The organism is Sulfurospirillum sp. SCADC (genome assembly GCF_000743525.1).
GTDB lineage: Bacteria > Campylobacterota > Campylobacteria > Campylobacterales > Sulfurospirillaceae > Sulfurospirillum.
Genome location: NZ_JQGK01000012.1, coordinates 57,672 through 98,291, shown reverse-complemented (window position 1 = coordinate 98,291; position 40,620 = coordinate 57,672). Strand labels below are relative to the sequence as shown.

Annotated in this window: 38 protein-coding genes and 1 tRNA gene (1 of these 39 cut by a window edge); 17 read left to right on the top strand and 22 right to left on the bottom strand. The window is 42.9% G+C overall.

The features are described 5' to 3' along the window. Positions 1-152: 152 nt before the first annotated feature. The 6 genes from citG to JU57_RS08970 are packed head-to-tail and all read right to left on the bottom strand — an operon-like array spanning position 153 to position 6,247. Positions 153-1,502, bottom strand: a complete 1,350-nt coding sequence (gene citG / locus JU57_RS08995) for a triphosphoribosyl-dephospho-CoA synthase CitG (RefSeq protein ID WP_037959868.1) — start codon at positions 1,500-1,502, stop codon at positions 153-155. Continuing rightward, the gene (citF, locus tag JU57_RS08990) at positions 1,503-3,002 is read right to left on the bottom strand and encodes a citrate lyase subunit alpha (protein WP_037959866.1); all 1,500 of its coding nucleotides are present in this window, start codon (positions 3,000-3,002) and stop codon (positions 1,503-1,505) included. Beyond that, a complete protein-coding gene (locus JU57_RS08985) occupies positions 2,999-3,886 on the bottom strand; it encodes an aldolase/citrate lyase family protein (protein ID WP_037959865.1) in 888 nt (295 codons plus the stop codon). Before JU57_RS08985 ends, citF begins: the two co-directional genes overlap by 4 nt. Continuing rightward, positions 3,883-4,179, bottom strand: coding sequence for a citrate lyase acyl carrier protein (gene citD, locus JU57_RS08980; RefSeq protein WP_037959863.1), 297 nt, complete (start codon positions 4,177-4,179; stop codon positions 3,883-3,885). Before citD ends, JU57_RS08985 begins: the two co-directional genes overlap by 4 nt. Beyond that, the gene (gene citC, locus JU57_RS08975; protein ID WP_037959862.1) at positions 4,176-5,195 is read right to left on the bottom strand and encodes a [citrate (pro-3S)-lyase] ligase; all 1,020 of its coding nucleotides are present in this window, start codon (positions 5,193-5,195) and stop codon (positions 4,176-4,178) included. Before citC ends, citD begins: the two co-directional genes overlap by 4 nt. After that, positions 5,192-6,247: an AbrB family transcriptional regulator gene (locus JU57_RS08970; protein WP_037959860.1), complete on the bottom strand. Its 1,056-nt coding sequence runs from the start codon at positions 6,245-6,247 to the stop codon at positions 5,192-5,194. The genes citC and JU57_RS08970 overlap by 4 nt, the downstream gene beginning before the upstream one ends. Positions 6,248-6,626: 379 nt before the next feature. Here JU57_RS08970 and JU57_RS08965 point away from each other — a divergent pair, with 379 nt between their 5' ends. After that, positions 6,627-8,213, top strand: a complete 1,587-nt coding sequence (locus JU57_RS08965; RefSeq protein ID WP_294876930.1) for a sensor histidine kinase — start codon at positions 6,627-6,629, stop codon at positions 8,211-8,213. After that, on the top strand, positions 8,206-8,892 hold the full coding sequence (locus JU57_RS08960) for a response regulator (protein ID WP_037959855.1): 687 nt from the start codon (positions 8,206-8,208) through the stop codon (positions 8,890-8,892). Before JU57_RS08965 ends, JU57_RS08960 begins: the two co-directional genes overlap by 8 nt. 5 nt (positions 8,893-8,897) lie before the next feature. Here JU57_RS08960 and JU57_RS08955 read toward each other — a convergent pair whose 3' ends face one another. From JU57_RS08955 to JU57_RS08945, 3 genes are read right to left on the bottom strand one after another with little or no spacing between them, the layout of a single operon-like run. Further along, entirely contained in the window at positions 8,898-10,406 is a 1,509-nt protein-coding gene (locus JU57_RS08955) for a tripartite tricarboxylate transporter permease (RefSeq protein WP_037959852.1), read from the bottom strand. Between the two features lie 2 nt (positions 10,407-10,408). Continuing rightward, a complete protein-coding gene (locus JU57_RS08950; RefSeq protein WP_037959850.1) occupies positions 10,409-10,852 on the bottom strand; it encodes a tripartite tricarboxylate transporter TctB family protein in 444 nt (147 codons plus the stop codon). Further along, on the bottom strand, positions 10,849-11,829 hold the full coding sequence (locus tag JU57_RS08945; protein ID WP_037959848.1) for a tripartite tricarboxylate transporter substrate-binding protein: 981 nt from the start codon (positions 11,827-11,829) through the stop codon (positions 10,849-10,851). The genes JU57_RS08950 and JU57_RS08945 overlap by 4 nt, the downstream gene beginning before the upstream one ends. Positions 11,830-12,111: 282 nt before the next feature. Here JU57_RS08945 and JU57_RS08940 point away from each other — a divergent pair, with 282 nt between their 5' ends. Continuing rightward, positions 12,112-15,183: a response regulator gene (locus JU57_RS08940; RefSeq protein WP_051906756.1), complete on the top strand. Its 3,072-nt coding sequence runs from the start codon at positions 12,112-12,114 to the stop codon at positions 15,181-15,183. A gap of 4 nt (positions 15,184-15,187) precedes the next feature. Next, positions 15,188-16,240: an HD domain-containing phosphohydrolase gene (locus JU57_RS08935; RefSeq protein ID WP_051906754.1), complete on the top strand. Its 1,053-nt coding sequence runs from the start codon at positions 15,188-15,190 to the stop codon at positions 16,238-16,240. Here JU57_RS08935 and JU57_RS08930 read toward each other — a convergent pair. The 4 genes from JU57_RS08930 to mqnE are packed head-to-tail and all read right to left on the bottom strand — an operon-like array spanning position 16,237 to position 20,246. Continuing rightward, positions 16,237-17,430 (bottom strand): MFS transporter, encoded by a 1,194-nt coding sequence (locus tag JU57_RS08930; protein ID WP_294876922.1) that lies wholly within the window; start codon positions 17,428-17,430, stop codon positions 16,237-16,239. The two genes, JU57_RS08935 and JU57_RS08930, sit on opposite strands and share 4 nt — an antisense overlap. After that, positions 17,414-17,863 (bottom strand): phosphoribosyltransferase family protein, encoded by a 450-nt coding sequence (locus JU57_RS08925; RefSeq protein ID WP_037959844.1) that lies wholly within the window; start codon positions 17,861-17,863, stop codon positions 17,414-17,416. Before JU57_RS08925 ends, JU57_RS08930 begins: the two co-directional genes overlap by 17 nt. 1 nt (position 17,864) lies before the next feature. Beyond that, a complete protein-coding gene (locus JU57_RS08920; protein ID WP_037959888.1) occupies positions 17,865-19,154 on the bottom strand; it encodes an NCS2 family permease in 1,290 nt (429 codons plus the stop codon). A 27-nt stretch (positions 19,155-19,181) separates the two neighbouring features. After that, on the bottom strand, positions 19,182-20,246 hold the full coding sequence (mqnE, locus tag JU57_RS08915; RefSeq protein ID WP_037959841.1) for an aminofutalosine synthase MqnE: 1,065 nt from the start codon (positions 20,244-20,246) through the stop codon (positions 19,182-19,184). 108 nt (positions 20,247-20,354) lie between these two features. On the opposite strand from mqnE, the gene JU57_RS08910 reads away from it, so the two are divergent. The 3 genes from JU57_RS08910 (at position 20,355) to JU57_RS08900 (ending at position 21,695) form a co-directional block, all read left to right on the top strand. Beyond that, on the top strand, positions 20,355-20,759 hold the full coding sequence (locus tag JU57_RS08910) for a DUF350 domain-containing protein (RefSeq protein ID WP_037959839.1): 405 nt from the start codon (positions 20,355-20,357) through the stop codon (positions 20,757-20,759). An 11-nt stretch (positions 20,760-20,770) separates the two neighbouring features. Continuing rightward, positions 20,771-21,376: a pentapeptide repeat-containing protein gene (locus tag JU57_RS08905; RefSeq protein ID WP_037959886.1), complete on the top strand. Its 606-nt coding sequence runs from the start codon at positions 20,771-20,773 to the stop codon at positions 21,374-21,376. Between the two features lie 82 nt (positions 21,377-21,458). Continuing rightward, positions 21,459-21,695, top strand: a complete 237-nt coding sequence (locus tag JU57_RS08900; RefSeq protein ID WP_037959837.1) for a hypothetical protein — start codon at positions 21,459-21,461, stop codon at positions 21,693-21,695. Between the two features lie 26 nt (positions 21,696-21,721). Here the strand turns inward: JU57_RS08900 and JU57_RS13775 are convergent, their stop codons facing one another. The 6 genes from JU57_RS13775 to JU57_RS08875 all read right to left on the bottom strand — a co-directional run bounded on the left by JU57_RS13775 (position 21,722) and on the right by JU57_RS08875 (position 25,030). Then, a complete protein-coding gene (locus tag JU57_RS13775) occupies positions 21,722-22,303 on the bottom strand; it encodes a hypothetical protein (RefSeq protein ID WP_051906752.1) in 582 nt (193 codons plus the stop codon). Between the two features lie 89 nt (positions 22,304-22,392). Beyond that, positions 22,393-22,980 carry a PD-(D/E)XK nuclease family protein gene (locus tag JU57_RS08895; protein WP_051906750.1) on the bottom strand — a complete coding sequence of 196 codons (588 nt, stop codon included), beginning with the start codon at positions 22,978-22,980 and terminating at the stop codon, positions 22,393-22,395. Between the two features lie 65 nt (positions 22,981-23,045). Further along, positions 23,046-23,390, bottom strand: a complete 345-nt coding sequence (locus tag JU57_RS08890) for a type II toxin-antitoxin system RelE/ParE family toxin (protein ID WP_051906748.1) — start codon at positions 23,388-23,390, stop codon at positions 23,046-23,048. Next, positions 23,387-23,584, bottom strand: a complete 198-nt coding sequence (locus tag JU57_RS08885; RefSeq protein ID WP_037959835.1) for a hypothetical protein — start codon at positions 23,582-23,584, stop codon at positions 23,387-23,389. Before JU57_RS08885 ends, JU57_RS08890 begins: the two co-directional genes overlap by 4 nt. An 85-nt stretch (positions 23,585-23,669) precedes the next feature. Beyond that, complete coding sequence (gene trpB / locus JU57_RS08880) at positions 23,670-24,878, bottom strand: tryptophan synthase subunit beta (protein ID WP_037959833.1); 1,209 nt, start codon at positions 24,876-24,878, stop codon at positions 23,670-23,672. Between the two features lie 76 nt (positions 24,879-24,954). After that, positions 24,955-25,030: transfer RNA gene (locus tag JU57_RS08875), tRNA-Lys, on the bottom strand. A 273-nt stretch (positions 25,031-25,303) separates the two neighbouring features. On the opposite strand from JU57_RS08875, the gene JU57_RS08870 reads away from it, so the two are divergent. The 10 genes from JU57_RS08870 (at position 25,304) to JU57_RS08825 (ending at position 38,217) form a co-directional block, all read left to right on the top strand. Beyond that, positions 25,304-27,829: an HD domain-containing protein gene (locus JU57_RS08870; RefSeq protein ID WP_037959831.1), complete on the top strand. Its 2,526-nt coding sequence runs from the start codon at positions 25,304-25,306 to the stop codon at positions 27,827-27,829. 113 nt (positions 27,830-27,942) lie between these two features. Continuing rightward, positions 27,943-29,754, top strand: a complete 1,812-nt coding sequence (glmS, locus tag JU57_RS08865) for a glutamine--fructose-6-phosphate transaminase (isomerizing) (protein WP_037959829.1) — start codon at positions 27,943-27,945, stop codon at positions 29,752-29,754. 19 nt (positions 29,755-29,773) lie between these two features. Next, positions 29,774-31,603, top strand: coding sequence for a GGDEF domain-containing protein (locus tag JU57_RS08860; RefSeq protein ID WP_037959827.1), 1,830 nt, complete (start codon positions 29,774-29,776; stop codon positions 31,601-31,603). 9 nt (positions 31,604-31,612) lie between these two features. Continuing rightward, positions 31,613-32,485: a radical SAM/SPASM domain-containing protein gene (locus JU57_RS08855; protein ID WP_037959825.1), complete on the top strand. Its 873-nt coding sequence runs from the start codon at positions 31,613-31,615 to the stop codon at positions 32,483-32,485. Beyond that, positions 32,485-32,856 carry an HIT family protein gene (locus JU57_RS08850; RefSeq protein WP_037959823.1) on the top strand — a complete coding sequence of 124 codons (372 nt, stop codon included), beginning with the start codon at positions 32,485-32,487 and terminating at the stop codon, positions 32,854-32,856. Before JU57_RS08855 ends, JU57_RS08850 begins: the two co-directional genes overlap by 1 nt. 78 nt (positions 32,857-32,934) lie before the next feature. Further along, positions 32,935-34,251, top strand: coding sequence for a M99 family carboxypeptidase catalytic domain-containing protein (locus JU57_RS08845; protein WP_037959819.1), 1,317 nt, complete (start codon positions 32,935-32,937; stop codon positions 34,249-34,251). 30 nt (positions 34,252-34,281) lie between these two features. Then, positions 34,282-35,523 carry an EAL domain-containing protein gene (locus JU57_RS08840; protein ID WP_037959816.1) on the top strand — a complete coding sequence of 414 codons (1,242 nt, stop codon included), beginning with the start codon at positions 34,282-34,284 and terminating at the stop codon, positions 35,521-35,523. A 48-nt stretch (positions 35,524-35,571) separates the two neighbouring features. Beyond that, complete coding sequence (locus JU57_RS08835) at positions 35,572-35,778, top strand: Rdx family protein (RefSeq protein ID WP_037959813.1); 207 nt, start codon at positions 35,572-35,574, stop codon at positions 35,776-35,778. 187 nt (positions 35,779-35,965) lie between these two features. After that, positions 35,966-37,525 carry a potassium channel protein gene (locus JU57_RS08830; protein WP_294876898.1) on the top strand — a complete coding sequence of 520 codons (1,560 nt, stop codon included), beginning with the start codon at positions 35,966-35,968 and terminating at the stop codon, positions 37,523-37,525. Further along, complete coding sequence (locus JU57_RS08825; RefSeq protein ID WP_037959810.1) at positions 37,522-38,217, top strand: NAD-binding protein; 696 nt, start codon at positions 37,522-37,524, stop codon at positions 38,215-38,217. The genes JU57_RS08830 and JU57_RS08825 overlap by 4 nt, the downstream gene beginning before the upstream one ends. On the opposite strand, the gene JU57_RS08820 is transcribed toward JU57_RS08825, so the two are convergent. The 3 genes in view from JU57_RS08820 to JU57_RS08810 are tightly spaced (at most 2 nt apart) and all read right to left on the bottom strand, a layout consistent with a single transcriptional unit that may run on beyond the window. Further along, on the bottom strand, positions 38,212-39,123 hold the full coding sequence (locus JU57_RS08820; protein ID WP_037959806.1) for an AEC family transporter: 912 nt from the start codon (positions 39,121-39,123) through the stop codon (positions 38,212-38,214). The genes JU57_RS08825 and JU57_RS08820 overlap by 6 nt on opposite strands. A gap of 2 nt (positions 39,124-39,125) precedes the next feature. After that, positions 39,126-39,461 (bottom strand): translation initiation factor, encoded by a 336-nt coding sequence (locus JU57_RS08815; RefSeq protein WP_037959803.1) that lies wholly within the window; start codon positions 39,459-39,461, stop codon positions 39,126-39,128. Then, positions 39,451-40,620, bottom strand: the 3' portion of a protein-coding gene (locus JU57_RS08810) for an ATP-binding cassette domain-containing protein (protein WP_037959800.1). Its footprint extends 426 nt past the window's final position; only the last 1,170 of its 1,596 coding nucleotides appear in the window; its start codon lies off the right edge, out of view; it ends in the stop codon at positions 39,451-39,453. Before JU57_RS08810 ends, JU57_RS08815 begins: the two co-directional genes overlap by 11 nt.

Here is a 40,620-nt window from a genome sequence, read left to right as displayed (position 1 = left end):
GTCAGGCAGTATTGGATTTTACTGCTTGGGTTGGGGTTTATTCTTAGAGGAAGAAGGCTTTAACGTTGGTGGTTTTGGGTTTTTCGGGGTCGACTATAGTATATTGGAATATTAATACAGAGAAGCTAAAAAATTCTGAAAGAAAAGCTCTTTTAGAGCTCTTTTACGATGTGTGACACCAACCACGTCATCGCCAAAAGATCGGCACTGCCTCCGGGTGAGAGGTTTTTTGAGGTCATATCGGTGTCAAATTCATTTAAATGTGCATCCAAAGTTTCGGCATGGCACGTTACATGTAAAAGTTCCTGCGCTTTGGTTTTGGCGTATTCAAGCCCTTCAACGCCACCTCGTGACCAGAGCGTGCTGTCATCTAAACGTGACATGAGCAATAGCAGTGTTTTTTTAAGCGCAACCGTTTCGCCCTCTTCTGCTTTGTGTTGTAAGAAAAAAGGCAAAGCGCTCTCAAAAACAATCGCAAAACCACTCTGCGCGATGCCACGAATACCACTGCTGCCTGTCTCGTAAAAGAAACGTGCGCCTGCGCTGTTGGGCTTTACATGTAAAAGATCGTCCTCGACCAAATTGGCGCACAAGGCTTGCATTTGAGCTTGTAAAGCTTTACATGTAAAGCTCTGATCGCTTGCTTTGAGACATCCGATGGCACCGCAAAAGACGGCGAGACAGAAGATCATTCCTTTGTGGGTATTGACCCCTTTTGTGGCTCCAAACATCGCTTTTTCGCACGCGATGCCAATCTCACGTAGCCGTACAAAACTCTGTTTGGCATCTTCATGAGCGTGGGTTTGTGCGCTTTCAATCCACTGCGTCACAAACGGTTTGATTGCTTGAATGCTTGCATAAAAGGTGTGAATGTCCATATCGTGGTGAGCGCCGCTGTTGGCTTGGTCGACCAGACCTGGTTTTGGGGTGAGCTCGACTTCGGTTTTCATCGCACGTTCGCACCACACGGCGATGGAGTCGGCAAAGGCGTGTTGTTCGACTAAATGTTTGATATGCGAATTTAACTCAGCGTATGTGTGCTTTTGCGACCGTGCGCACAATTGTGCTTCCTCTTCGCAAACAAAACAGCGACGCTTTGAAAGTCCAAGCGCACTTCGAGAAAGAATTGTACCCGAAGAATCGAGCACATCTATATCCATCAAACGTCCTAACGGATGGCTGTTTTCGAGTTTACATGTAAAGACTTTGAGCACCTTGGCTTCGGCGTTACATGTCAAAAAAGATTCAGCTCCTGTTGCGGCTAATTGGTTCTCGCATGCGAGCAGTTCGATGCCCTCATTTTCAAGCATTTCTAAAAGCGCTTGATGCGCGATCTCATGCACCACAACCGCTTCATGGGAGAGTTTGATGAGGCTTGGAATATTGATGGAAAGAGAAATCAGCGATGCCAAAGGGTGGCGGCTTAAAAGCATTTTTTGCTTCCGAGCACGCTCCTCTTTGGCGTGTAAAATCGCGTCTAAGGTCGTAGGTTGGTCTATCATCTATGCCAATTGGCGCACAACATCGATGATGGAACCATCGCGATAGCGAATGACCGCAACGACTTTATCCGCGTATTTGATCTCAGCAGGCTCACCGCAGAGTGCAATGGCACGGTCATACAGCTCTTGCATCTCCACGATCTGTAGCCCTGCTTTTTTAAGGCGTGCTTTGAGCTCTACATTTTTAGGATTAACCGCAATGCCTTGATCGGTAATGACCACATCGACGGTGGAACCTGGTGTGACGATGGTATTGACCCGTTTGGTTACCGTTGGAAGGCGCCCACGGGTGAGCGGTGCGACGATGATGGAGAGTTTCGCTTCGGCTGCTGTGTCACTGTGACCTCCCGAAGCGCCTCGTAAAAAGCCTTTGGAGCCTGTGATCACGTTGACGTTAAAGTCAAGATCGACCTCAAGCGCGCTTAAGACCACGATGTCAAGCTGTTTGATCGCCGCACCTTTGGAGCTTGGGTTGGCGTATTCGTTGGCACTAATTTCGATGTGGTTTTTATTTTCACCCAACGATTTTGCGGCAAATTCATCGAAACTTTGCACGTCTAAAAGCGTTTTAATCAGACCACGTTTGAGCATATAGACCATCGTTCCCGTGATGCCGCCCAGCCCAAAGCTCGCGTGAATACCCTTCTCTTCCATCTTTTCACTCAAAAAGACGGTCGTTGCCAAAGATGCACCACCTGTTCCGGTTTGGATGCTAAAACCTTCTTTAAATAGCCCTGAATGCTCGATGAGTTTTGCCGTATGACTGGCAAGTAAAAGCTCTTTAGGATTGGTCGTCATCCGCGTCTCGCCTGCACCGATTTTGGAAGGATCGCCCACCTCATCGACCAAAACCACCGCATCGACTTGATCTTGATGAAGACTAGCCGGTACATTGGGGTACTCTTCCAACGATTCGGTAAGGACGATCACATACTCAGCATGCTGCGCATCGATCATCGCGTAACCAAGGGAACCACATTTGGAACGCCCCGAATAGCCATTGGCATTGCCAAATGCGTCACACACAGGCACCCCTAAAAAGGCAACATCGATTTTAAGCTCGCCCGATTGGATTAAATGCACACGCCCACCGTGCGAGTGAATTTGCACTGGTTTTTCCATAAGTCCCTTAGAGATCGCTTCGCCCAGTTTACTACGAAGCCCTGAGGTATAAATCTGCGTAACCACACCATTTTTGATATGCTCGATCACAGGATCGTTCACAGAAGCGAGTGAACTCGATGCCAAAGTCAGGTTTTTAAAGCCCATTTTTGCGATGACATTCATCACGTTGTTGATCAAAAGATCGCCACCCCTAAACGCATGGTGAAACGAGATGGTCATGCCATCTTGCAGACCAGAACGTTTGATGGACTCTTCGATGCTCTCACAAAGCTTTGCTCTTCGGTCTTCACCTTTCTTTTTCTCTTTACATGTAAAGAAAGGCGCATTGATGGGTGTTAGCTCTTGTGTGTTGAATTGTTGGTGTAGATCTTTCATTGCTCTTCTCCTAAAACGCCTGATGCACGGGCTAAATCCATAATCCACTCTGCTCGTAAGATGACCGGTGCATCAACCATTTTGCCATCCAGTGAGATAACACCCAGCCCTCGCTCTTTCGCATCTTTCGCCGCTTCTAACACCTCTATCGCCCAGTTGATGTTTTTCTGACTTGGGGCAAAGGCACTGTGAAGCCATGGGATTTGATTGGGGTTGATCAGAGATTTTCCATCAAAACCAAGCCCTTTGATGAGATCGACTTCGTGCATAAAGCCCTCTTTATCTTTGACATCTGAAAAGATGGAGTCAAACGCACCGATTTTTGCCGCACGCGCTGCGAGTAATATCTGGTTGCGTGCTGCCATCAGCTCGTGTCCCTCTTTGGTACGTTGCGTATGAAGGTCACGTACAAAGTCTTCAGCACCAAGCGCAATACCCATCATGCGCGTTGAACTTCGTGCGATGTCCACAGCATTGACCACACCAAGGGCGCTTTCAATGGCAGCAAGCAGCATCGTTTTTTTCGGGGAACCTATCTTGATCTCGATACGCTCAATCTCACGCTCCATATCCAAAACATCTTCGACCGTATCGGTCTTTGGAAGCCTTACGATGTCCACCCCTGCCCTAATGACCGCTTCAAGATCAAGCAGTCCAAACGGAGTATCCAGAGGATTGACGCGCACCGCTGTTTCAATGTCTTTGTAGGTAAAATGCTGCAGAGCATGAAACACCATCATGCGCGCCGAGTCTTTTTCACTGAGTGCCACGGAGTCTTCAAGGTCAAACATCACAGTGTCTGGCTTGTAGATAAACGCGTTACAGACCATGCCCGTGTTTGAACCTGGTACAAAAAGCATACTTCTTCTTAATTTTGGTTTCATAAGACACTCCAATCAGGCTCAGCCTCGCCCAAGGCTCTTAAAATGGCGGTTTGAACGCGCGCTTTGATCACATAATCGAGTGCGCCTTTATCTTGAACGATGATCTTGACACCTTCCACACTCATCGCCGTTGCTGTCTCCAGCACACGGGCTCGGATCGCATCGCCGTAAATCTCTTCCACACTGCTTTCTAACTCAATTTCAATGCCTTTTGCATCCACAGGAATCACGCGTACAAACGCATCACTCGATTCCAGTGTTCCTGCGTGGGCAGTCTCTAGTTTTTTGCTCATTTTGCTTCCTCTTTAGACATCATAGTTGCAATCAACGCGTACGTTGTCGGAGGTACCAACGGGAGGATCTCTTCCAAACGATTGTGTTGCATTAATTTTCTGACTCTCGAAGCCGAAATTGGCTCACCACCATACTCAATGCGCCCCAGTTCAACCACCTCAATAGGAGGAGCTTCACTTGGACGTGCCAGTAATTTTTTCATTTGTTGGTTATACTCATTCGTCACGGCACATAACGGCTCTTCTCCCACAAATCGGTGCGTAATGCCCAGTTGTGGCGCTAAATGATTTCTAAAGATATTGAGATCCAGCTCCGTATAGAGCGAATCAATCTGACGCTTGTCCTTAATAAAATAGGTTGGAAACGTCGCTTTAGAGATAATATAGTCAGAACCCTCATGTATCGTGAGGTTTTCAAGGTCCACTAACCCTTCGCAAATCAGTCTGTAGCGATCTTTAAAGGTAAAAAAGGAAGCGTCTTCCTTCACCACGAACAGATGCACCCAATGCGACCTTTCACAGGCCTGCTCAACCAAAAAACGATGCCCTAGCGTAAACGGGTTGCAGTTCATCACGATGCTTCCAACCACGTCGCCCGTATGTTTATACTTTCGCAATCGTTTTTTATACAGATCAATATTGTAGCTGTTCTCCATCAAAATGACCTGATGATGCGCCTGCTCAATATACTTAAACCCACACGACTCAAACACCTCCTGATAATCTGGTTTTGTAAACAAAAAAAGTTCATGCCGCCCTTCGCGAAACGCCACTTTCAAAAGCTCGCTCATCAGACTCAGTGCCAAACCTTCACCGCGCAAAGACTCATCGAGCGCGATGTTTTTAAGCACTTTCCCACTCAGTCCCCCACACGCTACGATGCGGTCATCCTCTTTGGCAACCACAAAAATTTCGACATCCTCAGACATCTCAAGATCAACGCTTTGTAAAAAATCCTTCACTTTTTGCCATCGCACGATACTCGTGTGTGGCACCTCAGAGAAGACAAAACTCATCGGTCCTCTTTGGGGCGAAGGTATTTGACAAAAACGGGTGCGACACTCATCACCAAAAACATCCTCACAATGTGATGAAGTGCAACATAGGGTAAATTTGCGGCGATAATGATCGCGATCAAATTCATCTCCGACTGACCGCCCGGTGAAAAGGCCAACAAAATAGAGATCAATGGAAAATCAGTCATCTTAGAGACGACAAAGACAAACACAGCTGAGATCATCGCTAAAATCAGAAAATACCCCAGCGTTTGAATTAAAATTTTTGTAATTTCTTTACATGTAACGCCGACAAAGACAAACCCAACGGTTGTGCCAAGAATCAGCTGAATCAGCTTAATGATCTCATTGGGTGGACGCGCATGCACAATGCCCGAACCGTACACAATCGCCCCTAAAATCATAGGACCTAACATGGTTCCACCGGGTATTTTGAGCTTCAAAGCACCCCACCATCCCACCAGTGCACAGACGATTAAGATGACCATATCGTGGGGATCACTCTGTAAAAAAGGCTGAGTAATGCTGACTCTGCCATCGAGCGAGACATGTGAGAGGGCTTGAATGATAAACGGAAGCGTGAAAACAATGCACAACAGCCGAACCGATTGGGTCATCGTCACTTTATACACGTTCGCACCCGTCGCTTCTGCTAGCGTGACCATCTCCAAAAGACCACCGGGCATGGAGCTAAAATAGGCGGTCATCTTATCGAACTTCAACCACTTCCAGTAGTAAATCATCCCGCAAAACGTGATAATAAGCACAAACGGTAAAATCAGAACAATGCTGGAAACAAAGTCGCCTAAGTAGTGCAAAATCGTAGGGTTAAAGGCACTCCCAATGGTAATACCAAGCACAGCGCGTGCAGGGGCTGAAAACATTTTAGGAGTGCGAAGGGGAATTTTGGGAAAGCGACTCGCAATGGCAATAGCCACAATGGAGCCCAAAAGCCATGGCAACGGTACCTTAATATACGTGAAAAGTATGGCTCCTAGAATCCCTATCAAAAGTGATGCTACGACAGGTAAAAAGCCTTTAAGCCATTGCATTGAATATCCATTAGAATTTTACGTTTATAGTAGCCTTTTTTTCATTAAGAATAACTAAGATAGCAGAAGCCATGGAATGGCTATTTATGGGCATTTTGTGCATAAAGTTTGGTCAAAATTAAACCAAGCTTTTTTGCTCTAAACCCAATCCTCTTTTTAAGGAAAGCACTATCACCCTACAGCATCGTTTTATCTCTGGTGAGTGCTCTCTTAGCCAAGGAAGAACCGATCATTCAGATTAAGAGAATGTAAGATAAAATGTGTTTCGAAAAATCCCTGAATTGTGGGGATTTTTCGCATAAAATGCTCGCAAATGTGTTACCTTTAGTCACGCTAAAATCTTTACATGTAACGTCAAAACCAAGGAAATGCCCCACTCATGCAAACATTCAAAAGATTATCCTTCCCAAACGAAGGATTATTGCTTAAATTACTCATTTTTTCGACGATGCTGGTTTTGGTGACCTTGTTGACCTTTAGCCTCTTTTTGGGGCATATTTTAAAAGAGCTTATGGAAGAGCAGATCGGTCAACGCGCCCTTGCTATTTCCAAAACCATTTCATTGATGCCAGAAGTCATTGCGTTGGTTGAGACAAAAGATCCAAAAGGCGAGTTGGATGCGATGATTTCGCTGCTTCAACGCTCCATTGATGCAAGATTCATTGTTATTGGCGACCAAAACTCCATACGTCTGACCCACCCAACCAAAGAGCTGATTGGAGAAAGAATGATGGGTGAGGACAATGAAAAAGCGCTCATAGATGGACTCTACTACACCTCCAAAGCCACAGGGACACTCGGTTCCTCGATCCGAGGGAAGTCTCCTGTATTTGGGGAAAATGGTGACATTGTAGGCGTTGTTTCGGTTGGGTATTTGGAAGAGAACGTGCAAAAGATTATCGCGCAGCGTCATCAGCAGTTTCTCATTTACCTCTATGGCGCGATGTTTTTGACCATTGTGATGGCGTTTATCCTCTCGCGAAAGATCAAAAACTCCCTTTTAGGCTACGAACCCAGTGAGATCAGTCGTCTCTTCCTTGAAAAAGAGGCGATTTTAAATGCCGTCAAAGAGGCGATCATCGCGACTAATACAGAGGGTGAGATAACACTGTGCAATGAAGTGGCACAACGCTATTTTCAGTTGGATGAAACCACAAAACATCCACCCCTTTCGTTGCAAAAATACCTCTTTACATGTAAAGAGATGAAAGACGTAACACTGGAGGTTGAGGGTGTGGATTATATCTGCAACTTTTCCCCTGTCACGCATGAAAGTAAAACCGTTGGCATGGTTGCTAGTTGTCGTAAAAAAGAGGAGATGGACGCGTTGGTGTGGGAACTCACGCGTGTGAAGCAGTATTCAGAGAGGCTCCGAGAGAAAAAGCATGAATTTTCCAACCTTCTGCACCTCATCTCTGGGCATATTCAAATCGGCGAGTATGATAAAGCCATCGCATTGATCAGTGAAAACCACCTTCCCGATGAAAAGATTATCGAGCAGTTTCAAAATGTGATTCACGATCCCCTTGTCGCTTCAATTTTTATCGGCAAATACTACTTTGCCTTTGACAAAGGGGTCAAAGTCATTCTCGATGAGAATAGCTTTCTTCAAGAGAGTATTGATCCTTCCATCTCTAAACATCTTTTGACCATCTTGGGCAATATCATCAATAATGCGATTGATGCAGCCGAGATGTCAGAGAAAAAAGAGGTCACGCTTTTTGTCACCGATATTGGCAATGATCTTATTTTTGAGGTGGAAGACTCAGGTTTGGGGATTGATGAAGCACTACAAGAAAAGATCTTTGAAAAAGGCTTCACCACCAAAGGCGAACTGCACAGCGGATACGGTCTCTTTTTTGTAAAAAGCACGCTAGAGTGGCTAGGTGGATTTGTCTCCTTTGGCAAAGGAAATTATGGTACTATTGCGAGCATTCATATCCCTAAAGGAAGCCATCATGATTAAAGTTTTGATAGCTGAGGATGATCCACGCATTACGCTTTTACACCAAAATATGGTGGAAAAAATAGCCAATTTTGAAGTGGTCGCTATCGCAAATTCCATCAGCGAACTCAAAGAGTACATCGAACTCATGCACCCTGATCTGCTTCTTTTGGATGTCTATTTTCCCGATGGCAATGGCATTGAATTTTTAGGATGGATGCGAAGCAACGCTGTCCACACCGATGTGATCCTTATCACTGCGGCTAAAGAGATGACATCGTTAGAAAAATCCTTGAGGTATGGCGTTTTTGACTATCTGATCAAACCCATTATGTTTTACCGCTTCCAATCCTCTTTGCAAAAATTTCACGACTACAAAGAGAAAGTCATCTCCCAAGAAGAGCTCTCCCAAAGCAAAGTCGATGCCTTTTTTAACAAAACGATGCAGCCCACCAAACCGTTACATGTAGGATTGCCTAAAGGGGTTGATAGCATTACGTTGGAGAAGATTTTAAGTGCGTTGCACCAAAGCCAAGCTTTTTTCTCAGCGAGTGAAATTGCAGAAATATTGGGAATTAACCGTACAACATCACGAAGGTATTTGGAGTATTTGGTCTCAACTTCGAAAGTTGAAGTTGACTCATTATATGGCTCGGTGGGTCGTCCTGAGCGCAAATACAAGCTCAAGACAACCGAGTAGTAAGATTATTTTTTAGCTAAAGCGTAGCGTTTGGCTATCATCTTAGAAATCATAGGAACAAACAGAATAAACAGTGTCAATCCCCAAAGAATGTAGTTAATCGTTCCTTGGAAAAATATTCCAATCTCGCCACCACTCATCGCAAAGGCACGTCGTAAGTTATCTTCCATGATTTTACCCAAAACAAATCCCAAAATAACAGGTGCCATTGGGTAGTGAAGCTTACGCAAGAAGTAGCCTAAAACACCCAATATAAGAGAAAGTAGCAGTGCGAAGGTACTCATATTGACCGAGTAAACCCCCACAAATGCTAACACAATCACAGAAGGTACCAATAACCAGTATGGAACTTGTAAAATCTTGGTAAAAACACGTACCATTGGGAAGTTAATAATCAGCAACATCACATTACCAATGTACATCGAAGCGATCAATCCCCACACCAATGTAGGCTGTTCCACAAAAAGCATCGGACCTGGGTTAATGTTGTACAGCATCAACGCGCCCAAAAGTACCGCGGTGGTTCCACTGCCAGGAACGCCAAGGGTCAGCATAGGCACCAAAGCACCGCCGGCACATGCGTTATTCGCTGACTCAGGAGCTGCTAGTCCTCGCATATCGCCTTTGCCAAACGTGCCTTCTTTATCGGAAATCTTTTGCGCAATGGTGTATGAAACTGCACTCGCAATCGAAGCACCTGTTCCAGGTAAAACACCCACGATAAAACCAATGATAGAAGAGCGAACCATTGTCCATTTACAATACAGTAGCTCTTTCATCGTAACATAGACACGGGTAATTTTTGGCATCTCAAAATCTTCACTGCTGTGGTGTTCTAGCATCAGCATAATCTCACTCACCGCAAAAAAGCCTACGATCACGATCAAAAACTCAAAACCATCGTAAAGCTCAGCTTCACCTAGCGTAAAGCGAAGCACACCTGTCGTAGAATCCACACCGACAACTCCGATGATCAAACCAATGGTAACACCAATAAGGCTTTTAACAGGATTTGAACCCATCAAAGCACCGATGGTAGCAAAAGCAAAGACCATCAACACAAAATACTCCGCAGGGCCAAAGTAGATGGCAACACTGGCTAAAAGAGGTGCAAAAAAAGTCAATCCCACAATCGCAATGGTTCCTCCAATAAAAGAAGCCACACCTGAGAGTGCAAGTGCAGGTCCTGCTAAACCTTTTTGTGCCATCGGATAACCATCCAAGCAGGTAAAGACCGCTCCTGCGTCGCCTGGGACATTGAGCAAGATACTTGAAATCCTTCCACCAAACTCAGCGCCATAGTAGATGCCCGCAAGCATAATCAAGGAAGATTCGACAGGAAGCCCTAGGGTGTAACAGATGGGAAGCAAAATGGCAACACCGTTAATGGGTCCAAGTCCGGGAAGTGCTCCAAAAAGCGTACCCAACAAACATCCAAGAAAAATTAAAAAAAGATGGGTTGGTGTTAAGACGACAGCAAAACCCGTCGCCAAAGAAGATAAAACTTCCATCATGATTATGCTCCTAAAAGCTTCGCAAAAAGTGACCCTGCAGGCAGCGGCACTTCAAGCAAAAAGCTAAAGATCAGATAAACAACACTACTCACGCCGATTCCTGCGCTTAAAGCTTGAGAGGTTGTACCTTTAAAAATTTTAGCGATACAAAAAACCAGCAGTGCCGTTGAGAGTAAAAAGCCTAAAAAATTAAAACTGAGCTGATAGACAAACAAAAGAAGCACGATGAGAAGCGTCTTAAGATTGGTATTCAGCGCAGGAAAATGCACTTCTCTAGGCTTGACAATGACAATGACCGAAAGAAGGGCTAAAACGGTACCTAATGCAATCGGAAATGCCGTAGGCCCTAATGGGTCATAGGAGAAAGGGACCTCCAAAGAAAGTCCCCCATACAATACATAGAGTCCTAAACAGAGGAGAAAGACTCCAAATAGCCTATCGATCATTTGATAAGTCCTGCCTCTTTCGTAAGTTCTTTAAACTTTTTCTCTTCTTCTTGCATAAAGGTTTGGTACTCTTTACCTATTTTTGTAAACGAATAAAGCCCTCTGAGTTCTCTCTCTTTTGCAAATTCAGGTGTTTTAACCAATGTTTGAATTTTGTCTACCCAGTAGTTATACTGCTCTTCGGTGACATTTGGTCCAAGGTAAAAGCCTCTCCAAATCGTCCAAACCGCGTCAAACCCTTGCTCTTTAGCTGTAGGAATGTTTGCCATAACACCAGGAAGTCTCTCCTCTGAGAGAATCGCTAGCACTTTGTATTTTCCAGACGAGAGTTGACCTGAGAACTCTGCGATGTCACCTGGATAAATTTGAATGTGGTTTCCTAAAAGTGCGGTCAAAGCTTCACCGCCACCTTCAAAGGCAACGTATTTCATGTCTTTAGGATTGATGCCTGCAAGCTTTGCAATGATGGCGGCTTTAAACCAGTCTTGACTACCGATAGAACCACCAGAACCCAGTGCAAAACCTTTTGGGTTTGCTTTAAGATCGGCTACCATCTCTGCCAATGTATTCCATTTGGCATCCGCTCTAACAATAACAGCGCCATAATCAGCACCCAAAGCCGCAAGCCATTTCACAGAATCAATCGTATACTTGGCGCCAAATTTGCCTTGTGCAATGTTAAGAGCAGATCCCGTACTCGCAGCAACAATCATTTCAGGGTCATTGGAGCGTTGACCGATGACATGGTTATACGCAACCGCACCCACACCACCGGGCATAAAGTTAACGATCATCGGTTTGTCAATGACCTTAGAAGCACTGAGTGAGTTAGAGACAAGTCGACATGTAAGATCAAATCCACCACCTGGTTTTGCAGGGGCAAGACAGACAGGTTTGCTCACCTCAAACGCATTTAAGGCACTGCTTAACGTAACGATAGCGGCTACACTTGTTACAAAACGTAACGATTTACGCATTATGACTCCTTTTTAGATTAAATTTAAAGACATCGTATCAGTTTTTTTGGCTTCTAATCAAGAAAAAACGGATTAGCTGTTTTTTTAGCATTTTGGCTATTGTGTGCATAGAGTCGAATGCTACATTTTGTTACAGATTAAGATTAAAATAGCCTTTATAGAGGGTTAATATGTTACGTTAAACAAACAACGATCTCTTTTGCGCACGATACCTCTGTATTCAAAATGGATTAAAGAAGATAGCGTTATACTAGTTTATAGAATCACTTCAAGGGTTGACATATGATAAAAAGATGGGCACTTTTTTTCACCCCCCTCCTCCTCTGTATGCTACCATCGTTTTTGCATGCTGTCTCTGAAAAACAGACGCTTCGTTACAGTCAAAGCAGACTAGAGCCTTTTATGATGATGCACAATCAAACGCCGAGTGGATTGGTGGTGGATTATATGCAGCTTCTCGAGACAAAAATCAATGTCACCTTTGACTACCGCTACTATTCCGATCATTGGAATGTGGTGCTTCAAAAATTTGATGCGGGGGAGTTTGATGTGCTTCCTAGTTACATTGGCGTTGACGCTCCTTTACATGAGGTGATGAGTCAACCGCTGTTTCATTTTAACCTCGTTTTAGCAGGGCTTAAATCCAACAATTTGATTTCCGATCTTGAGGAAGTTGCCAAACAAGACCTTCTAGTTGCCGTCGTCACCGACTCATCGGTCCAAAAACATTTGCAAAAAAATTACCCTCGCATCCGAACGTATGGAGTCAACACTATCCAAGAGGGGTTGATTGCTGTTGAGCATAAAAAAGTGGATTTTTTCATTGATATGGCCCCTACGATAGGATACGCGCTGCAAAACAGTGGACTTTCCAATCTCAAAATTGTGGGTATTTTAAAAGATCAATTTAAACTCATTTTGGCACTCAATGATGCCTCTTTGCTTCCACGCATCAACCAAGGCATTGATGCTATCAGTGAAGCAGAAAAAGACACACTCTATAAAAAATACATCAAAATCGAGATTAAAGAAAAAGTCGATTACGCTTTGATTTTAAAGATTGTGAGCATTGCCTTTTTTGCCTTGATCGGTATTGGGGTGTGGTTAGCGATTTTAAAACGCGAAATTCACAGACGTAAACTCGCAGAAGAGAAAGCCACCCATGCGAACGAACGGCTTCAACGAACCGCAGAAGAGCTTAAAATCGCTATGGCAAAAACGGCTCATGCACACCAAGCCAAAAGCCAATTTTTAGCCAACATGAGCCATGAAATACGCACGCCCATGAACACGATCATCGGGATGACGGAGCTTATTTTACGTAAAGATCTTCCGGAAAAAGAGCGCCATTACCTCACCAAAGTAGCAGAAGCTGGGCATCACCTTTTGGATATTATTAACGATATTTTAGATTTTTCCAAAATTGAAGCCAACAAAATCCAACTCGAATCCATCCCCTTTCAACTCGAAGAGCTCATTCTCTCTGTCAGCGATCTTATCAGTATGAAAGCCCAACAAAAAGGACTTGAATTACTCATAGACATGGGAAACATCACCCCACACCACTACAAAGGTGACCCACTGCGTCTAAAGCAGATTCTGCTCAATCTCCTAAGCAATGCGGTAAAATTTACCAGCCAAGGTGAGGTCATTATACGGCTTCATGCGCATGAAGAGAAAGAGGGGCTGCATAAAATTCGCTTTGAGATTAAAGACAGTGGCATTGGCATCACACAAGAACAAGCCGTCGGGCTCTTTAGCGCTTTTTCCCAAGCCGACATGTCAACGACACGTCATTATGGTGGAACGGGTCTTGGGCTGAGCATCGCACAAGGACTGGTGGCGATGATGGATGGTGTTATCTATTGTGAGAGTGTTTATGGGATGGGAAGTACCTTTTGGTTTGAGATCCCTTTGCACGTCGATTCGACCTACGCACTACCCTCTCAAACCTTCATCACCAAAGCACTTAAAATTTTAGTCGTCGATGACAATGAAACAGCATTGGAAATCTTTGCTGAAATTCTCCACCAATTTGGGGTTGAATGCGTTACATGTAAAAGTGCCCAAGAGGCGTTGATCCTGCTCGATAACGGATTTAAAGCCGATGTGGCGATTATTGACTGGAAGATGGAAGGGATGGATGGCATCACCCTTTTTGAGCGGATTAAAGAGCAATACGGTGATCAAATCAGCTCTATCATGCTCGTCACCGCCTACGATAAAGAAGAGCTCATCGCCAAACTAGGCGATAACCAACCCTACGCCGTGCTTGTCAAACCCATCACCGCTTCGATGCTTTTTGATACACTCGCTGACATGTGCGGACATAAACGCCTGATTGAACCACTCTACCATGCCCATGAAAAAGAGCTCCGTCAATCCTTCTTAGAGGGCATCACGGTACTCTTAGCCGAAGACAATGAGAGCAACCAACTGGTAGCCTCTGAGATCCTAGGCGAAGTTGGTATCCGTGTACATGTCACTCAAAATGGGCAGGAGGCGTTGGATTGGTTAGCCAAAAATCCTCTGCCTGATCTCATTTTGATGGATTGCCAAATGCCTGTTTTAGACGGCTATGAAACCACCCATCGTATTCGAGAAACGCTAAAATTGAGCGTGCCCATTGTTGCAATGACCGCCAATGCGATGAAAGGGGATGAGCAAAAATGCTATGACGCAGGCATGGATGGCTATGTCGCAAAACCCATCGATGCTCAAAAGCTGATTCAAGAGATTGCACGTTTTTGCCATACCTCCGCCCCTGAAATTGTTCATGAGACGGATGAGACATTGGCACTTGAAGGCATTAACACGCTTCGAGCGATACAGCGTTTGGGTGGTAATGCAACACTCTACTATCAGTTTCTCAAACGCTTTGAAAAAGAGCAGGTTCATTTTACGCAAACCTACCGCAACATGGCGATAGCCAATGACACTCAAGGGGCAAAACGTCTGTGCCACACCCTCAAAGGCATGGCAGGCACACTGGGAATGGATGCACTCAGTGCTTTAGCGCAACAAGCAGAACTCAGCACCCATCCGCTTCCTGCTAATGATCCTCTTTTACAATCCATAGAGCAAGAGATACTCTGCTTATGCCAAAAAATTCAACCGCTTGCGACACACCATGAGATTTCCAAAATGGCTATCACCCCAACGTTTCTGACACACTTGGTTGCTAAACTTAAAAGTGCTGATGCTACAGCGTTGGATGATGCCATGATACTGCTTCAATCCACTGACGCAACGCTTTTGGAAGCATATGAGCAGATTAAAGCGTTTGAATTTGAAACTGCTGTGGCACTGATTGAGACAACCTTATCCAAACCCATTTCGCAAAAGGCAGACTAACCTTATGGAAACAATCCTTATCGTCGATGATACTCCTGAAAACCTTCTCATTTTAAGTGAAATACTCAAACCGTTTTACACGGTTAAAGTAGTCAATCATGGCATGAAAGCTCTCAATTTCATCGCCGCAGGACATATCCCCGATATTATCCTCCTTGATGTGATGATGCCCGAAATCAGTGGCTATGAAGTCTGCAAAAAGCTCAAAAGTGACCCGCTCACCCGCAACATTCCGATCATTTTTGTCACAGCCCTCAGTGAGTGTAAAGATGAAGCCGAAGGGCTGAGCCTTGGCGCAGTGGATTACATCACAAAACCTGTGAACGCTTCCATTGTTTTAGCACGTGTCAAAACGCAAGTGAGTTTACTGCAGTATCAACGCAATTTAGAGCAAAAACTAGCAGAACGCACCGAAGAGATCGTGCTCACGCGCATGGAGGTTATCCGTCAACTTGGGCGTGCGGCGGAGTACAAAGACAATGAAACCGGCACGCACATCTTGCGTATGAGCGCTTATACAAAGATTATTGCTCAAAAAATTGGGCTGGATAATGTCAGAGCTGAACTCATCTTTCTCTCCGCACCCATGCACGACATCGGGAAAATAGGAACACCCGATTATATTTTGCGCAAAGAGGGTACACTAAGCGCAGAAGAGTGGAAAATCGTGAAAGAACACCCGTTACAAGGAGCTGAGATCATCGGAAATCACCAATCCGCCCTGCTGCAAACCGCGCGTGTTGTCGCACTGACTCACCATGAGAAGTTTGATGGCACGGGCTATCCGTATGGCATTAAAGGATTTAACATCCCTTTAGCAGGTCGCATTGTCGCCATTGCCGATGTTTTTGATGCCCTCACCTCCAAACGTCCTTACAAAGAGCCTTGGAGTGTGGAGCGTGCCGTGGCGTATCTGATTTCAGAGAAGGGAAAACATTTTGACCCTGAACTGGTCGATGCGTTTTTAGAGTGCATGGAAGAGATCACAACGATTATGGCGCAATTTAAAGATGCGCCACCCACAACAGCGCCCCAACCTTTACATGTAAAGCATTAAGAACACAGTGTACGCTGCAATCTCAGCGCAAAATAGAGCGTTGCAAGAGAGATCAACGCCAAAAGCACCAAGAAGATATGCCACCCCAAATAGTGATAAAAAACACCGGGCGCAAAGGTTCCAATGGTGCCTCCTGCGTAATAAAACGACAGATACAACCCATTGGAAATAGCGCGTTTTTCATGGGCTAGTTTGCTAATCAGCCCCGAAGCGACCGAGTGAATAATAAAAAAGCCTGCGCAAAAGACAAACATGCCCCCAAACATTACCATATAATCATTTACATGAAAAATCTGCAACCCCACAACGTAAGTTAAAATTCCAAAAATAATCGTCTTAGTTTCCGTACCAAAGAGACGAATCATCCACAAAATACGAATCGAGATGATAAACCCAATGATATACCCTGCATACATCATGCCCACTTTACCGTATCCCATGGTTGAGCTGAAGGTTTTGAGCTGAAACGGAAGAAAGTTGAGCAGGGCTTGAAACACAAAGAAGATAAAAAACATCATCATGTAGATGTTAAAAAAGGTTTTGTTTTTAAGAACATCCACGACTTGAGAGAGTTTGGGCTTAACAAAATCGACCTTCACCTCTTCGCTTAAAAAACTGAGTGCGCCAAACATCATCACTAAAGCGATACCCAAAAGCACAAAAAAGAGTCTCCAGCCAAACAGATCACTGAGTAAGCCTGATAGTAACCTTCCAATAAATCCACCCAAAATCGTCGCCCCAATGTAATAACCAATCGCTTGTTGAATCTTATCTTTAGGGGTAATGAAACTGATATAGCTTATCAAAGAGGTCAGGACGGCAGGAATCAAAAGCCCCTGCAATGCCCTGATGGTTAAAAGTACGGAGTAACTGCTACTCCACGCGAAGCAGAGCTCTAAAATGCCCAAAATCAAAACAGCATTTCTCAAAAAGAGTTTGGATGAAAAGGTCTCTAAGATATACCCGTAAAAGATCGGTGCAAATCCAAGCGGCAACATAATCACTGTGGTAAAAATGACCGCTTCAAAACGACTAAGGTCAAACTCTTTTTCAAAAAGGGGTTGGATGGGCTGAACCGCGTAGAGAGTACAGAGGGTAAGAATCGTACAGGTGTAGATGATGAGAAGTTGATGGTGCATCAAAAAATGAACAAGGGAGTTTGCACTCTCCTGTCTATTTGAAGCTGTCAATTTGAAAATCCCAGAAAAACTCGATCCACTCGGTGGCTTCACGCGCAGCAAAATCGGGACGAAGTAGTGCTTTTTCTTTGTAAAAAACCGCAGCGATTTTAAAATCCACATCAGGATACTTCGCACCAAGCACACGCTCGATCTCGATCATCGTCTCACCACTGTCGATGATGTCATCAACAATCACCACACGTTTGGCTTTGCTTAAATCGGGGATATTAAAAATGTTGATGGTATCGAGCTTCCTCGTCTCTTCATAATGCACGGAATTGATGGAGTAGAGATTGCGCATCTCCAACGCTTCTGCTAAAAAATGACCTAAGGTCATACCCCCACGCGCCACCGCTAAAATAACATCAGGCGCATAGGGCTTGATCTCTTTTGCAAGGGTGTTCACATCTTCTTTAAACTCTTCATAACTGTAGTAACGCAAATTAATGTCCTTCCTGTACGATAAATACGGTTAAACTGACAAACGTCAGAAACAAAATCCCAAAGTTAATATCTTTAAACTCTTTTTTGATGAGCTTGATCAGCACATACGAAATCAAACCAAACGCCAAACCATTTGTAATCGAAAAGGTTAATGGCATCATGATAACGATCAAAAACGTTGAAACCGCAATGGCAGTATCTTTAAAATTGATATGAGAAAGCTCACCAAACATCAAAACACCGACCATCACCAAAACAGGGTAAATCGCGTTTTCAGGAATCGCTTTAAACAGAGGCATCATAAAAAGCGTCAGAACAAAACAAAGCCCTGCGACAACAGCCGTTAGCCCCGTTCGGCCACCCTCTTCAACACCCGCAGCACTTTCAACAAATGCCGTTGTGGTTGAAACACCCACCACCGCACAAACGGTACTTGCAAGCGCATCGATTTCAAGTGTTTTTTGAAGTTCTTTTCCATCATCTTTAAAGAGTCCTGCACGATACCCAACACCCGCCAATGTTCCTAAAGAATCGAATAAATCCGTAATCAAAAAGGTGATAATCACGGGGAATAAAGAGAGGGTCAACGCACTTTTAATATCCAACTCAAACGCAATCGAGCTGACAGAAGCAGGAAGAGAGAAAAACTCTGTTGGATACGGAGCAATACCTGCAATCCACGCCACAATCGCTGTCGTTACAACTGCTAAAATAAACGCACCTTTAAGTCTCCATGAGTAAAAGGCAAAGACCAAAACAAGTCCTAAAACACCAAGGAGTACGCTTGGATTTTTAAAGTTGCCCACACCCACTAAAACCGCAGGATTGGCGATGACCATACCCATACTTTTAAGCCCAATAAACGCGATAAAAGAGCCAATACCAGCACTAATTGCACGTCTAAGATCGTGTGGCACACTCTTCATAATCCATACACGAAGCGGTGTTAAAGAGAGAATGAGAAAAAGAAGTCCTGAGAGAAAAACAACACCCAAAGCGGTTTGCCAAGGCACTTTCATACCAAGCACCAAACCAAATGTAAAGTATGCGTTCAGTCCCATACCCACACTCATAGCAATCGGCGTATTTGCCCAAAGACCATTTAAAACGGATGAAAAAATCGTAATCAACGCAGTTGCGGTGATAAGTGCTTCCATTGGCATGCCCGTTTTGCTCATAATAATGGCATTGACCGGCACGATGTACATCATGGTCAAAAACGTCGTAAACCCAGCCGTAAACTCGGTTTTGACCGTTGTACCATTTTGTTTAAGTTTGAAAAAGTCCACCAAAGCAGATCCTTTAAATTAAGATATTTAGTAAATTTTGAGTTCGTTATAGAGACTATCACGCTCCACTGCGGTAAAACCACTTGTTTCAATGAGCTCTAAAATACTCTGCAACCCAAGCCCTTTAGCGCTGTTGGCTCCAGCTGCGGATTGGATTGCTTCGGCTTCAATCGTACCATCAAGGTCATCGGCACCGTACTCTTGTGCGACAAGCGCTAAATTGATCGTCGAGGTTGCCCAGTAGGCTTTGATATGCTTAATATTATCGAGCATCAAACGGCTAATCGCAAAGGTTTTGAGAATCTCCGTTGAGCTTAAAAAATCGTCTACTTTTAAATAGTTATTGTCGCGTTGATAGACAAGTGGAATAAACGCATTAAAGCCGTTCGTGCGGTCTTGCAGGTCACGAAGGCGAAGCATATGATCGATGCGGTGTTCACGTTTTTCAACATGCCCAAACAGCATTGTTGCATTGGATTCATGCCCACGCTTGTGCCAAAGTTCATGGATCTGCAACCATTCAGCGGAGCTTACTTTGCCTTTACAGACATACTCACGCACTTTTTCATCAAAAATCTCAGCACCACCGCCAGGCATAGAGTCTACGCCATACTCGATCATTTTATCGATGACCTCATCAAAACTGAGGTTATATTCGGTGGCTAAAAAGTTGATCTCCGCCGCCGTCAACGCTTTTACATGTAAAGAGGGAAAACGCTCTTTGATTTTGGAAAAAATCTCCATATACCACTCAAATCCCGCATCAGGATTGTGCGCAGAGACCACATGCACTTCGGTAATGTGATTGTTTTTAACCGAGTTGTCCAAGATGGCTAAAATCTCTTCGTGGGTCATGGTATAAGGGTTGGGATTTTTTCGGTTGGCTGAAAATGCACAGAATTTACAGATGTCTTTGCAGATATTGGTGGGGTTGATATGTCGGTTGACATTGAAAAAGACTTTGTTACCGTGAAGCGCACGTCTTCTTTGGTTGGCGTATTTGCCTAATGTAAAAAGGTCAAGATCGTAGAGTGCGACACCATCTTCAAAGCTAAGTCGTTCGTTATTTTCGAGTTTTTCAATAAGAGTCATCGTGTACTTTCATCATTTGAAATAAAGATGGATTTTAGCAACATTTTTTATAAACGTAGGTTAAAGTATTTTTGTATCTTTAGGTATAATTAAAAGAAAGGCTACACCATGATTCTTCACTATTTGCTCTCCTTTGGGTTTTTCCTCTTAACCTCACTTGCCGTGCTCGCACTCTTCTTCTTTCTCTACGCAAAAGTCACGCCGTACGATGACTACAAAATGATTTTTGAAGAGAACAACACCGCCTCTGCACTTGGATTTGGTGGCGCCATACTAGGGCTCTGCATTCCTCTTTACAGCGCGCTTGTCAACTCCATCTCTTACCTTGATTTTGCCACATGGGCGCTTATCGCGATGATCGTTCAACTGCTGTTTGCCTTTGCCATAACACGTTTGGATGGAAAATTCTCCGTTGAAAAACACATCAGCAATGGCGATGTTGCCGTAGGCGTTTTGATGGCATTTATGTCGATCGCGATTGGCATACTCAACGCTGGGTCGATGAGTTATTAAACACTATGGGTGTGCCTTTAGAATCTATCACTGATCGCATGGATGTCTTTGCCGAAACCTTTAAAGGGGTCACTCTGCACGGTGCAAAGATCACCAAAGCGGAGTTCGATGACTGTACGTTTGTCTCGTGCGATTTTTCTGAAACCATTTTTTCCTTTTGCAAATTTACCGAATGCCGTTTTGAAAACTGCAACCTAAGTCTGATGAAACCCACCAATACCAAAATGAGCGACGTGACCTTTACCTCGTGCAAAATGATCGGCATTGACTGGACAAAAGGCGACTGGAAGAGTCTGCTCAATCCCGATCCGCTTCGTTTTCACGAGTGCATTTTGGATGATAGTAACTTTTTTGGTTTGGCATTAGATGGCATCGTCATGAAGGAGTGTCGCGTCAAAGAGGTTGATTTTCGCGATGCAACACTAAGAAGAGCTGATCTGAGCGGCAGTGATTTGAAGGGGTCGTTATTTAACAATACTCATTTAGAAGGTGCAAACTTTACTGACGCACAAAACACGATGATCGACATACGAACCAATCACCTCAAAGGAGCCATTTTCAGGCGATTTGAAGCACTATATCTTCTCGAATCAATGGGAATTGTGCTGGTGGATTGAATTCTCTAAACGTTTTTGGAACGTTAACCTGTTCCAAAAAATGTTATAATCCAACTCTAAGCAAAGCATCAAAGGATAGCGTATGCAAACCATCCAAATAGAAGTCCAAGACCAATACGTAGACGCATTTTTAACCTTACTTGCAAACCTTAAAGAGGGCATGATTCAAAATGTTCAGATCGATGAAGACGTGCTGTTTGAAACCAATAAAACCTATTTTCAACACGCACTAAAAGAGATCGAAAACAACACAGCTCAACTCTTATCGCACGGCACTGTTTGGGAAAAAATCGATGAACATACGAAGGCTCATTCTTGAAAATTTTTTGAAGTTAATATCCTTATTTATTCTTGAAGTAATAATATTTGATTAATTTTTTCTAACTTTTTAATAGCTTCATCAGCGACGCTCCTAGCAAGTTGTTTTAGCTTGGCATCATCAAAAAGCTCATACGATGGATTGTTGACATTTTTACCGTAAAATTTAACATTGATCTCTGAGTCCCCATATCTATTCTCTTTATCTTTTTTAATAGTACCAATGTACTTTGCCATGTTGTCAATATCTTTGGAACTTTTTAAATAATAGCGTAACCCTGTTGTATTGTATTGGTAAATATCTACTGCTACTTCATTATTTTCAAAAATCTTTTCGCATACTATGCCTATTCCTTCATCTTTTGATGCTCTTGCTTGTGCGATTTTTAAAGCGCGTTCTTTTTCATCTTCGATAAAATTATCGTCATGGAACATAATCTCATATCCAAGAATCCTCCAACCAATCTTTTCACTTTTTTCTTCCATAAGCGTCCATAATTCATACCAAAATTTAGCCTCTTTCAAAGCCCAGACATATCCAAGGTTTTGAGCCATTTCTGTCGCTGCTTGTGCTATTTTTGGGCTATTGATTAGTTCGACGACTTGCATTGTTATTTCCTTTGTTGTCTGTCCAGTCATTTTTCGTATTAAATTTGCATATTGAAGTAGTGTTTCCCTGATAATAGGCAAAAGAGCGCTTATTTCAATACACGCTTCAATCCACTCCAATATATGAATATATGAAATGAGAAAGATATGTTTTCACACTCTGTTTTTTCTTTTTTATTGTTAGTAGTACTACCACTGCTTGCATCTTTCCCATCTAATGTGAGGTAATAAAGCTTTGTAGCAAGCCCTTTAAAATCTGCATGTATTTTATAGTCAAATAGCTGTTGCAATTGATCACCTGCATCTATTTTCATTTCAATAACTATAAAATACTTTTCATTTTTGATTGTAAGATCAATGCGACGACCGTCATAGGTCATCTCTTCTCTGCCAACTTGAACATGCGTGAGATCAAAATCATTAATTTCTACTAACACTTGTTTTATAAACAGATCAAGATATTTATTACCTTGTGCGTGAGCACCATTTGGATTGAGCATTTCATAAATCAAAGCAGAATGTGTTTCTACCTCTAACCTCTCCATTTTTAAAATGGAAAAAATATTAAACGTTTCACCTTTAAGTTTTTGTATACTCTCAATGGTTTCAATTTTTCCAGAAAGTACAATTAACATCTCTCGCATTTTTTGCCAATCAGGTAGAATTTCATGAGGCATAGATCAATTTCCTTTACATGTAAGCTTCTGGATTATAATGAGCAACCGCAAAACCAACCTCTTTATCAGCTCTTAAGCGATGAAATTATGAGCGAATCTATGTCGTGCTCACTTACATTTTCGAAGTCGCTTTTATCGTAAATATACATCAAATAGAGTTCATTATCGATCAGTTTTAAGTAAGAAATAAGCCGATAGCCACCACTTTTTCCACCCTGTTTATCGGTGTTAGCGATGCGGGTTTTGTAGATGCCTTCGCCTAGATAGATGCCCAAATCTTCATCGGTTTGGATGCTATCAAGAAAAGCTAAATAATCTTTTTCGATGTTGCGGAATCTTTTTTTGAGTTTTTTAACGGCTTTATTAAAGGTGTCGGTGTCTTTAATAACAAGAGAATGGAGGGATTTCAATCTAAAACTCTGATCGTTTTCGTATGCCCTTCTTTGATGTCGCGTAGTGCTTGTTTGACATTTTTTTGTAAAATCTCAAGCTCTTTCGGCTGTTTTTTGGTGTCAATTTGAACGGACTTTTTTGGTAACATCTCTAAAAAAGCGACAAACGTATCAAAATAATCGTCACGTATTTTTAATGTCAATGTACGCATGTTAGCTCCTTTTTTTGTCTGAATATGTGCAAATTATAGCATAAGTTTCATGGTGAAGAGGCTATCAAAACCTCTTCGCAACGCTTTACATGTAATCCTCAGGCTTATAATTTTCCACCACAAAATCAATATCCTTATCGCCTCTTCCACTTAAGTTTACCAAGATCGATTCATACGGTTTTTCACGTGCCAGTTTCATCGCAAAGGCGACTGCATGGGCACTCTCAAGCGCTGGAATGATGCCCTCATAATGGCTTAGATCGTAAAAGGCTTGAATCGTCTCAGCATCGTTAGCGATGCCCACTTTCGTGCGTGCGATGGAGTTTAAGTAGGCGTGTTCAGGGCCAACAGAGGGGTAATCCAAGCCACTCGCAACCGAATGCACGGCGGCGGGTTCACCCGCTTCATTTTTGAGCATAATGGAGTTAAATCCATGCAAAATACCCTCGCTTCCATAGGTCAAACTTGCGGCATGTTCGCCAAGTTTTGTGCCACGTCCTCCTGGTTCAACACCGTACATTTCGCACGGATCGTTGATGAATGCAGAAAAAAGTCCCATCGCATTACTGCCACCACCGACACACGCGACTAAATTATCGGGAAGATTGCCTGTCATCTCTAAAAATTGCTCTCTGGCTTCGATGCCGACAACACTTTGAAAGTCGCGCACCATCATCGGAAACGGATGCGGTCCAACGACAGAGCCGATGCAATAAATTGAATTTTCAGGGTCTTGTAAATAGGCTACAAATGCAGAATCCACCGCTTCTTTAAGGGTTCGCGCCCCAAAGCTAACCGGCACCACTTTTGCACCCAAAACGCGCATGCGCACCACGTTGGGATGCTCTTTAGCGATGTCAACTTCACCCATGTGAATCTCACACTCTAACCCAAAATAAGCCGCTGCGGTCGCAAGTGCCACGCCGTGTTGCCCAGCTCCGGTTTCAGCGATCAATTTTTTCTTGCCCAGATATTTGGCTAAAAGCGCCTCGCCCATGCAGTGGTTGAGTTTGTGCGCACCTGTGTGGTTGAGATCTTCTCGTTTGAGGTAAATGCGTGCCCCTCCGACAAACTCGCTTAAACGTTTTGCATAGTAAACAGGTGTGGGTCGTCCTTGGTAATGCTTGCGAATGTCACGCAGTTCGCGGATAAAATTGTGCGAATTACCGATGGTTAGGTACGCCTCTTCGATCTTTTTAAACTGCTCTTCGAGTTCGGGTGGTAAAAACGCGCCACCAAATTTTCCAAAATAGCCTTTCGCATCGGGAAACGCCTTCAAATAGGGCTTTTGCATTCTGTCTATCCTTTACATGTAAAGATTGTGATGGGGTATTATAGCTTAGAATGGTTGAGGGTTAAAAAGTAAAAACTGGTGATCCGTGTAGGCTTCGAACCTGCGACCCCATCATTAAGAGTGATATGCTCTACCAACTGAGCTAACGGACCAAATATTATGACTAAAAAAGTACCAAAGGTGCGCGGGCTTTCTGCCGAAGAAAACACACTGTTAACGTAGTTTTTAAAGCTTTGCTTTAAAAACGTGTCAAGTGTTCTGTAAGAACGTCGATGAAATCGTACTCCCTTCTTCTTAAAACGAATGTTAATCCTTAATTTTTTTTACTAGCAAATTTTTGTTACAATTTTATTACACATTTTGTTAGAAACAAGCTTTTTTTTAGTATGATAACTAAGAGCGCTATGAAACTTAGGAAACATAATATGGATATTGAAGAAATTATTGAAGACTTAATCGACAAAAATGCCGATGACTTTGAAATCTCTAAGCTGATAAAAGAGCATATCAAGAACTATCTTGGCTCACTCAATGAAATGTTTGTGGAAAATCAAGGCAAAGACTTCTTAGTCAAACATGCCAAAAAAATCGACCAATTTATCATCCTCATTTACAAATACACTCTGCGCAAATACTTCGGAAACTACATGCCATTTGTCAACTCCATTCCCGTCGTTTTGGTCGGCATGGGAAGCTATGGAAGGGAAGAGCTGTGCGTCTATTCCGATGTCGATTTGATGGTGGTTTACAAGGCACTTCCAGGTTATAACATTGAGCCGATGGTGCAATCCATGCTCTACCTCGCATGGGACGCTGGCATGAAACTAGGACATCGTACCCATAAACTTGAAGAATTAGTTCCTGCAAGCAATCAAGACCTCACCATCAAAACCGCGATGCTAGAGTCTCGCTTTTTATGCGGCTCCAAACTCTTGTGGATGGAGACCGAGAGAGAACTGTTGAAGATTCAGCGCTGGCAGAAAAAAGAGGTCATCGCACAGATCGTGAACGCGTATGAAGAGCGACGAGCGAAGCATCCGATGAGTATGGAGCCCAACATCAAAGAGGGTGTGGGCGGTCTTAGAGACGCCAATACCCTCTCTTGGATCTGTAAAATTCTCTTTGGCAGCATGCGCATCAAGGAGCGTGTGCCTGAGATCATCGATGAAGAGGAGTACAAAGAGTTTCGAAGCTCTTTGGAGTTTTTATTTCGCGTTCGCTCAGCCCTTCATCTGAGTGCCAAGAAAAAACAAGATGTGCTGAACCTTGAGTTTATTCCCGATGTGGCAGCAAAGCTTGGTTTTGAGAACAAGCTCTTGAAAAATGCCCAAATGCAACTGGCTTCCAAAACCATGTCCGCAATGCACACGATTGACGTTACATGTAAAATTTTTATGCGTAAACTGACCGCTTCCATTTTGAGCCAACCCACACGCATTACGGCGTTGAAAAAGGGACGCGTGGAGAAAGGGCTGTACGTGGTCGATCACTGCGTGTATGCCTCGTTAAAAAAACCAAGCCCTAGTTTGAGTATGGTTTTAGCAGAGCTTCAACAGTTTGATGACCCCAAACTTAGCTTTGACATCAGCTATGTGCATTACATCAAAAACGCTCATTTTACGTCGCACAACAGCAAAAAAGTTTACAAACAATTTCGCGCCCTCCTCTTCCAACACAATCTTTACACGATCTTTAGCCTCTTGTACGAAGCCTCTTTATTGCAACAACTCATCAAGCCTGTGCGCCAGATACTCAACCTTGCGCAGTTTGATGGCTACCACAAACTCCCTGTGGACATTCACTCTTTGCACACGCTCTATCATTTAGAAAACATCAAAGAGCCCTTTATTAAGTCCCTGTTTGATGACCTCTGTCCAGAAGGGCGAGCTTTGATGAAATTGGTCGCGTTTTTGCATGACATCGGCAAAGGACGCAAAGGCGATCACAGCGAATTGGGGGCTAAAATCTTTAGAGCCTACGCGATGAAACTGGAATTTTCAGAACAAGCGATTGAGACGGGAATAACGCTGATTAAGTACCATACGCTGATGAGCAATACCGCAAACCGCGAAGATATTTACGATGAGCGCGTTGTGCTAGCATTTATCTCTAAATTACAAACTCCTCAAATTTTAAAGATGCTCTACATCCTTACCTATGCGGACACCAACGCGGTCAATGACAACATTTACACTGGATTTGTGGCTAAATTATTGCGTGAATTTTACAACTACAGCCTTGATATGTTCGACAAAGAAGAGCTCATCGATGAGACGACCAAACGACTGCGTAAAGAGAACAGCCTCAAAAAAAGCCCTGAATTTTTAGAACTCTCCAAAGCGCTTCAGAAAAAAACGCTCAGCGTGCAGTCAAATTTCTTCTTCCTCAAGCAAAAACCCAGTGCGATTGTACGCATCGTCAAAGAGGCAGAAGAGACGCCGATTGACGCGTACCGTTACAAGATCAGCAATGAAGATCATCTGAGCATCAATGTGATTCGCGGTCGTGCCTTTAACATTGGGTATCTTTTAGGCAAACTCTCCTATTTAGACCTTGTGCAGATGGATATTTACAAGCTTTTTGATGGCAAAAAATACTTCCAAATCGATTTTAACGAGAAGGTGACCGAAAATGATATTGAACTCATTTGTGAACTCATCGACAATTCGTTTGATATGAGCAAAAAAGTGACGCTTAAAAAGCCCGTCATCCTCAAAGGAGAGATCGATCTTGATTGTGAACACTCCAAATCGTATGCGCTCATGCACGTCAATACCAAGAACCAACACGGACTCATGGCATACCTGATGAGCATCTTTGATGAGCATGAGATTGACATTGCAATGGCGAAGATTCAGACCATCAAGAACCGAACGCGGAACCTGCTTTTAATCGAAAAAACAGGGCGTTTATGCGACAATAAAGAACAAATTTTAGACTATTTTTATTAGAGTTCGTGCAACTCTTCTGCCTCATCAAAGGCAAGCTTTAGTGCCCCAGTGGCTAACGTAGCTTTTTGTATGTATCTAAAAAGCGTGATAAAAATATAAAAGAAGGTGTGTTTATGTGTGGAATTGTGGGTTATATTGGAACAAAAGAGAAACGAAATTTTTTAATCAATGGACTGAAAGAACTCGAATACCGAGGCTATGATTCAGCGGGAATTGCCGTGCTGAAAGAGGGAGAGATCACTGCGTTCAAAGCAACCGGAAAACTCTCAAACCTTGCCCATAAAGTGGAACATTTCAGCTCTTCAGACTTTGGCGTAGGCATTGGTCACACAAGGTGGGCAACGCATGGAAAACCAACCGAAGCCAACGCGCATCCACACTGGGGAGAATACTCTTACATCATTCACAACGGCATCATTGAAAACTACAAAGAGATCAAAGATGAACTCTTAAAAGATGGCGTCAAATTTTTAAGCCAAACCGATACCGAAGTGGCTGTGCACCTTTTTGAAAAAAATGTCAAAGAGATAGGTGATTGTTTTAAAGCATTTGAAAAAACGATTGCTGCCTTGCATGGAGCTTACGCGATTTTACTCATCACCAAAAAAGAGCCCGATGTGATCTTTTTTGCTAAAAATGCCGTACCGCTGCTTTTGGGTAAAAACAGCGAAGGTGAAGTCTACTTTAGCTCTTCGGATGCACCACTGGTTGGGATTGTGAACGAAGTCGTCTACTTAGAAGATGGAGAGTATGGCTGGGCAAAAGACAAAGAGATTACGCTTCTCAAAGCATTCACACCGCAACGTCTTGACTTTAAAACCCTCACACACGATAAACTCTCAGCACAAAAAGATGGCTTTCGCTATTTTATGGAAAAAGAGATTTACGAACAATCTTTAGTCGTTGCAGAGACATTGATGGGTCGCATTAAAGGCAATTCGGTTGTGTTAGATGAACTCTCAGCGCTTGATCTAAGCCGAATTGATGCGATTAAAATCTGCGCCTGCGGCACCAGTTACCACGCGGCTTTAAGTGCGTGTTATATGTTTGAAAGACTGGCAAAAATTCGCTGTAATGTCGAAATTGCCAGCGAATTTCGTTATAAAGAGCCTTTGCTAGATACCAACTCTCTCTTTATCGTGATCTCTCAAAGTGGCGAAACGGCGGACACACTAGAAGCCCTAAAAATGGCAAAAGAGAGCGGTATGAGTACACTTGCGATCTGTAATGTGGACAACTCTTCGATTGTGCGCACCGCCGATAGGACGATTCTCACGCGTGCAGGCATCGAAAAAGGGGTGGCGAGTACCAAAGCGTTTGCGACCCAAGTCGTCACCCTTTGGTTGTTAAGCCTTTTTGTGGGTGAGGCAAAAGGCACGATGGAAGCATCCACTAGGCAGCGTGAAATTGCAGCCCTTTTGCATATTCCGCTTGTGTTAAAAGTGAATGAGAGTGTGCATGAGAAGATTCGTCGTCTCTCCAAACGCTATTTGCATGGGCATGGATTTTTCTTTATCGGGCGCGACCTTTTCTATCCGCTTGCTTTGGAAGGTGCCCTTAAACTTAAAGAGATCAGCTACTTGCATGCGGAGGGCTACCCAGCTGGCGAGATGAAGCACGGTCCTATCGCACTGGCAGACAGTGAACTCTTTACCATTGCCCTCATGCCTAAAAATCTTTTGTACGACAAAATGAAAAGTAACGTCGAAGAGCTCGGTGCGCGCGATTCGACACTGCTCATTATCAGTCCTGAACCTTTTGAATTAGCCGATGATTTCATTAAAACGACGGCTCAAGAACATATGATGAGTGAGTTTTTTGAGATGATGATCATCACCCAGTTACTGGCGTTGGAGATTTCGATTCGTTTAGGAAATGATGTAGATATGCCTCGAAACCTTGCCAAAAGTGTGACTGTAGAATAATGACATGTAAGGAAGTGTGATGCAAAAAAAGCTCTCATTGGTGATTGTTGGAACGATTTTTATCTCTTTTATGCTTTTGATGGTCATTTTAGCGTTTTCCATTCGTGATCTTGGTATCAAAAATGCTGAAGAGAAGGCACAAATCATTGCCGATTTGGTTCAAGATGGACTCTCTGCGCACATGCTCAGTGGCACGATGGATCAAAGAGAGTTTTTTCTCAATAAAATCAGCACTGCCAAAGGAGTCGAAGCGCTTTGGGTGGTTCGTAGTGAATCGGTCATCAAACAGTTTGGAAAAGGCTTCAATAACGAAGTGGTTCGCGATGAGCTTGATGAGAAAACCCTGAAAACAGGAACCGTCCACAAACAAAATGAAGAGAGCTCACACAATGCAAAGCTGCGTATCAGCACCCCATACATTGCTAAAGAGAATGGCTCGCCCAACTGTATGCAGTGTCATCAAGCCAAAGAAGGCGAAGTGTTAGGCGCCATTAGCATTGTCTTTAACATCAACGATGTTCGCACCAATGGGGTTTTAACTTCCCTCGGTATTTTGCTGCTCTCCATTTTCATTATGCTCTTTATTTTCTTCATTATGAACCGTTCGATGAAACCATTGATGGAGCTTTTTGATTCGATTACGTTTGTGATGAACAAAGCACAAGAGGGTGATTACAGCAGGCGTGTGCGCTTTAGTGGTAGCGACAAAGAGTGCCACAATGTGATGTTCTGGATCAATTCACTCCTTGAAAAACTCGAAAATACACTCAATGACATCGAAGTCACCGTTAAAAAGTTTTTAGCCCTTTCACCCAACCATCAACCCGACCTTCTTTTGGATGCGCAAGCGATTGTGCATGAGCTCTCGGACATTTATCAATTTAAACGCACGATTGAATTTGACGAAGACAAAGGACAGGTGTATCGTCGTATTGGCTCTATTTTACAACACGATTTGGGGCTTAAAGATTTTGTCTTGATCGAATCGGGCAAAGAGGCGATTAACCCGATTATCGTTTTTGACGCCTCCAGCCAGAAACGTTTGGTCGATCCAACGTGTAGGGCACTTCGTACCAAACAAGCGGTTTATTCCGATCAGTTTCGAAACATTTGTGAGTCGTGTGATTCCTGTGCGCATCATTTGTGTATTCCCTACCTTATCAGCAGTGATTTTGAGATTTTGCTCAGCATCTGGACGACGAGTGAAGCAGAGCTCACACACACCAAAGAGCAGTTGCCTAAAATTCAAAATTATATCGATGCAGCACGCCCAGAGTTGGTGAGCAAAAATTTGACGGAAATTTTAAAAGTTTCCTCTACCACCGACGCGCTCACAGGACTTTACAACCGTAAATATCTGGACGAGTACATCGAAAAAGCACTCTCGCAAGCCAAACGTAATGGCATTGTGTATGGTATTTTAATGATCGACATCGACTTTTTCAAAATGGTCAATGATACCTATGGGCACGATGTTGGGGATCGTGCTATCAAAGTTTTAGCCCATGTGCTTAAAGAGAATATTCGCGAAGCCGATACGGCCTTTCGCTTTGGTGGCGAAGAGTTTTTAATTTTACTCTACGAATGCGAAGAAGAGATGGTGGTAAACATCGCCAATAAAATACGTATCGCCTTTGAAAAAGCGTCGATTCAGTCGAACAATGGCACCACCTTTAACAAAACACTCAGTGTGGGAGCATCGATCTTCCCGAAAGATTCTGATTCATTGTGGAAGTGCATTAAGTTTGCAGACATTGCGCTTTATAAAGCCAAAGACAGCGGTCGTAATTGCATTAAACGTTTTGATCCTTCGATGCTTGATGAGCAAGAGCTCAAAAATGCCTTCTAAAACGCCTGCATGAAATTTTACCGCGTCTATGTTGAGCTCACCAATATCTGTGGGCTCAAATGCAGCTTTTGCCCACCGCAGGTCGTTCCGACACACACAATGTCGCTCGCTTTTTTTGAACATGTTTTAGACGAACTGAGCCCGTATACCAAAGAGATTGCCTATCATATGGGCGGCGATCCTTTAGCGCTTTCCAATCTTCACGCCTATTTGGGTCTTACATGTCAAAAGAATTTTAGAGGAATGCTGACCACCAGTGGCTATTATGTGGGTAAACACGATCTTCAAACGCTGGTGCATCCTGCCCTCAAGCAGATCAATATCTCGCTTAACAGCTACAATAAAAACAACATGTCTTTGAGCTTTGAAGCGTATATGGAGCCCATTTTAAAGCTCTGTGAATACAAACGTGAGCACAACCACGATCTGTTTATCAACCTTCGTTTGTGGAATATGGATGATGTTCAAAGTGAAAGAGCCTTCAATGAAAAACTCTTTGGCTACCTTGAAAAAGCGTTTGGCGTCCCTTTACATGTAAACACACTTTACGAAGAGAAACCTCGCTCCATTCGCTTGGCAGAGAAGATACTTTTACATTTTGACACCTACTTTGAATGGCCGTCTCTCTCATCGGAGCATGCTTCAGAGGGAACCTGTTTAGGGCTTGGTTCTCATTTTGGTATACTTTCCAATGGTGTCGTTGTTCCGTGTTGTTTGGATAAAGATGGTGTGATGGCACTGGGAGATTTACATGTAAACACGATGAAAAGTATTTTGAAGGCACCTAAAACACGCGCCATTATCGAAGGATTTAAGCACCATAACGCCGTTGAAGCGTTGTGTCAAAAATGCACCTACAAACACCGTTTTAAGGAGAAATAATGTCAGAAAAACTCTATGAAAATAGATATTTTTATATTTTGCGTGAAAATGCGACCATTCCATGGGTGAAAATTTTTTCACAGCATCCCTACAAAGAGCTCAGCGATTGCGATCCTGACACACAAGCAGCCTTGCTCAAAGCGATGCTGGTGGTTGAAGAGACGATGCGCTTTTACTACAATCCTAAAAAAATAAACATTGCGATGTTTGGCAATTATGTCCCACACCTGCACATTCACATCATGGCACGGTTTGAAGAGGACTCGCACTTCCCTGAATCCATGTGGGGCGCTAAACAGCGTGAATCAACCCTCTTTCTCCCCAATTTTGAGAATTTTGTAACCATTTTACAAAGCAAGTTAGCCCTCTAGACGTACGTTTGGGTAGACTTTAATCTCCCTTTTGCTAAGCTTTTTGGAAAAAATTTAAACCCATTATAAAGATACTGAATGAAAAAAATCTCTCTACTCCTTGGTCTGTTCCTTTCAACGTACGCATTGAGCGCAAATTTACACTACTCATTGATCAAAAAAGAGAGTGGCAAAGAGGGCAGCACGCTTCTCATTATCGGAGGGATTCATGGCGATGAACCCGGTGGCTATTTTGCACCCATGCTGCTAGCAAAGCACTACACCATTACGAGTGGCAATGTCTGGGTTGTTCCCAATCTTAACTTTGATAGCATTGTCCAAAATGCGCGTGGCATTAACGGCGATATGAATCGTAAATTTGCCAAAATGGAACCCAAAGATAAAGATTTTGAGATCGTGACAGAGATTAAAAAGCTGATCCTTCATCCCAAAGTAGACTTAACACTGAACCTTCATGATGGGCAAGGTTTTTATCGTGCGCGTCAGATCAACAAAGATTTCAACCCCAAAGCCTGGGGGCAAGCAACCATTATCGATCAACAAAATATGCCCAATGCCAAATACGGGAACCTCGCTGAGATCGCTAAAAAAGTTAATCAAGAGACCAATGTCGATCTCATCGAAGATGTGCATGAGTTTAACGTGAAAAACACCAACACCAAAGCGCAAGATAAAGCGATGCAACAAAGCCTGACCTACTTTGCGATTACCCATAACAAACCTGCATTTGCAATTGAAACCAGTAAAAATATCACGGAGCTTTCACACAAAGTTTTTTACCAACTCAAAACCATCGAAAAATTCATGAACGAGATGAATATCACGTACACACGCTCCTTTGAGTTATCGCAAGAGACCATCAAAGAACTTTTGAGTGATGATGGCATGCTCGAGATTCCACCCACCAAAATCATGCTTGATCTCTCAACACTGAAGCCTTATATTAAATTCTTTCCCATGAGTAAAAGCACATTGGTCTATCATAGTACCAACCCTCTTGTCGCCGTGCTTAAAGAAAAAGATGAATACAAAATCATGAATGGCAATAGGCTGGTTTCAAAACTCAAACCCGATTTTTTTGAGTTTGATGAGTCATTAAACAGTGTTGGATTGATCATTGATGGTAAAAAAACCAGTGCTAAAATTGGCTCACTCATCAGTGCCAAAAACAGTTTCCAAATTGACCCGATTCAGGGTTACAGAATTAATATTATTGGCTACTCCAAAGAAGGTGTTATCAATGAAAGTGGCATTAAAGTGACACCAAACGATTTTATGAAAAATTATGCGATTGACAAAGATGAAACCACCTATATGGTACAATTTTACAAAGATAAAAAGTTTTGTGGTATGATCAATATTAAATTTGAAGATGAGAAAAAAAGTAAAAAATAGCCTTTTGTAGTATTAAAAAAGGAGTGACGTGTGAGTACCTATGTGGGTAGACAACCCATTTTTGACAAAGAGGGTGTATGCTTTGGGTATGAGCTTCTCTACCGCTCATGCGATGCCAACAATGCGGCAACCTTTAATGACAATGCCAAAGCCACGGCGCGTGTCATTGTCAACCTCATTCATAATATTGGATTAACTCCTATTCTTGGCAATAAAAAGGGATTTATCAATGTGGATGAGACCATGCTCTTTAGCGATGCGATTTTACTGCTCCCTAAAGAGCACTTTGGTTTTGAGATTTTAGAGCATACCAAAGTCTCCCTTGCCCTTTATGAACGCGTCAAACACCTTCGTTCGCTTGGGTATCATTTTTCCTTGGATGATTTTGACTGCAGTGATACGATGATCAAAAACTATGAACCACTTTTTCCGTACATTGAGATCATCAAAGTAGACATTCAAGCCATCACCCTTGCCAATCTTTCAGAGGCCATTGAGAAGATTCAAAAGTATAACATTGCGCTTTTAGCCGAAAAAATTGAGACCCATGAAGAGCATGAAGCCTGTACAAAACTGCCTTTTCAGTTTTTTCAAGGTTACTTTTTTGAGCGACCTATCATTTTAAGCGGTCGCAAAATCGAACCCCATACGGAAAATGCGCTACGGCTGATCAACTGCATTCAGGAAAACAGTGATGTTGCTTTTATCTCTCATAAATTTGCAACCTGCCCTGATCTTGTCTACAATCTGTTGCGCCATGTCAACTCTGGTGCGTACCATTTTAAACAAAAGATTACCTCGATTAAGCAGATGGTCACCCTTTTAGGCCCTCAAAAAATCACCTCATGGTTGGGACTTTTTCTCTATGGCATTCCCCACAACCGCCCTTTTGGCACAGAAATCTTTAACAATGCCAAATTTCGTGCCAAAGTGATGGAAGAGCTTACCCTTACATGTAAAAAACCAGAACTGGCGAACAAAGCCTTTTTAACCGGCAGTCTCTCGTTGATTGACGCGTATCTGAACATCCCGATGTATGAGTTTTTAAATCATGTTCAGCTGGACGATGAGATCAAAACGGCGCTGCTGTTTCGTGAAGGCTATTTAGGAGAGTTACTCAACATTGCCATTGAGATGAACCATGCAAATGATGCAGAAGAGATTCTTAAAACACTTAAAGACAACCCCTGCTTTAGTGCAGAAGAGCTTTATGAATCGTGCATGAAAGCTACGATCTTTGTGGAAGAGAGTGAGCACGAAAAAGAACATTAAGGAGATAAAATGGAAATTGTGATTTTTTATTGTACCCGTTGAGGTTATATGCCACGAGCTTTCCGTGTGAAAGATGAAATTTTAAGCGTATATCCCAATGCAAAGGTATCACTGAGTCCTAAAATGGGTGGTTTTTTTGATGTTGTTGTGAATGAAAAAATTCTTTTTTCAAAAACAGAGAAAATTGGCACCACTACGGAGCGTTTTCCTGAAAGTGGCGAGATCGTTTCGTTATTGCAAAAAGCAGGTTTTTAACCTTTACATGTAAAGGCTTCTATTTATTAGAGTTTGTACAGAACTCTTGACACGTTTTTAAAGCAAAGCTTTAAAAACTACGTTAACACTGGGTTTTTCTTGGCGAAATGCCCACGCACCCTTGGTGCTTTTGACTTCTTACAAAAGGAGCTTTGTAAGAAGTCTATTATTTTTTAAAAGGTTTATCGTGAGTTATGTAACAAGCTATTGTGTACGATTTGCCTATTTTTTAGAGGCTTCTGCTCGTTACCATCGAGTCAAAGAGTTTTGCAGAATGCTTTTGGAACACCAACATTCAAAGCTCAAATTTTATTTTGATATTTTTATGGTTGCTTTGGTACTCATCAGCGTTTTGTTTCTTCTGTATGAAGTCAAACATCCTGATGGGCACCCATTTTTAGATGCGTTTGTCCAGTTCTCTTTGGTGGTGTTTATCATTGAATATCTGCTACGTTTTTGGATCTATTCGGATAGCCACAAGCTCTTTTTAGAACATTATGAGTATGCGATCAACAACAACCTTCCGTTTTCACTCCCTCAAACCCTGCTTGCACTTGTCAAGAAAAAAGTTGAATACATTCTCTCACCTTTGGCGATTATCGATCTTTTAGCGATTCTGCCAAGTTACCGTCCACTACGTTTTTTACGTATTTTTCTTCTTTTTAGGATTTTTAAACTCTTCCGCTATGCCAGAAGCATGAAGACATTTACGTCAATCATTACAGAAAAAAAGTTTGAACTCTTTACCTTAGCGATCTTTGCTAGCTTTGTAATTTTCACAGGAAGCTCCGCCATTTACATCTTTGAAACGCACCAAAATCCTAAGATCAACACCCTATTTGATGCGCTCTATTGGGCGATTGTTACGATGGGAACGGTCGGATACGGCGACATCGTGCCTGTAACGACCGAGGGAATGGTTGTTGCGATGATTTTGATCATTTTAGGCGTTGCCACCCTTGCCTTTCTCACCTCTATCATCGTCTCTTCGTTTCAAAACAAACTGATCGAACTCAAAGAGAGCCGCACCTTTGCGGATGTTGATAAATTGGAGAGTTATATCGTTATCTGCGGATACGGACGCGTAGGCGAAGTGGTAGCAAAAATGCTGCATGAAGATGGCTATAAACTAGTGATTATCGACAATGATGAAACTAAAATCAAATTGGCACAACAACGAGGGCTCATTGGCATTGTGGCGGATGCTTCCAAGAGCCGCATTTTAGGAGAACTCGGTGTGGGTAAACGCGCAGCGCAAATCATTTGTGCTACCAATAGCGATGAGCTCAATGTCTTTATCACCCTGACCGCTCGAAGCCTTAGCGAACAAATTATCATTATTGCGCGTGTGATCAAAAATACCCATAAAAAGAAGTACTTTTTAGCAGGAGCCAACTACGCGTTTAGCGCCGATGAGACGATAGGGCTTATGGGTGCGCAATACATTACACAACCGATCTCCTATGCAGCGTTAGATGAGATGCTCACCGAAAACACCGGCGTACTGTTTGATATGGTGCCTATTCATGAACACGCTTTTTTTATCAACCAACCCATTGCTGCACTCAATCTTTCAGAGAAACGCTTACTTCTTTTTGGTATTTTGCGTCAAAACAGTGTGCTAGCATTTGAGTTCAATCCTTCGCCTCATTGCTTACTTCAACTTCATGATACCCTGATTATCATGGGACGCAAACACCATATCAATCTGCTACGTAAACACAATGATCAAGGAAATATGGGATGAATGAAGGCAAAATACTTCTTTTTGGGTTTAACCGCTCCGCTATCGAAATTGGAACTAGGCTCAAAGCACAAGGATTTCCGTTTACCTGCATTGACAATAATGCAGCCCTGCTCCCGTATGCCAAAAAATTAGGATTTGAACTTTTAATCATGGATTACAGTGAGGATGACACACTCTTAAGTCTAGGCGTGAGCGAAGATGTCAGCTTTATCTTTACCCTTTTTGAAGAAGATGTTCACAATGTCTTTTTAACACTCTGTCTTCGAGCCCTTGATCCAAACGTGCAAATCATATCCACCACCCATACCAAAGATGCAATCCATAAGCTTGAAATTGCAGGGGTCAATACCATTTTGGATCCGTATCAGATCTGTGGAAAACGTATTTATAAACTGATCACGCAACCTGAAATTATGCAGATCATTGATGCAACGATCTTTGGAGAAGAAGACATCAATATGGAGCAAATCACTATAACAGAGCACTCTGCCCTCAATGGCGTTTTGCTGAGTGAATGTTACCCAACCCAAAACTACAATATGCTCCTCATTGGCTTGCACGACAAAGAGCTCAAAAAAGAGTTTATCTTTATCACCGAAGGGCATAACCACACATTAGATCAGGGTGATATTTTGGTTGTCATTGGGAAAAGTGCTGAAATTGAACGCTTTAGAATAGATTTTAACCTATAAAAGAGGCACGATTAAAAAGAGTGTCCCCACACAGGCTAAGGTCTCAAGCGTTGTGATGGAAGCCATCAAAGAGACATCGCCTCCTAGTTCACGCGCTAAAATATGCGAAGAGGTCGCCGTTGGCATCGAAGCAAACATAATGGCAATGCTCAAGCTCATACCAGCAAGTCCAAACAGAAGCGATAATCCATACGCGATCATAGGAAAAAGAACCAGTTTTGCCACAGTTGAGACAACGAGCTCTTTTTTAGCCTCTTTGAGATACTTAAGCTCCAACCCCACCCCCACAGACAAAAGTCCCATAGGAAGGGCTGCATGACTGAGGATGGAGACACTTTTGAGGATGAAAAGAGGCACTTCAACACCCGTAATATTGATCAATCCACCTATGGCACACGCCCCAATCAGGGGATTTTTAATGATCGTTTTGAAAAATGCACGCAACGAAAATTTTCCCTCACGCAGGTAAATGGCAAAAATAGAGATACAGAGAATATTGATAAAAGGAATCGCAAAAGCGATCACGATGGCAGCTAAGACCAACCCATCCGCACCGTAAACCGCATTAACAAGGGCTAAAAAAACATAGGTATTAAAACGAATGCCTCCTTGAACAATGGAGGTAAAAGCTCTCTTTTCAAAATGAAGGATGAGATTGAGCAGTATCAAAACCACCAAAATAGCAAAAATGCCGCCCAGAGAGGTTGCAACCAGCGTGAGCGTGTAAGTCAAATCAATTTTGGCAACGGCTAATTCATATACCAAAAGCGAAGGCATCAGAACATAGTAGGTAAACTTATCCATCTTAGGCCAAAAATCCGTTGAAGGAAATTTCGCATGCTTAAACGCATACCCCGCAAAGATGATCAAACAGATCGGTAAAAGAGCACCCAGTACATAATTCATGCTTATCCCTTAAATCGAAATTCCTCAGCCATTAAAATCGTTTTGAGTTTTTCGCGACACTCGCCTTGAAACTCCATCCACTCTTCTTTACATGTACCGCCACTGCCGAGCTTTTTTTTCACGAAAGAGCAGAGCTGAACCAACGCTTCTTTCTCCAGAAAAAAAGGACCCACGATAGAGACGGGTTTGCCTTGACGTTTTTCCATTTTTAACACTAAAAAATGCTTTGTTGGCAGTTTGATCTCATGAGCAGTTGAGGAGGCTTTCTCTTCCTCAAATTGCCATGCGGTACCTCGATCTAATGCAGAGCCGATAGAAAAAAGAGACTTATTTGCCATACATCTCTCTAAAGGCTTCGTAATCGCCTTTAAAATCAATCATCGTTCCATCAGGGTGAAGTTCAATGATGCGATTGGCAAAGGCATCAATAAGCTCTCTATCGTGTGTGACACAGATGACATTACCCGGAAATTTAAACAATCCCTCGCCCAGAGCGATAATCGCTTCAAGATCCAAGTGGTTATCGGGCTCATCAAGGACTAAAAAGTTACCACGTTGCAGCATCATTTTAGAGAGCATCATGCGGTGTTTTTCACCACCACTGAGCTGACTCACACTCTTTTTTTGCTCCTCACCCGAGAAAAGCATACGTCCTAAACACTTTCTGATTTCATCCAAATCTTTTTTGTCATCGTACTGTTGCAACCACTCAAAGAGTTGAAAATCGCCGGTGATCATATCGGTTGTATTTTGAGGAAAATAGCTCGTCGTAATCGTAGCACCCCATTTAACCGTTCCTGTATCAGGAGAAAGTTGCTCCATAAGAATGTTACACAAGGTTGTTTTACCCACACCATTGTGTCCAATAAGTGCTATTTTTTCACCTTTTTCCACTTTAAAGCTAATGGTATGCAGTACTTTTTGATCCCCATAACTCTTCTCAATGCCTTCGACATCTAAAACTTCATTGCCAATGTCACGTCCCATGCGAAACACGATGCTTGGATCCCTGCGTGAAGAAGTTTGAATGTCTGCAATGTCGAGTTTTTCAAGTCTTTTTTGACGCGAAGTGGCTTGTTTCGCTTTAGACGCATTGGCAGAGAAGCGACGCACAAAAGCTTCAAGTTCCTCTTTTTCTTTGAGTTTTTTATCTCTGTCCATCTCTTGCTGTTTTGCAATTAAATTCGCCGCCATATACCACTCATCGTAGTTACCCGTAAATTCACGAATCTTCTTAAAATCGACATCTAAGATGTTGGTTACAACGGAGTTAAGGAAGTGTCTATCGTGCGAGATGACCACCATCGTTCCTTCATGGCGAATCAGTTGCTCTTCCAACCACGAGATCGCTTCAAGGTCTAGGTTGTTGGTTGGCTCATCAAGGAAGAGAACATCTGGTTTGGGGTAAAGCACTTGGGCTAGCAAAATCTTAAATTTATCACCTCCGGTGAGCTCACTCATTAACGTCTCTTGTTCACTTACAGGAAATCCAAGTGA

Excerpts from the sequence above, each read along its gene's own strand:
- citG (WP_037959868.1), bottom strand. The coding sequence starts at position 1,502 with ATGATAGACCAACCTACGACCTTAGACGCGATTTTACACGCCAAAGAG.
- citF (WP_037959866.1), bottom strand. The coding sequence starts at position 3,002 with ATGAAAGATCTACACCAACAATTCAACACACAAGAGCTAACACCCATC.
- JU57_RS08985 (WP_037959865.1), bottom strand. The coding sequence starts at position 3,886 with ATGAAACCAAAATTAAGAAGAAGTATGCTTTTTGTACCAGGTTCAAAC.
- citD (WP_037959863.1), bottom strand. The coding sequence starts at position 4,179 with ATGAGCAAAAAACTAGAGACTGCCCACGCAGGAACACTGGAATCGAGT.
- citC (WP_037959862.1), bottom strand. The coding sequence starts at position 5,195 with ATGAGTTTTGTCTTCTCTGAGGTGCCACACACGAGTATCGTGCGATGG.
- JU57_RS08970 (WP_037959860.1), bottom strand. The coding sequence starts at position 6,247 with ATGCAATGGCTTAAAGGCTTTTTACCTGTCGTAGCATCACTTTTGATA.
- JU57_RS08965 (WP_294876930.1), top strand. The coding sequence starts at position 6,627 with ATGCAAACATTCAAAAGATTATCCTTCCCAAACGAAGGATTATTGCTT.
- JU57_RS08960 (WP_037959855.1), top strand. The coding sequence starts at position 8,206 with ATGATTAAAGTTTTGATAGCTGAGGATGATCCACGCATTACGCTTTTA.
- JU57_RS08955 (WP_037959852.1), bottom strand. The coding sequence starts at position 10,406 with ATGATGGAAGTTTTATCTTCTTTGGCGACGGGTTTTGCTGTCGTCTTA.
- JU57_RS08950 (WP_037959850.1), bottom strand. The coding sequence starts at position 10,852 with ATGATCGATAGGCTATTTGGAGTCTTTCTCCTCTGTTTAGGACTCTAT.
- JU57_RS08945 (WP_037959848.1), bottom strand. The coding sequence starts at position 11,829 with ATGCGTAAATCGTTACGTTTTGTAACAAGTGTAGCCGCTATCGTTACG.
- JU57_RS08940 (WP_051906756.1), top strand. The coding sequence starts at position 12,112 with ATGATAAAAAGATGGGCACTTTTTTTCACCCCCCTCCTCCTCTGTATG.
- JU57_RS08935 (WP_051906754.1), top strand. The coding sequence starts at position 15,188 with ATGGAAACAATCCTTATCGTCGATGATACTCCTGAAAACCTTCTCATT.
- mqnE (WP_037959841.1), bottom strand. The coding sequence starts at position 20,246 with ATGACTCTTATTGAAAAACTCGAAAATAACGAACGACTTAGCTTTGAA.
- JU57_RS08910 (WP_037959839.1), top strand. The coding sequence starts at position 20,355 with ATGATTCTTCACTATTTGCTCTCCTTTGGGTTTTTCCTCTTAACCTCA.
- JU57_RS08900 (WP_037959837.1), top strand. The coding sequence starts at position 21,459 with ATGCAAACCATCCAAATAGAAGTCCAAGACCAATACGTAGACGCATTT.
- JU57_RS13775 (WP_051906752.1), bottom strand. The coding sequence starts at position 22,303 with ATGCAAGTCGTCGAACTAATCAATAGCCCAAAAATAGCACAAGCAGCG.
- JU57_RS08895 (WP_051906750.1), bottom strand. The coding sequence starts at position 22,980 with ATGCCTCATGAAATTCTACCTGATTGGCAAAAAATGCGAGAGATGTTA.
- JU57_RS08885 (WP_037959835.1), bottom strand. The coding sequence starts at position 23,584 with ATGCGTACATTGACATTAAAAATACGTGACGATTATTTTGATACGTTT.
- trpB (WP_037959833.1), bottom strand. The coding sequence starts at position 24,878 with ATGCAAAAGCCCTATTTGAAGGCGTTTCCCGATGCGAAAGGCTATTTT.
- JU57_RS08870 (WP_037959831.1), top strand. The coding sequence starts at position 25,304 with ATGGATATTGAAGAAATTATTGAAGACTTAATCGACAAAAATGCCGAT.
- glmS (WP_037959829.1), top strand. The coding sequence starts at position 27,943 with ATGTGTGGAATTGTGGGTTATATTGGAACAAAAGAGAAACGAAATTTT.
- JU57_RS08860 (WP_037959827.1), top strand. The coding sequence starts at position 29,774 with ATGCAAAAAAAGCTCTCATTGGTGATTGTTGGAACGATTTTTATCTCT.
- JU57_RS08855 (WP_037959825.1), top strand. The coding sequence starts at position 31,613 with ATGAAATTTTACCGCGTCTATGTTGAGCTCACCAATATCTGTGGGCTC.
- JU57_RS08850 (WP_037959823.1), top strand. The coding sequence starts at position 32,485 with ATGTCAGAAAAACTCTATGAAAATAGATATTTTTATATTTTGCGTGAA.
- JU57_RS08845 (WP_037959819.1), top strand. The coding sequence starts at position 32,935 with ATGAAAAAAATCTCTCTACTCCTTGGTCTGTTCCTTTCAACGTACGCA.
- JU57_RS08835 (WP_037959813.1), top strand. The coding sequence starts at position 35,572 with ATGCCACGAGCTTTCCGTGTGAAAGATGAAATTTTAAGCGTATATCCC.
- JU57_RS08825 (WP_037959810.1), top strand. The coding sequence starts at position 37,522 with ATGAATGAAGGCAAAATACTTCTTTTTGGGTTTAACCGCTCCGCTATC.
- JU57_RS08820 (WP_037959806.1), bottom strand. The coding sequence starts at position 39,123 with ATGAATTATGTACTGGGTGCTCTTTTACCGATCTGTTTGATCATCTTT.
- JU57_RS08815 (WP_037959803.1), bottom strand. The coding sequence starts at position 39,461 with ATGGCAAATAAGTCTCTTTTTTCTATCGGCTCTGCATTAGATCGAGGT.